The organism is Streptomyces sp. NPDC054757 (genome assembly GCF_053612185.1).
In genome coordinates this window covers 1-57671 of record NZ_JBSHBW010000024.1, presented here as the reverse complement: position 1 = coordinate 57671, position 57671 = coordinate 1, and the positions used below count along the sequence as shown (strand labels likewise).

Below are 57671 nucleotides of genomic sequence, written 5' to 3'. Positions count from 1 at the left end.
TGACCATGCTGCTCACCTCGGACCTCGCCGTGCTCGACCACTGGGCTGGCACCGTCATGCTGATCGCCAACGCGATCAACCACAACGACCTCGACACCGGCGTCGACGAGGCGTACGCGGACGCCATCGCCCGGCTCGACGCCATGGAGGCCGACCTCGCGCGCCCCGCCGGGACCGCCCCCGCCGTACTCCCCGCGTCCGAGCTGCCCGAGTACACCGCGCTCTGGGGCGGCACCGACTACCAGAACGTCGTCGAGGACATCAAGGAGCGCATCCGGGCCGGTGAGGCCTTCCAGGTGGTCCCCTCCCAGCGCTTCGAGACGGCCTGCACGGCGAGCGCCCTGGACGTCTACCGGGTGCTGCGCGCCACCAACCCCTCGCCGTACATGTACCTCTTCCGCTTCGACGGCTTCGACGTCGTCGGCTCCAGTCCCGAGGCCCTGGTCAAGGTCGAGGACGGCCGCGCCCTGGTGCACCCGATCGCCGGGACCCGGCACCGCGGCGCCACCCCGCGCGAGGACCAGGACCTCGCCGACGAGCTGCTCGCCGACCCGAAGGAGCGCGCGGAGCACCTGATGCTGGTCGACCTCGGCCGCAACGACCTCGGGCGGGTCTGCGAGCCGGGCTCCGTCGAGGTCGTCGACTTCATGTCGGTCGAGAAGTACTCGCACGTGATGCACATCGTCTCCACCGTGACCGGCCGGGTCGCCGAGGGACGCACCGCCTTCGACGTCCTCACCTCCTGCTTCCCCGCCGGCACCCTCTCCGGCGCCCCCAAGCCCCGTGCGCTGCAGATCATCGACGAGCTGGAGCCGACCCGCCGCGGGCTCTACGGCGGCTGCGTCGGCTATCTGGACTTCGCGGGCGACTCGGACACCGCCATCGCCATCCGTACGGCGCTGCTGCGCGACGGCACCGCCTATGTGCAGGCCGGGGCGGGCGTGGTCGCCGACTCCGACCCGGTCTCCGAGGACAACGAGTGCCGCAACAAGGCGGCGGCCGTGCTCCGCGCCGTCGGTTCGGCCAACCGCCTCACCGGCCCTTCGGGGCATAGGGGATAGTGGAGGCGTGAGTGCCGTACCCCCGCCCCGATCCGAAGCAGGACCGGCCGCACCCTCCCCGGGCAGCCGCCGCAGTCTTGCCACCGCCCTGATACTCGGCGCAGTCGGCGCTGCCGTCGTCCTCCTCGCCTCCGGGCAGACCTGGGCCCGGGGCAACGCACCGGTCGGCGGCGGCGCACTGCCGCTCACGGCCGACGGCGGCGATGTCACCGGGGTGCCCACGGCCCTCGCGATCGTCGGTCTGGCCGCCCTCGTCGCCGTGTTCGCGGTACGCAGCGCGGGCCGTCTCCTCGTCTCCGCGCTGCTCGCGCTCTGCGGGGCCGGCGCCGCCGTGGCGGCCTTCGCCGGGGCGAGCGACAGCTCAGCACTGGACGAGAAGGCCGCCACCACCGCAGGGAACACCGCCACCACCATCGAGGCGCTCTCCCACACCGCCTGGCCGTACGTGGCCGCCTTCGGCAGCCTGCTGATCCTCTGCGCGGGGCTGCTCGCACTCCGCTACGGCAGACAGTGGCCCGCGATGTCCAGCCGGTACGAGCGCGACGGCACCCCCCGTCCGCGCCGCCCGCGCCGGGCGCCGGACCCGGAGCGGCCCGAGGAGATCTGGAAGGCGCTCGACCGAGGCGAGGACCCCACCCGGGAAGCGTGACGGACAGCTCACCCCCCAGCTCAACCCCCGGAGCCGCGGTGCGCGACAATGGGTCTGAGCTTCCGGCGCCCGGCCCACCACGACTGGGCCGGGCGGCCGCGGAACACACGCCGGGTACAGGGCCTGGACACACAGCAACGAGGAGCAACTCATGGCGGGCAGCAGCCACGGACACACCCCGGCCGCCTGGACCGGCGTCATCATCGCCTTCATCGGGTTCTGCGTATCGGGCGCCTTCATGGTGATGGCCAGCCCGGTCGGGTTCGTCGCCGGACTCGTCGTCGTGGTCATCGGTGGCATCGTCGGGCTCGGTATGAAGGCCGCGGGGCTCGGCATGCCGAAGGAGTCCGAGGCCAGCATCCAGGCCCGCGCCCGCGCCGCCCAGGCGCAGGTGCACTGAGGCTCCGCTCCACGAGCACCGTCCTGTGGGGGCGCGGTCCGGTCGTCCGGGCCGCGCCCTTTCCCGTATGAGCTGCGCCTTCCCGCAGGAACAGGGAGAATCACCGCGTGGACCCCAACGCAGCCCCTGCCGCACTCCGCGCCCCGGCCCCGCCGCAGGCGTGGGGCCCGGCCGCCGGTCACCCCTCGCCCCTCGCCCCGGAGCCGCTGGTGCCACCGGCCCCCGAGCCGCTGCTGCGCCGGCTCCTCGTGCCGCTCGGCACACTGGCCGCGGTCGCCGCCGCCTTCACCTATGTCGGCGCCGTCGACCCCAACCACCCCGGCCACTACCCGGTCTGCCCGCTCTACGCGATCACCGGCGTCTACTGCCCCGGCTGCGGCGGTCTGCGCAGCGCCCACGCCGTCGCGCACGGCGACTTCGCGGCGGCCCTCGGTGACAACGCGCTCGCGGTCGCCGGGTACGGAGTCTTCGCCGTGGTGATGGCCGTATGGCTGGTTCGCGCCGTACAGGGACGGCCCGCGCGGGTCACACTCCGCCCGGCACTCTGGTGGGGAATCGGCGCGGTCGTGCTGGTCTTCAGCGTGCTGCGGAACCTTCCCTTCGGGGCGTTCCTGGCCCCGTGAGCGTCCGCGGAAGCGTCCACGGGGACGTCCACGCACTGGACTCCCGCGGGCCGGATGCGGGGCCCGGGGTCTTCTACGGATAACATCGGCATGGCTGATCCTGAACCATCCACACGTCCCGGAAGGGGGCCGCTCGCGTGAGTGTGCTCGACGAGATCATCGAAGGCGTACGCGCCGACCTCGCGGAGCGGCAGGCGAGCGTCAGCCTCGACGAGCTCAAGGACCGCGCCGCGAAGGCACCCCAGGCCAAGGACGGTGTCGCGGCCCTGCGCGGAGACAGCGTCAAGGTCATCTGCGAGGTCAAGCGCTCCAGCCCGTCGAAGGGCGCGCTGGCCGCCATCGCCGACCCCGCCGCGCTCGCCGCCGACTACGAGGCGGGCGGCGCCTCCGTCATCTCCGTCCTGACCGAGCAGCGCCGTTTCGGCGGCTCGCTGGCCGACCTGGAGGCTGTCCGCGCCAAGGTCGACATCCCGGTCCTGCGCAAGGACTTCATCGTCACCGCGTACCAGCTCTGGGAGGCACGGGCGTACGGAGCCGACCTGGTGCTCCTGATCGTCGCCGCGCTCGAACAGGAGGCGCTGGTCTCGCTGATCGAGCGCGCCGAGTCCATCGGGCTCACCCCGCTGGTCGAGGTGCACGACGAGGACGAGGCCGAGCGGGCGGCCGCCGCCGGCGCCCGGATCATCGGAGTCAACGCCCGTAACCTCAAGGACCTCAAGGTCGACCGCGGTACGTTCGAGCGCGTCGCACCCGAGATCCCCTCGCACATCGTCCGGGTCGCCGAGTCCGGTGTCCGCGGCCCGCACGACCTGATCGCCTACGCCAACGAGGGCGCCGACGCCGTGCTGGTCGGGGAGTCCCTGGTCACCGGCCGCGACCCGAAGGGTGCCGTCGCCGACCTGGTCGCCGCCGGAGCCCACCCGGCCCTGCGGCACGGACGGGACTGAGGCTCCCGTGGTCATAGCCGTTCTCGCGCGCGGGTGCCGCCCCCGCGGCTGCCGTGCGCCCGCACGGCGCGCGCGGGGACGGCGGGTGCGGTACCACATCGGTTCCGAACCCGGTCAGATCAACGGCATGCGATGGCGTCGCTGAGCAGCAGCTCAGCCATACGCTTCACTCCTGCGTACCACTACTCACGTGCTGTACTTACGTACCTGCGGAGATCACGCATGTCTTCAGAGTTCTTCATCCCGGATCCGGACGGCCGGATCCCCAGCGCCGAGGGTTACTTCGGTGACTTCGGCGGCAAGTTCATCCCCGAGGCGCTCGTCGCCGCGGTGGACGAGGTCGCCGTCGAGTACGACAAGGCGAAGGCCGATCCGGCCTTCGCGGCCGAGCTGAACGACCTCATGGTCGACTACACCGGCCGGCCGAGCGCCCTCACCGAGGTGCCGCGGTTCGCCCAGCACGCCGGTGGCGCACGGGTGTTCCTCAAGCGCGAGGACCTCAACCACACCGGATCGCACAAGATCAACAACGTGCTCGGCCAGGCGCTGCTCACCAAGCGCATGGGCAAGACCCGCGTCATCGCGGAGACCGGCGCCGGTCAGCACGGCGTCGCCACGGCGACCGCCTGCGCCCTGTTCGGCCTCGAATGCACCGTCTACATGGGCGAGATCGACACCGAGCGCCAGGCGCTCAACGTCGCCAGGATGCGGATGCTCGGCGCCGAGGTCGTCGCCGTGAAGTCCGGCAGCCGCACCCTCAAGGACGCCATCAATGAGGCGTTCCGCGACTGGGTCGCCAATGTGGACCGCACCCACTACCTCTTCGGCACGGTCGCCGGGCCGCACCCCTTCCCGGCGATGGTCCGCGACTTCCACCGGGTGATCGGCGTCGAGGCGCGGCGGCAGATCCTGGAGCGCGCCGGCCGGCTCCCGGACGCCGTCGCCGCGTGTGTCGGCGGCGGCTCGAACGCCATCGGGCTCTTCCACGCGTTCATCCCGGACACCTCGGTGCGTCTGGTCGGCTTCGAGCCCGCCGGGCACGGCATCGCGACCGGCGAGCACGCGGCCACGCTCTCCGCCGGTGAGCCGGGGATCCTGCACGGCTCCCGCTCGTACGTACTCCAGGACGAGGAGGGCCAGATCACCGAGCCCTACTCGATCTCCGCCGGGCTCGACTACCCCGGCATCGGCCCCGAGCACGCCTATCTGAAGGACGCCGGGCGGGGCGAGTACCGCGCGGTGACCGACGACGAGGCCATGCAGGCGCTGCGGCTGCTGTCGCGCACCGAGGGCATCATCCCGGCCATCGAGTCCGCGCACGCGCTGGCCGGTGCGCTGGATCTCGGCAAGGAGCTGGGCGAGGACGGGCTGATCGTGGTCAACCTGTCCGGCCGCGGCGACAAGGACATGGACACGGCTGCCCGTTACTTCGGGCTGTACAGCGCGGACGCGGAGGTGGCGGCCAAGTGAGCGGAACCAGCGGAACCAGCGCAAACGGCGGGCACGGCGGCAACACGGCCCTGCTGAGTTCGGTCCTGGCCGGGGCGAAGACGGAGGACCGGGCGGCGCTCATCGCCTACCTCCCGGCCGGATTCCCCACGGTGGACGGCGGGATCGCGGCGGTGAAGGCCGTGGTCGAAGGCGGCGCCGACATCGTCGAGGTGGGGCTGCCGCACAGCGACCCGGTCCTCGACGGACCGGTCATCCAGACCGCCGACGACATCGCGCTCAAGGGCGGCGTGAAGATCGCCGACGTACTGCGCACGGTGCGTGAGGGATACGAGGCCACGGGCGCGCCCATCCTCGTCATGACGTACTGGAACCCGATCGACCGGTACGGCGTCGAGCGGTTCACCGCCGAGCTGGCCGAGGCGGGCGGCGCCGGGTGCATCCTGCCCGACCTGCCGGTCCAGGAGTCCGCGCTCTGGCGTGAGCACGCGGAGAAGCACGGTCTGGCGACCGTCTTCGTCGTCGCGCCGAGCAGCAGGGACGAACGTCTTGCGACGATCACCGCCGCCGGATCGGGCTTTGTGTACGCGGCCTCGCTGATGGGGGTCACCGGCACCAGGAACTCCGTGGGCGAGCAGGCCCAGGAGCTGGTACGGCGCACCCGCGCCACCACCGAACTGCCGGTGTGCGTGGGGCTCGGGGTCTCCAACGCCGAACAGGCCGCCGAGGTCGCCGGGTTCGCCGATGGAGTGATCGTCGGATCCGCGTTCGTCAAGCGGATGCTCGACGCGGAGGACGCCGCCGCGGGCCTGGAAGGCGTCCGTGAACTGGCGGGCGATCTGGCCAAGGGCGTACGCCGAAGCTGACGCCGTCGCTCGTACGGGTGGAAGTGGGACCGGGGAGGCACGCTGGTGCCTCCCCGGTTCGTTGCTGCGGGTGTGAGCGAGAAGAACCGAGACGCGAAGAGGGCCGCCCGAGAGCGGCTCGTCGAAGAGCGCGAGAAGCAGAAGGCCCGTGACCGGCGCAAGCGGGGAATGATCGTCGGCGGCTCCGTGGTGGGGGTGCTGGCACTGGCCGCGGTGATCGGAGTCGTCGCGGCCAACGCGGGCAAGGACGGCGGTGGTTCCACGGCGAACAGCCCCCTCACCGTGCCGAGCGGAGCGATGGGGAAGGACAGCCTGGCGATCCCGGTGGGCGCGAGCGACGCACCGTCCACGCTCACTGTCTGGGAGGACTTCCGCTGCCCGGCCTGCGGCCAGTTCGAGAACGGCTTCCGCAGCACGGTCCATGAGCTGGAGAAGTCCGGGCAGCTCAAGGTCGAGTACCACCTCGCGACGCTCATCGACGCCAACATGGGCGGCACGGGCTCGCTGCGCGCGGCCAACGCGGCCGCCTGCGCACAGGACGAGCGGAAGTTCCCCGCCTACCACGACGTGCTCTACGAGAACCAGCCCGAGGAGACCCAGGACCCCTATGCGCAGAACAGCAAGCTGATCGAGCTGGCCGGGAAGGTCAAGGGGCTGAAGACGGCCGCCTTCACCTCCTGTGTGAACGGCGGGAAGCACGACAGCTGGGTGAAGCGGTCGAACGCGGCCTTCCAGAAGGGCGGCTTCAGCGGCACGCCGACCGTCGAGCTGAACGGCTCGTCGGTCTTCCCCAAGAAGGGGAACGAGCAGATCTCGCCCGCCAATCTGAAGAAGTGGGTGACCGAGGCCAACCAGGGCAAGAAGGCGGGCACGGTTTCCCCGGCGCCCGCGTCCTGATCCCGATCCTGATCCCGGTCCCGCCGGGAAGGGTCCTTGTTACGCATACGTTGCCGGGCGGGTGGTCCGAGGGCCCGCCCGGCGATGTAGCGTCGGCGGTGCCATGAACCTTGCCTTCATCCCCAGTCCGTCGACCGGCGTGATCCATCTCGGACCGATCCCGCTGCGCGGCTACGCGTTCTGCATCATCATCGGTGTCTTCGTCGCCGTCTGGTACGGCAACAAGCGCTGGGTCGCCAGGGGCGGCAGCGCGGGCACCGTGGCCGACATCGCGGTGTGGGCCGTGCCCTTCGGCCTGGTCGGCGGGCGGCTCTACCACGTCATCACCGACTACGAGCTGTACTTCAGCAGTGGCCGCGACTGGGTCGACGCCTTCAAGATCTGGCAGGGCGGCCTCGGTATCTGGGGCGCGGTCGCCCTCGGCGCGGTCGGCGCCTGGATCGGCTGCCGCCGCCGGGGGATCCCGCTCCCGGCGTGGGCCGACACGCTGGCGCCGGGCCTCGCCTTCGCCCAGGCCATCGGCCGGTGGGGCAACTGGTTCAACCAGGAGCTGTACGGCAGGCCGACTGATCTGCCCTGGGCGCTGAAGATCAGCGAGGGCCCCGACAGGATCGCCGGTACGTACCACCCGACCTTCCTCTACGAGTCGCTCTGGTGCGTCGGTGTCGGCCTCCTCGTCATCTGGGCCGACCGCCGCTTCAGGCTGGGCCACGGGCGTGCGTTCGCGCTGTACGTCGCCGCGTACTGCGTGGGCCGCGGCTGGATCGAGCACATGCGGGTCGACTACGCCCACCACATCCTGGGGCTGCGGCTCAACGACTGGACCGCGCTCATCATGTTCCTGCTGGCGGTGACGTACTTCGTCGTCTCGTCCAAGCTGCGGCCGGGCCGCGAGGAGCTCGTCGAGCCCGCGGCGGAGACGGCTGCCGCGCAGGAGGGCGAGGCCGCCGGAGACCAGTCCGAGGCGGGCACGGCCGGGGCAGGAGACGACCGGGCCGAGGCGGACAAGGTCCAGGATGCCGACGAAGCCGAGGTCGACAAGGCCGGAACCACCAAGGCCGAAACCACCAAGACCGAGCCCGTCAAGACCGAGCCCGTCAAGACCGAGCTTGCCAAGGCCAAGAGCCCCGGGACCAACAGCACCGGGACCAAGAGCACCGGGATCAAGAGCACCAACGAGCAGGACACCGACGCTTCTGCCGGTCCGGGTGCCGGTGCCGACGACAGCCCGGTCGCGGCCGAAACGACCGCCGGGGCAGGCGCGGAGCGGGACGGGGTCAAGGCGGAAGCGCAGGCCGACAAGGGCTGACCGCCCCGGCCGGTACCGGATCCGCTGACCGGCCTGCCCCCGTACCCGGGTCCGCCGACCGGCCCGGTCCCGGCCTCCGCCGCCGGCCCGCGCGGGGGTCGGCGGCTCCGGTGTCCGTACCCCCGAGCGGGCCCGTACGCTCAGAGCCGGCCGTAGGACCGGCCCGTCGCTCAGACCCGCTGCCGCCCCGCGAGATCCAGCGTGCGCCGGGCTCCCGCCACCACGGCCGCATCCACGAAGCGGCCGTCCGGCAGGGCCAGCGCCCCTTCGTCCGTGGACGCGGCCTGCACGATCTCCCGGGCCGCCAGGATCTCCGCCGCCGTGGGCAGATAGGCCGCCTCGATCACCGGCAGCTGCCTCGGATGGATCGCCGCGCGCCCCAGGAAACCGAGCGCCCTGCCCCGTGCGCAGGAGGCGGCGAGCCCGTCCAGATCGCGAACGTCCGCGTACACCGACTGGGCGGGCGGGGCCAGCCCCGCCGCTCGCGCCGCGACCACCGCACGGCTGCGCGGCCAGGCGAGACCCGCCTCGTCGGACACGCCCAGATCGGCACGGAGATCCGCCTCACCGAGAGCCAGCCCGCGCACCGAGGGGACGGCCGTGGCGATCTCGTAGGCACGTTCCACGCCGAGCGCCGACTCCAGGATCGGATAGAGCGCGATGTCCGCCCCGCCCGGGGTGTCGGCCGCCCAGCCGGCCACTCTGCGTACCTCCGCGGCGCCCCCGGCCTTGGGCAGCCGCAGCCCCGCCAGACCCGGCAGTCCCGCGACGGCCCGTACGTCCGCCTCGGCGAGCGGACCGTCCAGGGCGTTGATCCGGACATGGACCGGCGAGGGGCCGGGCGCCGGATCCGCCAGGAGTTCGGCGGTGGCGTCCCGTGCGTACGCCTTGCGGTCGGGTGCGACCGCGTCCTCCAGGTCGACCAGCACCACATCGGCGCCGGCCGCCAGCGCCCTCGCCACCACGGCGGGCCGGTCGCCCGGTACGTACAGCCAGGTCAGCACGGTCCGCACCGGGCTGCGCGCGGACAGTTCCCCGGACACGCTCACCGGACCGCGCCCGACTCCCGCAGGGCCGCGATATCGGCGGGCTCCAGTCCGATCGCGGACAGCACGTCGTCGGTGTCGGCGCCGTGCGGGCGCCCCGCCCAGCGGATGGCGCCCGGTGTCCCGGAGAGCCGGAAGAGGACGTTCTGCATCCTGATGGTGCCCAGCTCCTCGTCGGGGACCTCCGCGAACGTGCCCAGGGCCCGGTACTGCGGATCCTCCATCACATCGCCGATCTCGTAGACGGGCGCGATGGCCGCCTGCGCCTCCTCGAACGCGGCCACCACATCCGCCCGGTCGTGCCGGGCTATCCAGCCGCCGACCGCCGCGTCCAGCTCGTCCGCGTGGAGCGCGCGCTGCGCACCGGAGGCGAACCACGGCTGGTCGATGAACTCGGGCCGGCCCACCAGCCGCATCACCCGCTCCGCGATGGACTGCGCGGACGTCGAAACGGCCACCCAGTTGCCGTCGCGGGTGCGGTAGGTGTTGCGCGGCGCGTTGTTGCTCGACCGGTTGCCGGTGCGCGGCTGTACGTAGCCGAGCTGGTCGTACCAGATGGCCTGCGGGCCGAGCACCGCCAGCATCGGCTCGATGATCGCCATGTCCACCACCTGGCCGCACCCGGTGCGGTCGCGCCCGGCGAGGGCCGCCATCACGGCGTACGCGGTGGAGAGCGCGGCGACCGAGTCGGCCAGGCCGAAGGGGGGCAGCGTCGGCGGGCCCTCCGGCTCGCCGGTCGTGGCGGCGAAACCGCTCATGGCCTCGGCGAGCGTGCCGAACCCGGGGCGCCGCGCGTACGGACCGAACTGGCCGAACCCGGTCACCCGCGCCAGCACCAGGCGGGGGTTGGCAGCGGACAGCTCGTCCCAGCCCAGGCCCCACCTCTCCAGGGTGCCCGGCCGGAAGTTCTCGATGATCACGTCCGCGCCCGCGGCCAGCCGCAGCAGCACGGCGCGGCCGTCCGGCGACGCGAGGTCGAGCGTGATGTTCCGCTTGTTCCTGCCCAGCAGCTTCCACCACAGCCCCACGCCGTCCTTGCTGGGACCGTGCCCGCGCGACGGGTCGGGCTTACGGGGGTGCTCGACCTTGATGACCTCGGCGCCGAAGTCGCCGAGCAGGGTCGCGGCCAGCGGTCCGGCGAAGAGCGTCGCCAGATCGAGGACCCGCAGCCCTTCGAGGGAGGACGGCCGGTGGCCGTCCGGGGCGGCCCCGGTCCCCGTCGTGTGCGGGCTGTCGCTGCCCCTGCGCGTGTGCGGGGTGTCCCTGTCCATACGTCGTTCCTCCTCCGCCCCGGTCATACCGCCCGGTCCCTTCGCCGCACCTGGCGCAGCGTGCGTTCCGCGAGTGTGTCGAAGCCGATGCCGTCCAGACCGCCGACCGAGGTGGCCAGCCGGTTGTGCAGCGGCGCTGTCCAGCGGGACGGCAGCGCTTGCCGGGAGCCCGCGAGGAGCCCCGCGACGCTGCCGGCCGTCGCCCCGTTCGAGTCGGTGTCCCAGCCCCCGGAGACCGCACGGCAGACGGAACCGGTGAAGTCGCCGTCCGCGTGGGTCAGCGCCGCCGCGAGCAGCGCCGCGTTCGGCAGGACATGGACCCAGTGGTGGTCGCCGTACGCCGTGTGCAGCTCGTCCACGACCGACTCGAACGCGGCGGCGGTGCCCAGGGGTTCGGCGGCGGCCCGCGCGATACCGAAGCGCACGGCCGCCGCGTAACGGGAGCCGGGCGGCACGACCGAGAGGCCGGCCCGCAGACAACCGTGGACGTCATCGCCGCCGCCCGCGGCTGCCGCGATCACGGCGGCGGCGAACATCTCGCCGTACACCCCGTTCGCGGTATGGGTGAGCACCGCGTCCCGCCAGGCCGCTCCGGCCGCCGCGCCCGGGTCGCCCGGGTGGGTCCAGCCGAAGACATCGGCCCTGATCTGCGCACCGATCCACTCACGGAACGGATTGCGGTACACGGCGGTGTCCGGTGGCTCGATCCCGGCGAGGAGATTGCCGTACGCGACCCGCTCGGCGGTGAAGGTCCGGCCGGCCGGCAGCTCGTCCAGCCAGAGCCGCGCCACATCGGCGGTGCTGAAATCCGGCCCGTACCGTTCGAGCAACAGCAGGGCCAGCAGCGGGTAGTTGAGGTCGTCGTCCTCGGGGGCACCGTCGATGTTCTCGGCCAGCGACGTCGGGCGCGAGCGGCGGTTCCACGGGTGGGCGGCGGCCACTCCGGGGTCGAGTCCCACCTCGGTGAACCAGCCGTCCAGCGGCCAGTTGCCGGTCGAGCGGGCGAGGGCCCTGATGCCGTCGAGCGTCAGCTTCTCGACCGGCTTGCCGAGCACACACCCCGCGGCCCGGCCCAGCCAGGACGCCTCAAGCCGGGCGCGCAGCGCGTCCCGGTCGACGGGACCGGCTGGAGGGGCGGGCCAGTCGGGGCACAGCGCCCTGATCCCGGACAGCCCGGTCGGCTCGTCGGGGGCCAACGGCGAAGGGACAGCGGCCAGTTCATCGAGCAGCTCCACGGCGAGCGCACGCAGTTCCGGGGCGGCCGGTGCGGCGGAGGCGCCCGCGCGCGCCGGTGCCGGATGGCCGCCCGCCGCGGTCCACCGCTGCCGGGCCGCCGCCGGATCGCGGCCGTCCTCCTGCGCCTGGCGCAGCTCATGCCCCACCAGGTCCTCGGGCTGCACCCAGGTCAGCCGCAGCGCGGGGCCGGTCGCCGCCGGGGACACGGGGGCTGTCACCGGGCACCCGCGATCGCACCGAACAGCGCCTCGTGCTCACGGCGCCGCTCCAGATCGCGGGCGAACACCTCACGGGTGACGGCCGCGAGCCCGGCGGCCGGGGCGTGCAGATCGAGACGGCTCGCCGTGGCGACCTCCCCGGCCCACTCGGCGGGGACCGCGCCCTCGCCGTACAGTGCGCCGACGATCGCGCCGCTCATGGTGGCGATGGAGTCGCAGTCCCGGCCGTAGTTGACCGAGCCGAGCACCGTCTCGCGGAAGTCGCCGCGCCCCGCGAGCAGCATCCCCAGCGCCACCGGCAGCTCCTCGATGGAGTGCAGCCGCGAGGGGCGGCGGGCGCCGAGGGACGGCTTGCGGTACTCGGGGCCCACGGTGTCGAAGGGGGCGACCGCCTCGCGCAGCGGCTTCAGCGCCGACTCGTATCCGTCGTGCGCCGCTGCCGCCTCGCAGACCGCCTCGATCGCCGCGCGGGTGCCGTCCTTCGCCAGCGCGAGCACATCGCCGACCACCGATTCGGGGGTCGCGCCCGGTTTGCAGGCCGCGGCGACGGCCGCCGCGAAGACCGCGGCGGCCTCCCGGCCGTAACTGGACTGGTGGGCGCCCGCGATGTCGAGGGCCTCGGTGTACGCGTGCGCCGGGCTGCCCGCGTTGACCAGGCCGACCGGCGCCATGTACATCGCGGCGCCGCAGTTGACGATATTGCCGACCCCGGCCTCCCGCGGGTCGACGTGCCCGTAGTGCAGCCGGGCGACGATCCACTTCTCGGCGAGGAAGATCCGCTGCAACGGCAGTGCCTCCGCCTCCAGTTCGGGGATCCAGCGCGGGGTGCCCATCAGGTCGGGCACCAGATGGTCGGCGACCGCGTACGCGTCGAGGTGGTCGCGCACCGTCTCGTAGACGCGGATCAGCGCATGGGTCATCAGGGTGTCGTCGGTGACGTGCCCATCACCCTTGTGGTACGGGGCGATCGGCCGGGCCGTACGCCACTCCTCCTTGTAGAAGGGCTCGACGATGCCCTGGACACGGCCGCCGTGCCGCTCGCTGATGGCCTCCGGGGTCCAGCCCTCGACCGGGCCGCCGAGCGCGTCCCCGACGGCCGCGCCTATCAGGGCTCCGGTGGTGCGGTCCTCCAGGGATGGGGTGGGCACGGTCATGAGCGGGTTCCTTCCGGGAGGGCGTGCAGAGCGGAGGTGAGCCGTGCGGCGACCTCGACGAGATCGGTGCCGGCCAGCTGGGGCAGGGCGCAGCCGACGAGGGTGCGGCAGCTGTCCCGCCAGGTGTCGGGCAGGGCGGCGGCGCCGCCGATGGCGCCGGTGAGAGCACCCGCGAGGGCGGGCGCCGAGTCGGCGACCCGGGAGAGACAGGCGGCTGTGGGCACCGCCTCGGCGAGCGCGCCGCCTGCCGCGAGCGTCATCGCCAGGGCCACGGGTACGGTCTCGGCCGCGGCGATCCCGTAGCTGTAGACGTGGTCGACGATCTCGTGCTCCAGGACCGGGACCAGTGCGAAGGCGCTGCCGGGGCGGCCCGTTCCGGCGGCCGTCGCGGTCCTGGCGAGCGCCACCGCGTGCAGCGCGTTGCGGCGGATCTCGCTGCCTTCGGGGAGCTGCGCGAGCGCCTCGTCCACACAGGCCGCGGCGTCCGCGCCGCCCAGCGCGGCGGCGACAGCGGCGGCGATCGCGCGGGCGCCGTGCACCCCGTCGCCGTCCTGGGTGTAGCGCGCGTCGAACTCCGCGAGGCCGGCCGCGGCTGCCGGATCGCCCGGGTGCACCACGGCGAGCACGGCGGCGCGCACACAGGCGGCGTCGTCGAAGTGGTGCGGATTGTCGTGGCCGGTGGCGGGGGGCCGCAGCCCGGCCGCCAGATTGCCGAGCCCGGCCCGTACGGAGATTCGGGCGCGCAGCGGGATCAGCGCCGACTCGATCTCGTCGGCCTGCGCGGAGGCGGCGGCCACCTCGTCGGCGAGCGCGTTCCAGGCCAGCGCGAGCGCGGAGCGCACCCGCTGCTGCGGGGCGAGGTCGCTCTGCCCGGACGAGGCGGCCGAGAGGATGGCCCGCGCGGTGAACGCCGCCCACTCGGCGTCGTCGGAAGGCCCCAGCTGGAGCGGGGCCGGCGGCTGGTTCAGGGCGATGGGAACCGGGAGCGTGGTGGTGGCGTTCTGCTCGGCGAAGGTGTCCAGTTCGCGGGTGAGCCTGCGGGTCCAGTTGGGCAGCAGCGCGGCACGGTGCCGGCCGGCCGGCCAGCCCGCGGCGTCGCCCGCGGCGAGGCCCAGGAGCAGGCCCTCGACCCGGCGGTGCGGGTCGCGGCCGGAGAGCCCGGTGGTGGGATGGGTCAGCTGTGTGGTCACGAGGCGGCCTGCCTGTTGTGGGTCACTGCCGCGGGGTCGGTCGCGGGCGGCGGGTCGGTCGGGGTGGGCGGACCGGTCGTACGGCCGCTCCTGGTTGCCGTCGGCGGGCGGGTCGGGAGCCCCGCGCTGTCCGCCGTCGCCGGGCCGGCCGCGGTCGCCGCCGCTGTCGGAGACACGGCCGCCGTGTGCGGCGGGAGGAGGCCGTCGGCGACATCGAGGATGTGACGTCCTGCCATGGCGGGCAGACAGCTGCCGCGCACCGGTCCGATGGCGTCCGCCCAGTGGGCCGGGATGCCGCTCTCGCCTCCGAGCGCCCCGGCGAGCGAACCCGCCACGGCCGCCGTGGTGTCGGCGTCGCGGCCCATGTTCACGGCGGTCAGCACCGAGCCCCGGAAGTCACCGCGTGCGGCGATGAACGCCCCGAAGGCCAGACCCACCGCCTCGGGTGCCAGATCCGTCCAGGGATAGCCGCCGATCACCACGGCCGAGCGCACCGCGCGTTCGACCGGCAGCGGCGAGCCGTCCGGGCCCGGTACCGCCCGGCGGGCCGCGCTGACCGCACGGTGCAGCGAGCGCGCGGTCCAGGAGTCCTCGGGGATCACCGAGAGGGCGGCCTGCACCACCGCGTCGGGGCTGTCGCTCACCATCGCGGCGGCCACCCCCGCGGCGACGGCCTGTCCGCCGTAGATCCCCTCGCCGTCATGGCTGACCGTGCCGTCCACCGCGACCAGCCGGGCCGCCTCGGCGGGCCGCCCCGTCGCGTACACCCCGAACGGCGCGGCCCGCATGGCGAGTCCGTCGCTCCAGGCGTGCCGGTGCTGGGCGGAGATCGGGGCGGCGAGACCGCGCCGCAGGTTCTCCAGGGTGCCGCGCTCGCTGAACCCGGCGCCGCGGAACGGGCCTTCGTCGCGGTCGGCGATCCACAGGTGCCACGCCGCCTCGACATGCGCGACGGTCAGCGCCGAACCGTGCTCGGCGAGCAGCAGCCCCGAGAAGATCGCGTACTCGGTGTCGTCCGTACCGGCGGGCTCGTCCCGTACGAAGCCCTCGATACGGCCCCACCGCTCCCTGATCCGGGACGGTTTCATGTTCTCCGCCGGGGCCCCCAGGGCGTCGCCCACGGCGAGGCCGAGGAGGGCGCCCCGGGCGCGGTCGCGCAGCGTACGGGGGAGGGCCGGCCGCTCGGGCCGGAGCCGGGGCGGAGGGGGGCCGGTGGCCGTGCCGGTGGCCGGTTCTGGGCTGCCGCTCATGGGCTGATCGTGCTCATTTCTGGGGTTGTGCGGGCGCGGACGCGGGAGGCGTCAGCGCTGGTAGCGGTCGAGGACCCGCTGGCCGTCGCCGGCCAGTTTGGAGCGCAGCGAACTCAGACCGATCGAGCCGTTGTAGTACTCCTGGAAGGCCGGGGTGGCGATCTTGTCCTTCCACTCGGCGTAACCGCGCACGCCGAGTACGGGGGAGGGGACCAGATCGCCGGCCATCCCACTGCCCGTGCGCCAGCCGTTCTCCTGGGTGCGCAGCGCCGGGTCCTTGAGCGCCGAGCGGCTGTCGGGCAGCAGCCAGTCGCCGAGGGCGAGCCGGGCGGCGTTCCTGCCCTGGGTGAGGAAGGAGATGAAGTCGACGGCCGCCTGCTTGTGGTGCGAGTCCTGCGAGACCGAGAGGGTCTGCGGGACGACTCCCTGCGCGCTGCCGTGCGGTCCGCTTCCCGCGGGCATCGGCAGGACGGTCCAGCCGAAGCCCTTCGGCGCCTGCTGCTGGACCTGCTGCCGGAACGAGAAGTTGAGCGGCACCATGGCGTACTTCCCCGCGAAGAAGCCGGGCAGGGTGTCCGAACCGCCCATGCCCAGACTGCTCTTGGGAGCGGTGTGATCCTCGTTGATCTGCCGGTTGATGACCTGGGAGACCGCCGATTCGGCGGGCCCGAAGACCGCCTTGTTCTTGCCGCCGGACTTCCTGAAGATCTGCCCGCCGGTCGAGGCGGAGCTGTTCACGGACTGGCTGACCGGCTCCTTCATCGACCAGGCGACGCCGTACCGCCGGGTCGTGCCGCCCGGCCCCCGCGCCGTGAGCGCCTTGCTGACCTGCTCGAACTCCTGCCAGCTCCAGGGGTGGGCGACGGTCGGCACCCGTACCCCGGACGCCTTGAGCAGCTTGGTGCTGGCGACCATCACACGCGGCTCCTGGAGGAACGGCACACCGTAGATCCCCTTGCCGAAGGTGGCCGCCGACCACGCCCGCCCGGGGATGTCCTTCTTCAGCGAGGCGGGCAGCATCCCGCGGATGTCGGCGAGATAGCCGCCGTACGCGAAGTCCGTGAGGTCCGACGCGTCGTCATGGATGATGTCCGGCGCCTGGCCGCCCTCGAAGGAGGTCAGCAGCTGGTCGTGGATACCGTCCCAGCTGCCCTGCACATATTTCACCTGGACGTCGGGATGCTGTCTGTTCCACTGCGCGACCAGCGCCTTGTTGGCCGCCACCGACTCCTTCTGCCAGGCCAGGCTGAGGAATTGGAGCGTGACACGGCCGGACGGGTCAGGGGTGTCCCCCTGGCCGCAGCCCGCGAGGATGACGAGCCCGGCAGCGGCGGCCAGCGCCGTCGCCGCGGTACGGATCCTGGAAGGGGCGTGCGAACGGGACGGGGCGGGGAAACGGGTACGGACAGGGATACGCGTACGGATACGGGTGCGGATACGCATCAGCCCTTCACCGCCCCCGCGAGCATCCCGCCGACCAGCCTGCGCTGGAGCAGGGCGAAGAAGAGCAGGCTGGGGATGGTGGCGATGACGGAGGCCGCGGCGAGCGGCCCCAGGTCGGCGACGCCCTCGGCGCCGAGGAATCGGGTCAGGATCACGGACATCGTCTGGTTCTCCGGGGACTTGAGCAGGACGAGGGCGAAGAAGAACTCGTTCCAGGCGGTGACGAAGGTGAACATCGCCGTCGCGACAAGTCCCGGGGTGAGCAGCGGGAAGACCACACTGACCAGGGTCCGCAGCCGCCCGGCGCCGTCGACCGCTGCGGCCTCCTCAAGGGTGACCGGGACGGCCTTGACGTACCCCTGGAGCATCCAGAGCGAGAACGGCAGGTTCCACACCACGTACACCGCGATCAGCCCGGCCAGTGAGTTGATCAGGTGCAGGTTCTTCAGCACCAGGAACAGCGGGATGATGATCAGTACGAACGGGAACATCTGGCTGACCAGCACCCAGCCGTTGGCCACCGTCGACATGCGGCTGCGGAAGCGGACCAGCGCGTAGGCGGCCGGCACCGCGAGCGCCACCGAGAGCACCGTCGCGCTGCCCGCCACGATCAGGCTGTTGAGCGCGGAGTGCAGCAGCGGCTGCGCGTCGAAGGCGGCCCTGAAGTTGTCCAGGGTCGGATGCCTGGGGAGCCAGGTCGGGCTGATGGACCCCAGCTCCCGGGGGGACTTGAAAGCGGTGGACACCAGCCACACCAGCGGGAAGGCCAGGAAGACCAGGTAGCACAGGAGAGCCAGATACTGGCCGGTGCGGCCGGCCGTCCGCCTGGCGCGGAGCCGTGCGGGGACACTCATGCCGCCTCCTCCTTGAGCTTCTTGCGCAGGAACACGGTGAGAAGGACCGCGATGAGGGCGACCATCACCAGGCCCATCGCCGCCGCGTAGCCGAACTGGCCGTACTTGAAGGCCTCTTCGTACGAGAAGAGCATCGGCAGCCGGGTCTTGCCGCCCGGCCCGCCCTGCGTCAGCACATAGACCAGGCCGAACGAGTTGAAGTTCCAGATGAAGTTCAGCGCGGTCACGGCGACCACCACCGGCTTCAGGGCCGGCCAGGTGACGGAGGTGAAGCGCCGCCACAGACCGGCTCCGTCGAGCTGCGCCGCCTCCTTCAGCTCCACCGGCACGTTCTGCAGCCCGGCCAGCAGCACCACGGTGGTCTGCGGCATCCCGGCCCAGACCCCGACCACGATCACGGCCGGGAGCGCCACCGAGAGGCCGGTCAGCCAGTCGACATTGCCGCTGATCAGATGGGACTGCGTCAGGGTCTTGTTGAGGATGCCCGCGTCCGGGTGGTAGACGAGCCGCCACATGATTCCGACGACCACCTCGGGCATCGCCCACGGGACCAGCGCGAGGGTGCGGGCCAGCCAGCGGAAGCGCAGGTTCTCGTTGAGCAGCAGGGCGAGGCCCAGCGCCAGCACGAACTGCAGCACGGTGACGCTGACGGCCCAGACGATGCCGATCCGGAACGACTCCCAGAACAGCGAGTCGTGCAGCAGATCGGCGAAGTTGGCGAACCCGGTGAACCGCGTCGGCGTGGTGCGGCCGGCCTGCGAGTCGGTGAAGGCCAGCGAGAAGCCGTACAGCAGCGGCCCCACACTCAGCACCAGGATCGGGATCAGAGCGGGTGCCAGCAGGAACCAGGCCCCCCGGTCCAGGCCCAGCGCCTGTCGGCGCCGGCCGGGGGAGCGGGGCGGTGGGGTGCCGCGGTGGCCCGTGGCGTCCTTGCCCCGGGCTGCGGTGAGACTCATACGGACCTCGGGTTCTCCAGGTCGGTCGCCGGCGCGGTGGAGGCGCGTACGACGAGGCGGGGTACGGCGGTGCTGTGCTGCGGGGCTTCCGGGACCGTGCCCCGGCCGAGCCGGGCGAGCAGCAGCTCGGCCGCCCGGCTGCCGCGCTCGGCCGATCCCAGGTCGACGCTGGTCAGCGGCGGCCAGGCGGCCTGGGCCAGGCTGCTGTCGTCCATCCCCGCCACGGCGATGTCATCGGGGATGCGCACCCCGCGGGAGTGCAGGGTGCGGAGCGCGCCGACCGCCAGCTGGTCGTTGGCGCAGAACAGCGCGTCGGGTGATGCGGCCAGCAGCCGTTCGGCCGCCGCCGCGCCGGACTCGGTGGCGAAGCCGGTGCTCACCACGAGCGACTCGTCGTAGGGGAGGCCGAGAGCGTCGAGCGCCCTGCGGTAGCCGGTCGCGCGGTTGCGGCCGGGCACCGTGTCGAGCGGGCCGTTGATGAAGGCGATCCTGCGCCGCCCGGTCTCGTACAGATGGCGTACCGCGAGCCCGGCCCCGCGCACCGAGTCGGCGCGCACACTGTCGACCGGGACGTCCTCCGGCGGCGAACCGATGATCACGACCGGGGCCGCCGCGGCGCCGAGCACCTGCGCATAGGCGTCGGTGACCCGGATCGGGCAGAGGATCAGCCCGTCACTGGTGCGGTCGCCCAGACTGCGGACCGCGTCCAGCTCGTCCTCCACGACCGCCCCGGTGGAGTGCAGCAGCAGCCGGTATCCGGCGGCGCGGGTGACGGCCTGGATCCCGCGGACCATCGCCACGTACGCCGGGTTGCCGATGTCCGCCATCGCGAAGGTCAGCTGGCGGGTCCTGCCGCCCTTGAGGGAACGGGCCACCGCGTTCGGTACGTAACCGAGCTCCGCGACCGCGCGCTCGACCCGGGAGACGGTGTCGGGGCGCGCACCCACTCCGTTCAGCACCCGGGAGACGGACGCGATGGACACCCCCGCGCGCTCGGCGATCGACACGATGGTCGGTGTCCCGTTCTGCGGCATGCGTGCCTGCCCCCTGAGTTCAGCGGTCGTGGACGTGGTGGTGCTGTAAACGTTTCCAGCTACTGGAAACGTTTACAGATACTGCGGACCCGCCTCCTGGGCGTCAATGCGCCCGTCATGTGATCCATGTCTCCCCGGCGGTTCGGGGGGAATCGCATACGGGCTGGTCCCGGCCCTCCGCACCCCTGGTAAGTACGGCCTTCCTTGCTGGCGGGGGCCATTTTTCGTGCGTACTTTCGACGCTGTTCCCGGGTTCGCTGCGCGGAGCGGGGGCGCTGACGAGAAGAGAGGGCGGGGACCGATGTCCATCATGGAGAACGAGGCGACGCTGCATGAGGCGCACCGCGACAACCACACCCACCGGGACGTCAACGGCGGCTGGCTGCGCCCCGCCGTCTTCGGTGCGATGGACGGACTGGTCTCCAACCTCGCGCTGATGACCGGGGTCGCCGGCGGTGACGTCTCGCACCGCACTCTGGTGATCACCGGTCTTGCGGGCCTGGCGGCCGGAGCCTTCTCGATGGCCGCGGGCGAGTACACGTCGGTCGCCTCGCAGCGCGAGCTGGTCCAGGCCGAACTCGAAGTGGAGCGGCGGGAGTTGCGCAAGCACCCGCTGGACGAGATGAAGGAGCTCGCGGCGCTCTACGTATCACGCGGGGTGGAGCCCCGGCTGGCGGCCGCCGTCGCGGAGCAGCTCTCCAGGGACCCGGAGCAGGCGCTGGAGATCCATGCCAGGGAGGAGCTGGGCATCGACCCGGACGACCTCCCCTCGCCGCTGGTCGCCGCCGCGTCGTCCTTCGGGGCCTTCGCGCTGGGCGCGCTGCTCCCGCTGCTGCCGTATCTGCTCGGCGCCACCGTGCTCTGGCCGGCCCTGCTCCTCGCGCTGGTGGGGCTCTTCGGCTGCGGCGCCGTGGTGGCGCGGGTCACGGCCCGCTCCTGGTGGTACAGCGGGCTCCGGCAGCTGACACTGGGAGGGGCGGCGGCCGGAATCACCTACGCGCTGGGCGCGCTGTTCGGTACGGCGGTGGGCTGAGGCGTACGCGGGTGGCCCCCGGCGGGACCGGGCGAGGTGTTATGCGGCAGTCATCATAAGTATCGGTTACCCGGCGGTTTCGTGCCCCGGACCACCGGGCATAAGCCGGAAACACCGCAGACAGCCGCAGGCAACGTCGCCTGCTCCGTCAGTGGCTCACGGACGCCGACCCGGCCGTGTCGCTTCCCGCCTCCACCGCCTGCCGGTGTCCGCATGCTGGGATGAAACATCCGCTTTTCGAGAAGCATTCCATCATGTAACCTGCTCGAAATTTCGCAGAGGGCCAACGTCGTCCCTATGCACTTGCATATGCCACGACGACGACGGGAGAGCCGATGCGCATCCACGCCTGGTCGCCCATGGAGGGTCGCCCCGCCCCGCAGGGGATGTACGACCCCAGCAACGAACACGACGCCTGCGGTGTCGGGTTCGTGGCCACTCTTACCGGCGTGGCCAGCCACGAGCTGGTCGAGCAGGCGCTGACCGTACTGCGCAATCTCGAACACCGCGGCGCCACCGGATCAGAGCCGGACTCCGGCGACGGCGCCGGCATCCTGCTCCAGGTGCCGGACGCCTTCCTCCGTGAGGTCACCGGTTTCGAGCTCCCCGAAGCGGGCGCGTACGCCGTCGGGATCGGCTTCCTGCCGCTCGACGACAGCCCCGCCGCCGTCTCGCGGATCGAGACACTGGCCGCCGAGGAAGGGCTCACCGTCCTCGGCTGGCGCGAGGTCCCGGTCACCCCCGACCTCCTCGGCAGCGGCGCCCGCGCCACCATGCCCGAGTTCCGCCAGCTCTTCGTCGCCGACGCACCCGACGGGCAGGAAGCCCCCGCGACCGGTATCGCGCTCGACCGCAAGGCCTTCGTGCTGCGCAAGCGCGCCGAGCGCGAGGCCGGTGTCTACTTCCCGTCGCTCTCCGCCCGCACGGTCGTCTACAAGGGCATGCTCACGACAGGCCAGCTGGAGCCGTTCTTCCCGGACCTCTCCGACCGCCGCTTCGCCACCGCCGTCGCCCTGGTGCACTCGCGCTTCTCGACCAACACCTTCCCGAGCTGGCCGCTCGCCCACCCGTACCGCTTCGTCGCGCACAACGGCGAGATCAATACGGTCAAGGGCAACCGCAACTGGATGAAGGCCCGCGAGTCCCAGCTCGCGTCCGACCTCTTCGGACCGCAGAAGCTGGACCGGATCTTCCCCCTCTGCACCCCGGACGCCTCGGACTCCGCCTCCTTCGACGAGGTCCTGGAGCTGCTGCACCTCGGCGGCCGCTCGCTCCCGCACTCCGTGCTGATGATGGTCCCCGAGGCGTGGGAGAACCACGACTCGATGGACCCGGCCCGCCGGGCCTTCTACCAGTACCACTCGACGATGATGGAGCCCTGGGACGGCCCCGCCTGCGTCACCTTCACCGACGGCACCCAGGTCGGCGCGGTCCTCGACCGCAACGGCCTGCGCCCCGGCCGCTACTGGGTGACCGACGACGGCCTGGTCGTCCTCTCGTCCGAGGTCGGCGTCCTGGACATCGACCCCGCGAAGGTCGTCCGCAAGGGCCGGCTGCAGCCCGGCCGGATGTTCCTCGTGGACACCGCCGAGCACCGCATCATCGAGGACGACGAGATCAAGGCGGGCCTCGCCGCCGAGCAGCCGTACGAGGAGTGGCTGGAGAGCGGCGAGATCGAGCTGGAGGACCTCCCCGAGCGCGAGCACATCGTGCACACCCACGCCTCGGTCACCCGCCGCCAGCAGACCTTCGGCTACACCGAGGAGGAGCTGCGCATCATCCTCGCGCCGATGGCCCGCACCTCGGGCGAGCCGCTCGGCTCCATGGGCACCGACTCGCCGATCGCCGCGCTCTCCGCGCGCCCCCGGCTGCTCTTCGACTACTTCACCCAGCTCTTCGCACAGGTCACCAACCCGCCGCTGGACGCCATCCGTGAGGAGCTCGTCACCTCGCTGCGCTCCACGCTCGGCCCCGCGGGCAACATCCTGGAGCCCACCGCGGCCTCCTGCCGCAGCGTCACGCTGCCCTTCCCGGTGATCGACAACGACGAGCTGGCCAAGCTCATACACATCAACGCCGACGGCGACATGCCGGGGATGAAGGCCGCGACGCTCGCCGGTCTCTACCGGGTCGGCGGCGGCGGCGACGCGCTGGCCGCCCGGCTGAAGGACATCTGCGACGAGACCGACGCCGCCATCGAGGCCGGCGCCCGGCTGATCGTCCTCTCCGACCGGCACTCCGACGCCGAGCACGCCCCGATCCCCTCGCTGCTGCTCACATCGGCCGTCCACCACCACCTGATCCGCACCAAGCAGCGCACCCAGGTGGGGCTGCTCGTCGAGGCCGGCGACGTGCGCGAGGTGCACCATGTCGCGCTGCTCATCGGATACGGCGCCGCCGCCGTCAACCCGTACCTCGCCATGGAGTCCGTCGAGGACCTGGTCAGGGCCGGCACCTTCATCGAGGGCCTGGAGCCCGAGCAGGCCATCCGCAACCTGATCTACGCCCTCGGCAAGGGCGTCCTGAAGGTCATGTCCAAGATGGGCATCTCGACCGTGGCCTCCTACCGGGGCGCTCAGGTCTTCGAGGCCGTCGGACTCGACCAGTCCTTCGTCGACACCTACTTCAACGGCACCGCCACCAAGATCGGCGGCGCCGGACTCGACGTCGTCGCCACCGAGGTCGCCGCCCGGCACGCCAAGGCGTACCCCCCGTCCGGCATCTCCGCCACGCACCGCAAGCTGGAGATCGGCGGCGAGTACCAGTGGCGCCGCGAGGGCGAGCCGCACCTCTTCGACCCGGACACGGTCTTCCGTCTCCAGCACGCGGCACGCTCCGGCCGGTACGACATCTTCAAGAAGTACACGGACCGGGTGAACGAGCAGTCCGAGCGGCTGATGACGCTCCGCGGCCTCTTCGGCTTCGCGTCCGGCCGCACCCCGGTCCCGCTGGACGAGGTGGAGCCCGCGTCCGAGATCGTCAAGCGCTTCTCGACCGGCGCCATGTCGTACGGCTCCATCTCCCAGGAGGCGCACGAGACCCTCGCCATCGCCATGAACCAGCTGGGCGGCAAGTCCAACACCGGTGAGGGCGGCGAGGACGCCGAGCGTCTCTACGACCCGGCGCGCCGCTCGTCCATCAAGCAGGTCGCGTCCGGCCGCTTCGGTGTGACCAGCGAGTACCTGGTCAACGCGGACGACATCCAGATCAAGATGGCGCAGGGCGCCAAGCCCGGCGAGGGCGGCCAGCTGCCCGGCCACAAGGTCTACCCGTGGGTCGCGAAGACCCGGCACTCGACGCCGGGCGTCGGCCTCATCTCGCCGCCGCCGCACCACGACATCTACTCCATCGAGGACCTCGCCCAGCTGATCCACGACCTCAAGAACGCCAACCCGGCGGCCCGCATCCATGTGAAGCTGGTCTCCGAGGTCGGTGTCGGCACGGTCGCCGCGGGCGTCTCCAAGGCGCACGCGGACGTCGTCCTCATCTCCGGACACGACGGCGGCACCGGTGCCTCCCCGCTCACCTCGCTGAAGCACGCGGGCGGCCCCTGGGAGCTGGGCCTCGCCGAGACCCAGCAGACGCTGCTGCTCAACGGCTTGCGCGACCGCATCGTCGTCCAGACCGACGGCCAGCTGAAGACCGGCCGTGATGTCATCATCGCCGCGCTGCTCGGCGCCGAGGAGTTCGGTTTCGCGACCGCGCCGCTCGTCGTCTCCGGCTGCGTCATGATGCGCGTCTGCCACCTGGACACCTGCCCGGTCGGCATCGCCACCCAGAACCCGGTGCTGCGCGAGCGCTTCTCCGGCAAGGCCGAGTACATCGTGAACTTCTTCCGCTTCATCGCCGAAGAGGTCCGCGAACTCCTCGCCGAGCTGGGCTTCCGTACCCTCGAAGAGGCCGTCGGCCACGCCGAGCTGCTCGACACCGAGCGGGCGGTGAACCACTGGAAGGCCCAGGGGCTCGAACTCGCCCCGCTCTTCCACGTCCCCGACCTGCCCGACGGTGCGGTACGCCACCGGACGGCGGCGCAGGACCACGGGCTGGAGAAGGCGCTCGACAACCAGCTGATCAAGCTGGCGGCCGACGCGCTGGACGCCGACTCCGCCGAGTCCGCCCAGCCGGTGCGCGCGCAGGTCGCCATCCGGAACATCAACCGGACCGTCGGCACCATGCTCGGCCACGAGGTGACGAAGAAGTTCGGCGGCGCCGGCCTGCCCGACGACACCGTCGACATCACCTTCACCGGCTCCGCGGGCCAGTCCTTCGGCGCCTTCGTCCCGCGCGGTGTCACGCTCCGTCTTGAGGGCGACGCCAACGACTACGTCGGCAAGGGCCTCTCCGGCGGCCGGGTCGTCGTCCGCCCGGACCGCGGCGCCGAGCACCTCGCCGAGTACTCCACCATCGCGGGCAACACCATCGCCTACGGCGCGACCGGCGGCGAACTGTTCCTGCGCGGCCGCACCGGCGAGCGGTTCTGCGTCCGCAACTCCGGCGCGACGGTCGTATCGGAGGGTGTGGGCGACCACGGCTGCGAGTACATGACCGGCGGCCACGCGGTGGTCATCGGCGAGACCGGGCGGAACTTCGCCGCCGGTATGTCGGGCGGCATCGCGTACGTCATCGACCTGGACCCGGACAACGTCAACGCCGGCAACACCGGTGCGGTCGAGCCCGTCGACGCGACCGACAAGCAGTGGCTGCACGACGTCGTGCGCCGCCACCAGGAGGAGACCGGCTCCACCGTGGCCGAGAAGCTGCTGGCCGACTGGGACGCCGCGGCTGCCCGCTTCAGCAAGATCATCCCGACCACCTACAAGGCAGTGCTCGCCGCCAAGGACGCCGCTGAGCTGGCAGGTCTCTCCGAGAACGAGACCACCGAGAAGATGATGGAGGCGGCGACCAATGGCTGACCCCAAGGGCTTTCTGACCACGGACCGCGAGGTCGCGCAGACCCGCCCCGTCGATGAGCGGGTGAAGGACTGGAACGAGGTCTACGTCCCCGGATCCCTGCTGCCGATCATCAGCAAGCAGGCCGGGCGCTGCATGGACTGCGGCATCCCCTTCTGCCACAACGGCTGTCCGCTGGGGAACCTCATCCCCGAGTGGAACGACTACGCGTACCGCGAGGACTGGTCGGCGGCGTCCGAGCGGCTGCACGCCACCAACAACTTCCCGGAGTTCACCGGACGCCTCTGCCCGGCGCCCTGCGAGTCGGCGTGCGTCCTCGGCATCAACCAGCCGGCCGTCACCATCAAGAACGTCGAAGTCTCGATCATCGACAAGGCGTGGGACAGCGGCGACGTCACCCCGCAGCCGCCCGAGCGGCTCTCCGGCAAGACGGTCGCGGTCATCGGCTCGGGCCCGGCCGGCCTCGCCGCCGCCCAGCAGCTGACCCGGGCCGGGCACACGGTCGCCGTCTACGAGCGCGCGGACCGCATCGGGGGGCTGCTCCGGTACGGCATCCCCGCGTTCAAGATGGAGAAGTCCCACATCAACCGGCGTATCGAGCAGATGCGCGCGGAGGGCACCAAGTTCCGTACCGAGACGGAGATCGGCCGCGACATCGACGCGGCGAAGCTCCGCCGCCGCTACGACGCGGTGGTCATCGCTGCCGGTGCGACGGTCTCCCGCGACCTGCCCGTACCGGGCCGCGAGCTGAACGGCATCCACTTCGCGATGGAGTACCTGCCGCTCGCCAACAAGGTGCAGGAGGGTGACCTCACGGTGGCCCCGATCACCGCCGAGGGCAAGCATGTCGTGGTCATCGGCGGCGGCGACACCGGCGCCGACTGCGTGGGCACCGCCCACCGCCAGGGCGCCAAGTCGGTCACCCAGCTGGAGATCATGCCCAGGCCCGGCGACGAGCGGAACCCGGGCCAGCCCTGGCCGACCTTCCCGATGCTCTACAAGGTCACCTCGGCGCACGAGGAGGGCGGCGAGCGCATCTACGCCGTCTCGACCACCCACTTCGAGGGCTCGGCGCCCGAGGAGGGGGAGACGGTCGGGAACGTCAAGTACCTCCACCTCGTCGAGGTGGAGTTCAAGGACGGCAAGCTGGAGCAGCAGCCCGGCACCGAGCGCCGGATCCCCGCCGAGCTGGTCACCCTGGCCATGGGCTTCACCGGCACCGACCAGGCCAACGGCCTCGTCCAGCAGTTCGGCCTCGAACTCGACGCCCGCGGCAACATCGCCCGCGACGCCGACTTCGCGACCAATGTGCCCGGCGTGTACGTTGCTGGTGACGCGGGCCGCGGCCAGTCGCTGATCGTCTGGGCGATCGCCGAGGGCCGTTCGGCGGCGCGCGGCGTGGACCGCTTCCTCACGGGCGCCAGCGAGCTGCACGCCCCGATCAGGCCGACGGACCGGGCACTGACCGTCTGACGGCCCTACAGAACGTCCCGCACAATGGGGTGCGGAACTGAACGCGGCGCCTGCCTTGTCCCCGACCGGACACTGGGTGGGCGCCGTGGCGCGTCCGGCGGCCCCTGACGGCGGGCCCGGCCTGGGCGGACGAGAGAGCGGAGCAGCGGAGGATGCGGGCGTGACGGTACGGATACTGCGGGCAGCCGGCCGGGCAGCCACGCCCTGGAAGAACGGCGGCGGGGTCACCCGCGAGATCGCCGCGTGGCCCGAGGGCGCCGGGATGGACGGTTTCGCCTGGCGGGTGAGCCTGGCCGATGTCGGCGCCGACGGGCCCTTCTCCGTCTTCCCCGGAGTCACCAGGGTGCTGACGGTCGCCGACGGCGCGGGGATGGAGCTGACGGCCGGCGGGGTGGCGCTCCGGGCTGACGAGCGGTTCGTGCCGCACCGCTTCGCCGGTGATGTGCCGACCCACGGACGCCTGCTCGGCGGCCCTGTCGTGAACTTCAACGTGATGTACCGCGAGGCGCTCACCGACGCGCTCACCTCGGTCGTACGCGGCAGTCTCGCCGTCGCGGTCCCGCCGGAAGCCACCGTGCTGGTCGTCGCCCTGGACGGGGCCGCCGTCCTGGAGGACACGGGCGACGCCCTGGGCCCCTACGACGCCGCGGTCGTCACCGGGGAGTCACCAGGGGTGCTGCGGGCGGAGGGCCACACCGCGCTCGTCACCCTGCGCAGCCGCTGAATTCCCTTGCGCCACAGGGCGGTTGAGGCATGATGCGATCATGGCTTCCTTTGTACGTCATGTGACAGTCGACTGTGCCGACGCTTATGAGCTCGGCAGTTTCTGGGCCAGGGCCCTCGATATCCCGCTCGCCGACGACGACAGGCCGGGCGACCCCGAGGCGCTGATCCAGGCGACCGGATTCGGGCTGCTCTTCATCCAGGTGCCCGAGCCCAAACAGATCAAGAACCGTCTGCATCTGGACCTCCAGCCGACGGACCGTACCCGGGAGGAGGAGGTCGAGCGGCTGCTGGCGCTGGGCGCCACGCTCGTGGAGGACCACCGCAGGCCCGACGGGCGGGGGTGGGTCACGCTGGCGGACATCGAGGGCAACGAGTTCTGTGTCGAGCGGAGCACCGCCGAGCGCTCCGGGGACTGACCGGCCGCGGGAGAGTGCCGACGGGCGCGGTTCCCGGACCGTCCGGTCGTCAGGCCGCCCCGTCCGGACCGCCCCGCCCCGTGCGTACTGCCCCGTCCGCCCCGTCCGGGCGTGGGGTCAGTGGCGTACCAGGCAGAAGGGGTGCCCCGCGGGGTCCGCGTAGATACGCCAGCCAGGGGCGCTGTCGTCGAGCAGATGGGCGCCCGCGTCGAGCACCTCGACCTCCGCCCGGTCCAGGTCGGGCACACCGAAGTCCAGATGGAACTGCTGGGGCCTGGTCGGGTCCGGCCAGGCTGGTGCACGGTGGTTCTCGGCGCGCTGGAACGCCAGGACCAGACCGGAAGCGGTGTGCAGCGTGGACCAGTCGGAGTCGAGCGACCAGCGGGGGTCGGGCCGGTCGACGCTGCCGCCGAGGACCGCCCGGTAGAACGCGGCCAGGTCTGCGGGTTCGGGGCAGTCCAGCACTATGCACTGCAATTCGGCGATCATGCCCGGAATCCTAGGCCGGTGGCCGCCGCGCCCCGCAGGGGGAGGGGGCGTCCCGGACCTCACGGGCGGAGGTGAACGGCAATCGAACAGTGGCGGGATCTTTCATCCGCCGGGCTTGTTCTGCCGGCCGTCGGCGGCCGTCACGGGACGGCATGCCGGCGGCCCGGCGCACGGGGCAACTGTGCTTCCTTGTCAGGCGAGTTGATCCACCCCGCCTGTTCCGTACGGGCCGGAGGCGCCGGTCGGAGGGGTGCGGCGAGATCATCCGGGTCCCGTCGCCTCCGGACATCCCGGCGGCAGGCGTGCTAGGCTGACGACGTTGCAGTTTTGGTACCCATGAACTTTATGTGCGCCTGACGGGAATGCTCCGACAGGCGCATTATTGTTTTCCGGCTTTCTCCGGGTGGGGTTCAATGCGGCGACGCGGAATTCGTAAAGTGCGAATTTCCGGCACTGCACCTGTTGAGGAGAATGTTATGGCCACCGGTACCGTGAAGTGGTTCAACTCGGAAAAGGGCTTCGGCTTCATCGAGCAGGACGGCGGCGGCGCCGACGTCTTCGCCCACTACTCGAACATCGCCACCCAGGGCTTCCGTGAGCTCCAGGAGGGCCAGAAGGTCTCCTTCGACGTCACGCAGGGCCAGAAGGGCCCGCAGGCGGAGAACATCGTTCCGGCCTGATTGTCGGACGCGTACCTCGCTGACCGGGGCCCGCACCTCCAGGGTGCGGGTCCCGGTTTGTGCTGTCCTACATCCGGCAGGAAGGCTTGAACCGCATGACCCGCTCCGCTGAACGCCCGGCACGCCCCGCACGCACCAGTCCGCCGAGGGGCCGCGGCAAGGCCCCCGCAAAGTCTCCGGCCCGCAAGGCCGCTCCCAGGCCTGCCGAATTCACCCTGCCGGAGACCCTCACCCCCGCGCTGCCCGCCGTCGACGCCTTCGCCGAGCTGGACATGCCGGCCGCGCTCCTGAAGACCCTCGCCGCCCAGGGGGTCACCGACCCCTTCCCGATCCAGGCCGCGACCCTGCCGAACTCCCTCGCGGGCCGCGATCTGCTCGGCCGCGGGCGTACCGGCTCCGGAAAGACCCTCGCCTTCGGACTGGCGATGCTGGCCCGTGTCGCCGGCCGCCGCGCCGAGCCGAAGGCGCCGCTGGCTCTCGTGCTGGTGCCCACCCGTGAGCTGGCGCAGCAGGTCACCGACGCGCTGACGCCGTACGCCACCTCGGTCCAGCTGCGGCTGACCACGGTCGTCGGCGGGATGTCGATCTCCCGGCAGTCCGGCGCGCTGCGGCGCGGCGCCGAGATCCTGGTCGCCACTCCGGGGCGGCTCAAGGACCTCATCGAGCGCGGCGACTGCCGCCTCGACCAGGTTGGGATCACCGTGCTCGACGAGGCCGACCAGATGGCCGACATGGGCTTCATGCCGCAGGTCACCGCGCTGCTCAAGCAGGTCGAGCCCGGCGGCCAGCGGATGCTGTTCTCGGCGACCCTGGACAAGAACATCGACCGGCTGGTCAAGATGTTCCTGACCGACCCGGTCGTGCACTCCGTGGACCCGTCGGCCGGCGCGGTGACCACGATGGACCACCATGTGCTCTACGTCGCCGACGAGACCGACAAGAAGGCCGTCACCACCCGCATCGCGGCCCGCGACGGCCGGGTGATCCTCTTCCTGGACACCAAGCGTTCCGTGGACCGCCTGGTGAAGCGGCTGCTCGCCAGCGGGGTACGGGCGGGCGGCCTGCACGGCGGACGCTCCCAGCCGCAGCGCAACCGCACTCTCGACCAGTTCAAGAACGGCCAGGTCACCGCGCTCGTCGCGACCAATGTCGCGGCGCGCGGCATCCACATCGACGACCTCGACCTGGTCGTGAACGTGGACCCGCCCACCGACCACAAGGACTATGTCCACCGTGGCGGCCGCACCGCGCGGGCGGGCGAGTCGGGCAGCGTCGTCACGCTCGTGCTCCCGGAGCAGAAGCGTGACATGACCCGGCTGATGTCGGACGCCGGCATCTCGCCCAGGACCGCCAGGGTCAGGTCCAGCGACGAGGAGCTCACCCGGATCACCGGGGCGCAGGAGCCATCGGGCGTCGCGGTCGTCGTCGACGTACCGCAGCAGGCCACCGCACCGCAGCGGCGCTCCAGGCCCAGCAGGCCCGCGAACGGGGCCGCGGCTCCCTCCGGGCAGGGCCGCGGTGGCCGTGGCCGCCGCGGTGGTCAGGGCCAGGGCGGCGGCCAGAGCGGTCAGGGCCGTGGCGGCGCGGGCCGCGGTGCCGGCGGCGCTGGTCAGGGCCGTGGTGGCCAGGGGCGCGGCGGTCAGAGCCGTGGTGGCCAGGGCGGGCGCAGGGCCGCTGCCTGATCCGACCGTGCGGCCGGGCCCCTCCGCGGAGCGGGCCCGGCGTCAGCTCGGCGGATGCAGGTCGATACGGACCGTCAGCAGCTCTGTCCCCATCGCCCGCACGACCGCCGCGTTCAGCGCGCGCAGCGGATGCCGGCGGACGAGGGCGCGCTGCCGGGCGTACGGGTCGTCGCCGGGGAGCAGCTCGGCCGTCCCGGGCACCCAGACGAAGCGCCGCCCCGCACGCAGCCGGACCCGCACATCGGGGCAGGCCCGGATGTTGCGTACGTAGTCGGCGTGCGTGCCGTGCTCCGCGACGATCCAGAACACCCGGCCCTCCCTGCCCTCGCCGACCGGGGTGGTGCGGATCTGCCCGGTGACCCGCCCGCGTGTCTCCAGCAGCGCGTAGCCGGGGGCGGCGCCCAGCCGCAGCAGCAGCCGGACCGGAGGGTTGACCAGATACCGCTGGAGCGGCCGCACCAGTGCGTGCTTGGTCTCTACGCGCATGAGAATCACTCTCCAGGTCTCCAGGTCTCCAGGTCTCCGGTGGCCGTTACAGCCGTCAGGCGGCGCAGCCGGGCGGGCCGGTCGGGCGTCGCTCTCCGTTGTTGCTGACCGGTGTCGCTGGCCGGTGCCACTGTCCTGTGTCACCGTCAGGTGTCGCACTCCAGGACCGTGCGGCAGAGCCCGCAGCGCGCCCGGACCCGGCCCCGGACCGGCACCCTGATCCGCTGCTGGCAGGTGGGGCAGGCGAAACTGACGCGCAGTCCGTCCGCCGCCCGCTCGAAGGCGTACGGCAGTCCGGGGCCGGTGCGGCCCCCGTGCTCCAGCGCGTACCTCCGGTGCTTCGCATAGGCCCGGCGCCCCGCCCACCCCGCCGCGGTCAGCGGCGGCCGGCAGGCGTCCTGACCGGCCCTGGTCCGACCCTTCGTGTACGCCGTGTAGGCCTGCGGGCTGGTGAACCAGACCGACGGGTCCTCGTCGAAGAGCGCCGCCCGCTTGGCCAGGACGTACCCGAACTCCTCCGGGGTGAGATAGCCGAGCTTCTGGCTGGACACCGCGTCCTCGCGGAACGCGTCCAGCAGCAGCCAGCCCGCCCCGAGATAGGTCGCCGCGGTGTCCGTGAGGATCTCGTTGTCCCGGGTCCCCGCGAAGCCGAGACCGAGCCGGTGCAGCAGCACATGGGTGATCTCATGGGCCAGAGCCGCCCCGATATCGGCCCTGTGGGTGCGGAAACGGTCGTTGAGCTCGATGAAGTACTCCGGTCCCGCCGTCAGTTCGACCGCCGCCGCGTGCTCCATCCCGCGGAAGCCGACGACCATGCGCGCATCCGGCAGCCGCAGCTGGTGGACCAGCGCACGGGCCACCCGCTGGGCGCCCAGATGCAGATCGTCCAGGTCGGAGAAGGCCACATCGGCGGGGGCGACGCTCGGCGCGTAGCCGAGCACACCCTCGTACGAGAGACGTCTGTGGAGCGCCGTGATCGCCGCCCGCACGGTCTCCAGATGCGGAAATCCGTGTACGACCTCGCTGTCGTCCGTCACACACCCACTCTACGACCGGGCGGAAACCCCGGACAGCGGCCATTGTCGTGGGAACAGCCCATTCCGGGCGAGGGGTCCGCCCCCGGTCCGGAACGGGTTTGAGGATCCCTCAGCCCCCACGAGAGGAAGCCCGTTGAACCAGCCAGAGCGCACCATCGGACGATGCGCGGCCCTGGGCGCCGCCGTACTCGCAGCCCTCAGCCTCCAGCCCGCCCCGGCCTCGGCCGCCGCACCCGAGCCCGTCGTCGGAGGCACCCGGGTGGCGGAGGGCCAGTACCCCTTTATGGTGCATCTCTCCCAGGGATGCGGCGGCGCCCTCTACGCCAAGGACATCGTCCTCACCGCGGCCCACTGCGTCACCGGCTCAGGGGCCAACACCTCGATCACCGCGACGGCGGGCTCCGTCGACCTGCAGGGCCCGCACGCCGTCCACATCAAGTCCACCCAGGTCGTCCGGGCCCCCGGCTACGAGGGCAAGGGCAAGGACTGGGCGCTGATCAAACTGGCCGCGCCCTTCGACCTGCCGACCCTGCCCCTCGTCACCGGTACGGCCTACGACAACGGGAACTTCACCATCGCGGGCTGGGGCTCGACGAGCGAGGACGGCGGCCAGCAGCGCTATCTCCGGCAGGCGACGGTCCCGTACGTCTCGGACGAGAAGTGCGCGGAGGCGTACAAGACGCAGTTCCACGCGAGTGACGAGATCTGCGCCGGAGACGTCGACAAGGGCGGCGTCGACACCTGCCAGGGCGACTCCGGCGGACCGATGTTCCGCAAGGACGACAAGGGCGAGTGGGTCCAGGTCGGGATCGTGAGCTATGGCCAGGGCTGCGCCGAGCCGGGCTACCCGGGTGTGTACGCCCAGGTGTCCGCGCTCTCGGCGGACATCAGGTCGGCCGCGGACAAGCTGCACTGAGGACGGCGCCGGAGACCAGGACAGAGGGCCGGACATCGCGATAGTCCAAGACCTCTCCCTCCTTTGTCCATAGGCGCACACTCCCCGCCCCTCCATCGTGACGTGCACGGATGACCGTCGCGATGGAGGAGCAGGCGTGCACGAAGAAGACCGAGGGCCCAGCCGCAGGACCGTAGTGGCCGCCACCGCGCTGGCCGGTGTCGGAGCGGCGTTCGCCACCCCGTCCGCCTTCGCCGCGGACACGGCGGCCACGGGCTCCGGAACCGCCGGCGCGGCCGAGACCGTACTGCGCTCCGACGCGCTCGACGTACGCGTCGACCGCGGCTTCCCGCGCATCGTGTCGTACACCGACCGCCGGACGGGTGCGCTGCTGCACGGGCAGGAGGAGCCCGTCGCCTCGGTACTCGTCGACGGGACCGCGCACACCCCGAAGGTGACGTCCAGGCCGGGCCGGGACCGGATCGCGTACACCCTCGCCTTCGACGGCGGGACCGAGATCGGCGTCGAGATCAGGGTCTCCGGGTGGCGGACCGACTGGCGGGTCACCCGGATCGCGGACACCGCGGCGCTGCGCGTGGGGACCCTTGAGATCCCCGCGCTCGCCTTCCTCTCCGTACGCAGCGACCAGCCGGGCGCCACCCTGCTGGCCGCCAAGCTCGACCTCGACAAGGCCAAGAGCGGCGACACCCTGGTGAAGGTCGCGCCCGGCAGCGCGGCGGACCCGGCGCCGGTCGGCTGCGCGTACGCCGTGGTGGCGCACGACCGGCTCGGCGGCGCCGTCGAGACCAACACGGTCTACGACAAGCCGGCCGACACGCCCGGCGCCACCTGGGAGAACGGCCGGATGTGGCGGCAGACCGTCAAGAAGGACGGCTATGTCAAGGCGCAGCTGGCCTGCGGCCAGTGGACCCACCGCGCGGACACCTCGCCTGTGGACGCCACCGAGCCGCTGCCGTACGCGACCGTCGTCGTCACCCGGGACCGCAACGGCGACGGTGTCGTCGACTGGCAGGACGCGGCCATCGCCTTCCGCGACATCATGGTGACCCCGCTCGGCGCCGACGACACCCATCTGCGGGTCGTCCCGCACATCCCCTTCAACTTCGCCTCGCAGGCCACCAATCCGTTCCTCGCGACCCTCGACAACGTCAAGCGGATCTCGCTCGCCACGGACGGGCTGCGCCAGTACACGCTGCTCAAGGGGTACCAGTCGGAGGGCCACGACTCGGCGCACCCCGACTACGCGGGCAACTACAACGAGCGGGCCGGCGGGCTCGCCGACATGAACACCCTCGTCAAGGAGGGCAGCAAGTGGAACAGCGACTTCAGCGTGCACGTCAACGCCACCGAGTCGTACCCCGTCGCCCACGCCTTCTCCGAAAAGCTCGTCGACAAGACCGACAAGCAGTGGGACTGGCTCGACCAGTCCTACCGCATCGACTCCCGGCGTGACCTGGTATCGGGCGACATCATCAAGCGGCTGCGGGACCTGCGCAGGGACGCGCACCCGGCGCTCAACGCCATCTACTTCGACGTCTTCCGCGAGTCGGGCTGGAACGGCGACCGGCTCCAGCGGGCCCTGCGCGAGCAGGGCTGGACGGTCAGCAGCGAGTGGGGCCACGGCCTGGAGCGCTCGTCGGTCTGGTCGCACTGGGCGAACGAGACCGACTACGGCGGCGACACCTCACGCGGTATCAACTCCCAGCTGATCCGCTTCATCCGCAACCACCAGAAGGACGTCTTCTCCAACAAGTGGCCCACGCTGCTGGGCGCCGGACGGATGGGGAACTTCGAGGGCTGGGTCGGCAAGACCGACTGGAACGCCTTCTACGACATCATCTGGACCGAGGCGCTGCCCGCGAAGTACCTCCAGGCCTACCCGGTCAAGCGGTGGACCGAGCACGAGATCACCTTCTTCGGCCCCACCGGGACCGTCGTCGGCGACACCGACGGCAACCGCCGGATCACCACCGACGGACGGGTCGTCTACACCGGCGGCAGCTATCTGCTGCCCTGGGAGCCCCGCAGGGCCACCGACCCGGAGAAGCTCTACCACTACAACCCGAAGGGCGGCTCCACCACCTGGCAGCTGCCGCGCGGCTGGGCGCACTCCTCGCGCGTCGCGCTCTACCGGCTCACCGACCAGGGCCGGGTGCACACGGGTGACCTGGCGGTCCGCTCGGGCAAGGTCACCGTGGAGGCCACCGCGGGACAGCCGTATGTGCTGTACCGCTCCCGGGTGGCGGCGCCCGCCGAGCCCCGGTGGGGACAGGGCACCCCGGTGTACGACCCCGGCTTCAACTCCGGCTCCCTGAAGGGCTGGAAGACCACGGCCGGGGGGACGGCCTCCGTCGTGCGCAGCACCATCGGCGACTACGAGCTGGTGATCGGCGCCGGAGCGGCCACCGCGGTCAGCCAGCGCCTGGGACGGCTGCCCGCCGGGACCTACGCCGCGTCGGTGCAGGTCGAGGTCGGCAAGAAGGCGGGGGAGCGGCGCCGGGCCGCCCTGGAAATCCGTACTGCCGACGGGGTCACCGCCGCCAACTGGACCGACACCTCGTGCGCGGGCAACTACGTGGCGGCGGACCGCAAGTCCGGCACCCGCTTCCAGCGGATGTTCACCTACTTCAGCGTGCCGGAGAGCGGCGGCCGGGTCGACCTGACGCTGCGGGCGGCCGCGGGCGACGCTCAGGTGCGCTTCGACAATCTGCGGATCGCCGCCGCGAAGCCCACCCGCAGGGCGGGAACGCTGGCCTTCGAGGACTTCGAGAACGTCCCGCAGGGCTGGGGCGTCTTCGTCAAGGGCGACGCGGGCGACACGACCGACCCGCGGACCCATGTCGGGCAGCGGCACGCGCCGTTCACCCAGCGGGGCTGGAACGGCAAGGTCATCGACGACGTCATCGACGGCAGCCAGTCGCTCAAGTCCCGTGGTGAGAACGGCGGGCTCGTCTACCGGACCGTGCAGCACACCGTCCGCTTCGAGCCGTCCAAGCGGTACCGGGTCTCCTTCCGGTACGAGAACGACACGGCGGGCCAGTACGCCTGGATCACCGGCGTCGACGAGCCCGCCCCGCGCGAGCTGGACCGCAAGGCGCTGCCCGTGGCGACCGGACCGACGGTGCTGAGCTACGAGTTCACCGCCCCGGCGGACGGCGACGCCTGGGTGGGGCTGCGCAAGGTCGGCGACGACGGGGTCGCCGAGTTCGCGCTCGATGCCTTCGAGGTCCGGGAGGTGTAGCCGGGGGATGGCCGGCCCCCTGTGCCGGGGGCCGGCCCTGCGGCGTCCGGTGCGCGCCGGACGGACCGGCCCTGCCGTGCCCGTCCGGCGGCGGGCGGCGGGCGGCGGGCGGCCCTGCGTACCCGCCCGACGGCGGGCCGGCTCACCCGCAGCGTTGGCCCCGGCTCGGCCGCCTCAGGGCAGCATCGGCCCCGGCTTGCCCGCCTGAGCGCAGGACCGGCCCCGGCTTGCCCGCCTCAGCGCAGCGTCAGCCCAGGCTCGGCCCCCTCCGCCCCCGCGAGCTCCAGCACCCACACCTCGTTCTCGCCCTCGCGCAGCACCGGGCCCGGTATGAACAGCGAGTCCTGGGGCCCGGCCGACCAGTAGCGCCCCAGGCAGAAGCCGTTCACCCAGACGAAACCCCTTACCCAGCCGGTCAGTTCCAGCGTCGCGTCCCCGGCGCCGCGTACCTCGAACGTTCCCCGGTGCAGCCCCCGGCCCCCGCGGTCCGGCCCGGTCGGCGACGCCGCGCGGAACGGCAGCTTCGCGACCGCGGCCGGGTCGTCGAACGCGTCGAGCCGCAGCCCCTGGGCCCGTACCCCGTGCAGATACTGCCGCTCGTGCAGCACCCCGCCCGTCAGGCCCTTCGGCTCACCCAGCCGGGGCCCGTAGTTGACCCGGCCGAGCGACTCCACCCACAGCTCCACCGAAGCCGGCCCCGCCACCGGCGCGCCCAGCTCCGTGTGCACTCCGTCGACGTACAGCCGCACCACATCGCGCGCTCCGGGAGCGGTCAGCGGATACGGCTCACGCGGACCCGGCACCCGCACGCTGTAACGGACCAGACCCCGGTCGACATCCAGCTCCTCGAAGGTCGGCGGAAACCCGGTGAGCTGCTCCGGGCCGCCCAGCGCGTCCATCACCCCGCCCAGCGGCACCCACTCGGGCAGCGTGGCGCCCACGGGCTCAGCCAGCACGGCGGGCGGCGGCGGCAGCTCCGGCAGCGGCTCCCGCGCGTACGGCGCCAGCACCTCGCGGAAGAGCCAGAACTTCTCGGTCGGCCGCCCGTACTCGTCGACCGGCGCCCCGTAGTCGTACGAGGTCACGGTCGGCTGCAGGGCGCCGTCGTGCAGCTCACCCGAGCGGTTGGCGCCCGCCCAGCCGGCGAAATTCGTACCGCCGTGCGCCATGTACAGATTCACCGAAGCGCCGCACTCCAGGATCTCCCGCAGCGCCCGCGCCGCGTCCGCCGGATCCCGTACGACGGGCTCCGCGCCCCAGTGGCCGAACCAGCCGCACCAGAACTCCATGCACATCAGCGGGGACTTCGGCCGGTGCCGGCGCAGCACATCGAAGCCCTCGCGCGCGTTCGAGCCGAAGTTGGCCGTGGCCAGTACCCCGGGGACCGAACCGCCGGTCAGCATGTGGTCCTCGGGCCCGTCCGACGTGAAGAGCGGCACGCTCACGCCGAGCCTGCGCAACAGCCCCGCCATATGGCGCAGATAGGTCTGGTCGGATCCGTAACTGCCGTACTCGTTCTCGACCTGCACCATGATCACCGGGCCGCCCCGGTCGATCTGCCGGGGCACGATCTCGTGCATGAGGTGGTGGAACCAGCGGTCCACCTCCCGCAGATACGCAGCGTCACGCGTCCGCACCCGCGGGCCGAGCGGTCCGGTCAGCCAGTGCGGCAGCCCGCCGTTCTCCCACTCGGCGCAGATGTACGGTCCCGGGCGGACGACCGCCCAGAGCCCGGCCTCGTGCGCGGCGTCCAGGAACCGGCCGAGCGCCTGCACATCGTGGAACCGTCCCTGCTGGGGCTCGTGCAGATTCCATGGCACGTAGGTCTCCACGGAGTTGAGCCCCATGGCCCGGAGCATCGCCAGCCGGTGCCCCCACTGGTCCTCGTGCACCCGGAAGTAGTGCAGTGCCCCCGACAGCAGCCGGACCGGCCGCCCGTCGATCAGGAAATCCTCGTCACCCACAGTGAAATCAGCCACGCCGTCACTCTCACCCCTGGCGGCAGCCCGGTCCATGGACAAAGATCAACGTTCATTGGACACAAGAGCCGGACACCCGAGCCGGACAAAAGAGCCGGACACCGGAGCCGGACGCCGGAGCCGGACACCAGGACCGCAGTGAACAGCCGGCCCGTGAGGGAACACGACGCACCGCACCGGGAGGACGGAAAAGGGATGTACCACACCTGGATGCGCTATTTCACCCCGAGCCCCGTCCACCACAAGCTCGGTCTCGTCTGCCTCGGAGTCGGGCTCCAGCACGGCACCCTGCCCGCGGTCGGCCCGCGCACGCTCGACCACCATGTCGCCGTCGTCGTCGGCGCGGGCAGCGGCTGGTACCGCGGCGCCGACGGACGCCGTACGGCCGTCACCGCCCCCGCGCTGATCTGGATCACGCCCGGCGCCACCCATCACTACGGAGCCGATCCGGTCACCGGCTGGGACGAGTCCTTCGTCGACTTCACCGGGCCCGCCACCGCCACCTACACCGAACTCGGCTACATCGAACCCGACCGGCCCGTCGTCCCGCTCGCCGACGTCGCGGGCGCACGGGCGGCCGTGGGGCGCATCGTCCGCGCCGCGCGCCGCGGGAACCCGCTGCTCGAAGTGGAGAGCGGGGCCGCCGTGCACGAACTGCTCGTCGCGCTGCGCCGCGCCCGCGCCGACACCGACGCCGAGGGCGCCCCCGTGCTCCAGGCGCTCGCCCGCGACGCCTTCCAGCCGCTGACCGTCGCCGAACACGCGGCCCGGCACGGCATGACCCCTGCCGAACTGCGCACCGCCGTACGGCAGGGGGCGGGGTGCAGCCCCAAGGACTACCTCCTGGGCATCCGCCTCGGCCGCGCCAAGGAACTGCTCGCCGCCACCGATCTGCCGGTCGCGGCCGTCGCCCGCAGAGTGGGCTACGACGACCCGGCGTACTTCTCCCGGCTGTTCACCCGCCGGGTCGGGAAGGCCCCCGTCGTCTTCCGCCAGCAGCAGGGGAACACCGTCCCCGGCGGCTGGAGTGACCAGATACCGGACCCCGACAACCCGCCGACGATCACGACGTAAGCTCGACGACCATGACCGAGACAGCCCCGTCCGTACAGGCCGAACTGGACCGTCTGCGCGGCTCCATCGACAACATCGACGCCGCCGTCGTCCATATGCTCGCCGAGCGCTTCAAGGCCACCCAGCAGGTCGGCCTCCTCAAGGCACGCAACCACCTCCCGCCCGCCGACCCGGCCCGCGAGGCCCGCCAGATCGCCCGGCTGCGCAGCCTCGCCGAGAACGCCAGACTGGACCCGGCCTTCGCCGAGAAGCTGCTCAACTTCATCGTCGCGGAGGTGATCCGGCACCACGAACGGATCGCTGAGGGATCTGCGGAGGGATCGGCGGACGGCACCGTGGACGGTCCGGCTGAGGGCCCGGTGGACGGTCCGGCCGAAGGCAGCTGAACGGTGTCCGGCGACGGCCGGTGACCGGACCGCCACACCCCCGTACCACCCGGCCACCGCAACCGATTTCCCCGTGCGCGCTGTCGGTGGCGTACGGCACGATGGGGGCCATGTCCGTACTGACGCGCGATGAAGCGCAGCTCCGAGCCCAGCTCCTCGATGTCCAGCGGTACACGATCGACCTCGATCTGACCCAGGGCGACGACACCTTCGACTCCCGCACCGTCATCCGCTTCTCCGCGCGTGCGGCCGGAGACACCTTCGTCGAGGTCAAGCCCGCCGAGCTGCGCTCCGTGACCCTCGACGGACGGCCCATCGACCCCGAGACGCTCTCCGGGAACCGGCTCCCGCTCCCCGGTCTCACGGCGGGGGAGCACGAGCTGCGGGTCGACGCCTCGATGCGCTACTCGCGCACCGGTGAGGGCCTGCACCGGTTCACCGACCCCACCGACGGCGAGACCTACGCCTACACCCAGCTGTTCATGGAGGACGTCCAGCGGGTGTTCGCCGCGTTCGACCAGCCCGACCTGAAAGCCGTCTTCGAGCTCGGGGTCACCGCGCCCGACGGCTGGACCGTCCTCGCCAACGCCGTCACCCGCCGCACCGACGGCGGCCACTGGCAGGCCGCGCCCACCCCGCTGGTCTCCACCTATCTGATCGCCGTCGCCGCGGGCCCCTGGCACTCCGTGACCACCGAGCACGCCGGGCTCCCCTTCGGCCTGCACTGCCGCCGCTCCCTCGCGCCCTACCTCGACGCCGACGCCGAGGAGATCTTCGAGATCACCCGCGCCTGCTACGACCGCTACCACGAGAAGTTCGACGAGCCGTACCCGTTCGACTCCTACGACCAGGCATTCGTACCGGAGTTCAACGCCGGCGCCATGGAGAACCCGGGCCTGGTCACCTTCCGCGACGAGTTCATCTTCCGCTCGGCCGTCACCGACACCGAGCGGCAGACCCGCGGCATGGTCATCGCCCATGAGATGGCCCATATGTGGTTCGGCGACCTCGTCACCCTCCGGTGGTGGGACGACATCTGGCTGAACGAGTCCTTCGCCGAGTACATGGGCTACCAGACCCTCGCCGAAGCCACCCGCTTCACCGGCACCTGGGTGAACTTCGCGATCGCCCGCAAGACCTGGGGTTACGACGCGGACCAGCGCCCCTCCACCCACCCGGTCGCCCCCGACCCGGCCCTCGTCCCCGACACCGCGTCCGCGATGCTCAACTTCGACGGGATCTCCTACGCCAAGGGCGCGTCCGCGCTGCGCCAGCTCGTCGCCTGGCTGGGCGAGAAGGACTTCCTCGCCGGGATCAACGTTCACTTCGCCCGCCACCGCTTCGGGAACGCCACCCTCGCCGACTTCATCGACAACCTGGCGTCCGCCACCGACCGGGACGTCCACGGCTGGGCCGCGCACTGGCTGGGCACCACCGGGGTCGACACCCTCACCCCCACCGTCACCGAGACCGACACCAGCTGGTCGTTCGGCGTCGCCCACACCGGCAGCCGCCCGCACCGCATCGCCGTCGGCGCCTACGACCATGACCCCGTCGACCCCGCCCATCTCGTCCTGCGCGAACGCTTCGAGATCGATGTCCCCGCCCCCACCGCCACGGACGATGCCCCGAAGATCCGCCAGGGCCGCCGCCCCGACCTGCTCCTCCTCAACGACGGCGACCTCACCTACGCCAAGGTCCGCCTCGACGCCGGGTCCTGGGAGACCGCCGTACGCGCACTCTCCGGCCTCCCCGACCCGCTGACCCGCGCCGTCGTCTGGAACGCCGCACGCGACATGGTCCGCGACGGCGAACTCCCGCCCGCCGCCTATCTGGACGCCGCACTCGCCCACCTCCCGCACGAGTCGGACCTCGCCGTCGTCGAGGGCGTCCTCACCTTCGCCGCCACCCAGATCGCCGACCGCTATCTCCCCGCCGCCGACCGGCCCGCCGCGCTCGCCACGATCAGCACGGTCTGCCGTGCGCTGATCCGCCGCACCGAGGACGGCAACGACCCTGGGCTCCGCCTCGTCGCCGTCCGGCACTTCATCGACGCGGCCACCCAGCCCGACGGCATCCAGGCCTGGTTCACCGACGGCGGTGTACCCGGCGGACCCGAACTCGACCCGGAGCTGCGCTGGCGCATCCTCCAGCGCCTCGCCGCACTCGGCGCCGTCGAGGAGAGCACCATCGACGCCGAACTCGACCGGGACATCAGCGCCACCGGCCAGGAGGGCGCCGCCCGCTGCCGGGCGGCACTGCCCGCACCGGAGGCCAAGGCCACCGCCTGGCAGCAGATGTTCACCTCCGACGATCTCTCCAACTACCTGTTCATCGCCAACGCCCGCGGCTTCTGGCAGCCCGAACAGACCGCCCTCGTCGCCGGGTACACGGAGCGCTTCTACGAGGACGCCGTCGCCCTGGCCGGCCGCAGGGGACCGGCCATCGCGGAGGCAGCGGGGCGGTACGCCTTCCCCGCGTACGAGATCACCGCCGAGGCACTCGCCCGCGGCGAAGCCTGTCTGCGCGACACCGAGATGATTCCCGCCCTGCGCCGCAAGCTCGCCGACCAGCTCGACGACCTGCGGCGCGCCCTGGAGGTCCGCGGAGCCTGACAGCGGGGGAGCCGGGCGTCCGGCGGAAGCCCGACTCCGGGAGGAGCCCTGTACCGGGGGAGTCTGATACCGGGGCGAGCCCGGCGCCCGGGGGTGCGCCCGGGGGGCCTGCCGCCGGCCGGCCGCCCCCTTGTACCACCCCGGGGGCTCCAACTTCCCCCCGCACGCGGGCAATACCACTTTCGGGTTGACCTCGTTGTGCTCTTCGGGCGCGCCGCCTGTCCCCCGTACAGGCTGGGGCGACAGCCCCGAGCGCACCGAAGGACACCCGTATGAGCACGCCGCCACTCGCCGGAGGGGCCGCAGGGCCGAGCGCCCTGCGGCCCCTCGTCGGTACCGTCCTCGACGCGCTGCACGACGGGGCCGCCGAGCGGATCGGCCCCCTGCCGTCCGGCGGCCCGGAGACCGTCGCCGCCCGGGTGCGGGCCACCGCCCACCCGGTACTGCCCGAATCCGGGACAGGCGCCGAAGAAGCCCTGCGCACCCTGGTCCACGCCCTCACCGAAGGCGCGGCCGACCCCGCCGACCCCCGCTGCGCGGCCCATCTGCACTGCCCGCCGCTGGCCGTCGCCGCAGCCGCCGACCTCGCCGCATCCGCCCTCAACCCCTCGATGGACTCCTGGGACCAGGCCCCCGCCGCCTCCGAACTGGAAGCCCTCGTCACCCGCGCCATCGCCGCCGAGGTCTACCCGGAGAACAGCTGTCCCGAGGCCGGTGCGCTCATCACCACCGGGGGCAGCGAGTCCAACCAGCTCGCCCTGCTGCTCGCCCGTGAACGCCACGGCGCCGTACGGATCGTCTGCGGCGCCAACGCCCACCACTCCCTGCACCGCGCGGCCTGGCTCCTCGGCCTCCCCGAGCCGCTGACCGTCCCCTCGCCCTCCGGGGTCATTGACCTCGCGGCGCTGGACGAAGCGCTCACCGCGACACACGGGCCGGTCCTCGTCGCCGCCACCGCCGGCACCACCGACGCCGGACTCATCGACCCGCTCCCCGAGATCGCCGACCTCTGCGACCGCCACGGCGCCGAACTCCACATCGACGCGGCCTACGGCGGACCGCTGCTCTTCAGCGCACTCCACCGCCCCCTGCTCACCGGCATCGAACGCGCCCACTCGGTAACGCTCGACCTGCACAAACTCGGCTGGCAACCGGTCGCGGCCGGCATCCTCGCCGTCCCCGGGCCCGCCACCCTGGACGCACTCACCCACCAGGCCGACTACCTCAACGCCGACGACGACACCGAAGCGGGCCTCCCCGACCTCCTGGGCCGCTCCCTGCGCACCACCCGGCGCCCCGACGTCTTCAAGATCGCTGTCACCCTCCGCGCCCTCGGCAGGAGCGGCGTCGCCGCACTCGTCGACCGCACCTGCGCCATCGCCGCGGAACTCGCCGGGCTCGTCGAGGCCCACCCCGGCCTGGAGCTCTACGACCGGCCCACCATCTCCACCGTGCTCTTCCGCCCCACCGGAGCGGACGACGAGACCGTGGCCGCCATCCGCCGCACCCTCCTCACCGAGGGCCACGCCGTACTCGGCAGGGCCCGCGCCGACAACCGCCTCTGGCTGAAGGCCACCCTGCTCAACCCCCACGCCACCACCGGTGACCTGGAAGCTCTCCTCAAACTCCTGGAAGGCAGTACGCCCCGATGACCGACCAGCAGCCTCCCGTAGACCAGCCCCACGACCTGGTGGGGGTCGGCATCGGACCGTTCAACCTCTCCCTCTCCGCCCTCGCCCACCCCCTCACCGAGCTCTCCACCGCCTTCTACGAACAGCGCCCCGCCTTCCACTGGCACCCCGGCCTGCTCATCGAGGACGCCACCCTCCAAGTCCCCTTCCTCGCCGATCTGGTGACCCTCGCCGAACCGGCCAGCCCCTGGTCCTTCCTCAGCTACCTCAAGGAACGCGAGCGGCTCTACCCCTTCTACTTCGCCGAGCACTTCCACATCAGGCGCACCGAGTACGACGCCTACTGCCGCTGGGTCAGCGAGAACCTGCCGGGGCTCCACTTCGGCCACCAGGTCGACGCCATCCGCTGGAACGCCGAACACAACCTCTTCGAGGTCGACTTCACCCAGCTCGACGCCGACGGGGAGGCCGAGGCGCTCGGCCGCGCCCACGCCCGCAACCTGGCACTCGGCGTCGGCACCGAGCCGTACATCCCGGAGACCCTCAGGCCGCTCGCCGAAGCGCCATCCGTACCCGTCATCCACTCGTCCGACTACCTCGCCGGCCGTGAACGGCTCCTCGACGCCGGGCACATCACCGTCATCGGCGCGGGCCAGTCCGGCGCCGAGATCTTCCTCGACCTGCTCAGGGCCCGCCCCGCGGGCCAGGAGAAGATCACCTGGCTCGCCAGGACCGAGGCGTTCGCCCCCATGGAGTACTCCAAGCTCGGCCTGGAACACTTCACCCCCGACTACACCCGCTACTTCCACCAACTGCCCGAGTCCGCCCGCGACTCCCTGGCCCCGCAGCAGTGGCAGCTCCACAAGGGCATCGACGCCGAGACCATCGCGGCGATCCACAGCGAGCTCTACCGGCGCACCCAGCACGGCGGCTGGCCCGACGCCGTCCTCACCCCGGGCGTCACCGTCCGCACCGCGGGACGTGTCGCCACCAGCAGGGTCGAACTGCACCTCGAACACGCCCGGCAGGGCAGCCGCTCCCGCCTCGTCACCGACGCCGTGGTCCTCGCCACCGGCTACCGGGAGCGCCCGCTCGACGGCATGCTCGCCGGACTCGACCCCTATATGCGGCGGGACGCATCCGAGCGCCCCCGCATCGACGACCAGTACCGGCTGCTCCTCGACCCCGCCGTCACCGGCTCCGTGTACGTACAGAACGCCGAACGCCACACCCACGGCGTCGGCGCCCCCGACCTCGGCCTCGCCGCCTGGCGCAGCGCGACCATCCTCAACTCCCTGACCGGCAAGGACCCCTACCCGCTGCCCCGGCGCACCGCGTTCACCAGCTTCGGCCTCGACCGCGAGCACGCCCTGCCCCCGCAGCGCCGCTCCCGTCTCGTCCCGCTGGCCGAACACGGCTGAGCGCGGCGGCGGAAGGCCGGACCCGCGGACTGCGGCTCCGGCCGGAGCCGGAGCCCGCGGAGTACGGGATCAGAAGACCGGTGTACCGTCCCGCGTCAGCTTCCAGTCCACCGAGGCGAACTGCGACGCGTCCACCGTGCCCTTCGCCTGCACCCAGGCGATGATCGTGTTCCGGATCTCGTCCGAATTGGCCCACAGCTGCTTGGCGGTCGGCACATGCGGGAAGTTGCCGCCGCCGCTCGCCCGGTAGTTGTTCACCGCCAGCACGAACTGCGCCGCCGGGTCGATCGCCTTGCCGCCGAAGGACAGCTTCGCGATCCGTGAACCGGGCGCCTTGGCGATGTCGATCTCGTACGTCAGACCCGACACCGCGTCGTAGTTGTAGTCCGGGGTGTCGTCCGCGTTCGTCAGCTTCGCGGTGTCCACCGGGCCGCCCGCGGGCGTCTGCACGTAATAGCGCGCCGAGAACTCCAGATAGTCCTTGAGCTGCGCGCCCGTCATCAGCCGCGCCTCCAGCGTGTTCTCGAACGGGTAGAGCCCCGCCGCGTCCTTGATCGTCACGTTCCCGGCGGGGATCTGCGCCGTACGCGAGAAACACGACGCCTGCGAGAGCACCGGCAGCGCCGCGTACGCACCACCGGCCAGCGCCGCCTTCACCGTGTCGGTCTGGACGGCGTTGATCAGATCGATGATCGGCTCGTCCTTCCAGGGAGCGTCCGCCGTGGTCATCGCCGTGGACGAGGTTCCGATCACCTTGTTGACGTACGCCACGACCTTCTTGTGCTCGTCCGTCAGCAGCTTGACGAGCTTCGGGTCCTCCGCCGCCGTATTGGAGTTCAGCACCCGCGCACCGGCCTTCTCGACCGTCCAGCGCCCCTTCTCCCAGACCAGGTCGAAGTCGAAGACCGTGAGCCGCTCGCCCCACATCAGCGGTTCGGAGAGGACGACCTGCTTCCCCGTCTTCTTGTTCTCCACGAACTTCTCGGGGATCTCGACATGCGCGTGGCCCACCAGGATCGCGTCGATCCCCGGCACCTGCTCGGCCACCAGAGCGGCCGCGTTCTCCACATACGGGAGCTGGTCGCCGTACGAGGACGTGCCGCTGGCGCCCGAGTGCGCCGCCACGATCACCACGTCGGCGCCCATGGAGCGCAGCCGCGGCACATACTTCGCCGCCTGCTCCTCAAGCCCCGGAAACACCATCCTGCCCTGGACGTTCGCCTTGTCCCACAGCGCGATGCCCGGGTTCGTCAGCCCGAGTACCGCGACCTTCACATCCCGGCCGTGCGGGGTGCGGAGCGTCCTGAAGACGTACGGAGCGAACGCCGGCTTCATCGTCTTCGCATCCAGGGCGTTGGCCCCGAGCAGCGGGAAGCGGCACTGCTCCTCGAACTTCCGCAGCACCGGAATGCCGTAGTTGAACTCGTGGTTGCCCAGCGCCGCCGCGTCGTAGCCGATGTGGTTCATCGCCTGCGCCATCGGGTGCACCGGACCGTGCTTGGCCGTGATCGGGTCGATCTTCGCGTAGTAGTACGACAGCTGGGTGCCCTGGATGGTGTCGCCCGCGTCGATCATCAGCGTGTTGTGGCGGCCCTTCTCCTTGCGGATCCCGTTGACCAGCGTGGAGATCTTCGCCAGGCCCACATCGTTGTGCGCGGCGTCGTCGAACTCCTTGTCCGTGAAGTAGTCCCAGTTGAAGACATGGCCGTGCAGATCGGTCGTCCCCATCACGGTGAACGAGTACCGCCGCTGCGGGCGGTGGCCGTGGCCGTGCCCGTGGGCTTCGGCGGGCACCGCCGTGCCTCCGGCGATGGCCACACCGGCGCCGGCGGCGGCCGAAGTACCCAGGAAAGTCCTACGGTTGAGCGGCATTCAGTCTCCTCGTCACAAACCACAACGCGCGTAGATGCGGACAACAACCATGCACAACGCGCGTAGATTCTGACCCAGGAGCCACACACCGCAACACCCCCCGGAGGTTTCGATCTGATGACCGCCCACTGTCGTACCGGGGTGCGACAGTGGGAACCATGACCGATGCCACAACGGACGACGCTCCGGCCCCCGCAGCCCTCTACGGCACGCCCGACGCGCCCCGCGTCGCCGTCCGCGGCGAGGCGACCCTCGAAGTCGAGCCCGAGACCGCCACCCTCACCGTCACCGCGAGCGCACGCGGCAAGGGCCGGCGGACGGCCCTCCAGGACCTCACCCGGCGCAACAGCGCCCTGCTCGAACTCGCCAGGGGATACGGCGCAGCCGTCGAGAGACTGGAGAGCGGAGCGCTCTCCGTCAGCCCCGAACTGGTGCAGCACGGCAGGGGTGAGAAGATCCGCGCCTACTCGGGCCAGGTGCGGATCACCCTCGTCCTGAACGACTTCACCGCACTCGGCGAACTCACCTCCCGCCTCGCCGACCAGGAACTGACCCGCGTCGACGGACCCTGGTGGGCGCTGCGCCCGGGATCGCCCGCACACCGCGACGCCCGCAGGCAGGCCGTGGAGGACGCCGTCATCCGCGCCCGGGAGTACGCGGAAGCGCTCGGCGCCCGGCTGACCGCCCTCGTCGAGCTCTCCGACCCCGGCGCCGAGGGCGCGCGGCCGCCGGCCCCCGGCTTCGGGGGCAGCCGCATGTTCGGTTCACCGGGGGCGCCGGGCTCCGACGACGTACCCGCCATCGACCTCGAACCGCAGCGCCAGACCGTTCACGCACAGGTGAACGCCCGTTTCACCATGTCACCACCAGTGCTCTGAAGTCCCACGCGGGGGTCTTCGCATTCCGTTTTCGGGCCATCGGAATTGCTCATCAGAGCACCCCCGCGCACAATTCAACAGTTGTCAATAGCCTTCCGGGTAAAGGGTGTTGAGTTGTCCTGTGGGACTCCTCACTTACCCATCGGTAAGGCATACGCTCGAACCATGCGCCGAGCAAAGATCGTTTGTACCCTGGGCCCCGCGACCGACTCCTACGACCAGATCAAGGCACTGGTCGAGGCCGGAATGGACATGGCCCGATTCAATCTCAGCCACGGCAGCTACGCCGAGCACGAGGAGCGTTTCCACCGCGTCCGCAAAGCCGCGGAGGAGACCGGCCGCAGCGTCGGCATCCTCGCGGATCTTCAAGGTCCGAAGATTCGCCTCGGCCGCTTCGCCGAAGGCCCCGTACTCCTTGAACGCGGCGATGAGTTCACCATCACCGTCGCCCCCGGCGCCCGGGGCGACCGGAGCAGCTGCGGCACCACCTACGGCGGACTCGCCGGTGACGTCACCACCGGCGAGCGCATCCTGGTCGACGACGGCAAGGTCGCCCTGGAAGTGACCTCGGTCGAGGGCCCCCGGGTCCACACCACGGTCGTGGAGGGAGGCATGGTCTCCGACCACAAGGGGCTGAACCTGCCCGGTGTCGCGGTGTCGGTCCCCGCGATGTCGGAGAAGGACACCGAGGACCTCCGCTGGGCCCTGCGGGCCGGGGCCGACATCATCGCGCTCTCCTTCGTTCGCAGGGGCCGGGACGTCGAGGAGGTCCACCGGATCATGGCGGAGGAGGGCCGCACGCTCCCCGTCATCGCCAAGATCGAGAAGCCGCAGGCCGTGGAGAACATCGACGGCATCGTCGCGGCCTTCGACGGCATCATGGTCGCCCGCGGTGACCTCGGCGTCGAGATGCCCCTCGAACAGGTGCCGATCGTCCAGAAGCGCGCCGTCAAGCTGGCCAAGCGCAACGCCAAGCCCGTCATCGTCGCCACCCAGATGCTCGACTCGATGATCGACAACTCCCGGCCCACCCGCGCCGAGGCGTCCGACGTGGCCAACGCCGTCATCGACGGCACCGACGCCGTGATGCTCTCCGGTGAGACCAGCGTCGGCAAGTACCCGGTGGAGACGGTCCGCACCATGGGCCGCATCGTCGAGGCCGCCGAGGAGGACATCCTCGCCCGCGGACTGCCCCCGCTGAGCGACCGCAGCAAGCCCCGCACCCAGGGCGGGGCGGTCGCCCGCGCGGCCGCCGAGATGGGCGACTTCCTCGGCGCGAAGCTGCTCGTGGCCTTCACCCAGTCCGGCGACACCGCGAAGCGGCTCTCCCGCTACCGCTCACCGATCCCGCTGCTGGCCTTCACCCCCGACCCGGCGACCCGCGCCCAGCTCACCCTCACCTGGGGCGTCGAGACCTATCTCGGCCCGCACGTGGAATCCACGGACGAAATGGTCGCGCAGGTCGACGAACAACTGCTGAGGGCGGGCCGCTGCCGCAAGGGCGACATCGTGGTGATCACAGCGGGCTCCCCGCCCGGTGTCCCTGGCTCCACGAATCTGGTGCGCGTGCACCATGTGGGGGAGGACGACAGCCCGAAGTGACGGCGTGCCACTCTGGGTGACGGTGCCTGTCTGCGAGTAGCAAAGAAAAGAGCGGACATTCACGAGAATGTGAACATCCGCTTCTGGAATGGTGCCGGGTATGGGATTCGAACCCACATGTCCTTTCGGACAGAGGTGTTTGAGACCTCCGCGTCAGCCAATTGCGCCAACCCGGCCAGGTTGCCGGTGAGAAGTGTACCTGGTAACGGAAGCGCACAGCAGCTAGGTAGGCTGCATGGGCAGCTGCATCTGCCCCTGAACGAGGAGCCCCCGTGACCGCCCCCGAGTCGCCCCAGCCCGTCGCCGACGACGACAAGTCGCACGTCCCGCCGCTGACGACCCGTGTCGTCATCGCCGAGGACGAGGCCCTCATCCGCCTCGACCTCAAAGAGATGCTCGAAGAAGAGGGCTACGCGGTCGTCGGCGAAGCCGGTGACGGTCAGCGGGCCATCGAGCTGGCCCGGGAGCACCGGCCCGACCTGGTGATCCTCGATGTGAAGATGCCCGTGCTCGACGGGATCTCCGCAGCCGAGAAGATCACCGAGGAGTCCATCGCGCCGGTCCTCATGCTGACCGCGTTCTCGCAGCGCGACCTTGTGGAGCGGGCCAGGGACGCCGGAGCGATGGCGTATCTCGTGAAGCCGTTCTCCAAGAGCGACGTCGTGCCGGCCATCGAGATGGCCGTCTCCCGCTTCACCGAGCTGAAGGCCCTGGAGCAGGAGGTCGCGGACCTCTCGCAGCGGCTGGAGACGCGGAAGCTGGTGGACCGGGCGAAGTCGGTGCTGCAGACGCAGTACGGGCTCACCGAGCCCGCCGCCTTCCGGTGGATCCAGAAGACGTCGATGGACCGCCGCCTCTCGATGCAGCAGGTCGCCGAGGCGGTCATCGAGGACGGCGAGGAGAAGAAGGCGGCCAAGGAGCAGTAGGCCCCGCGTCGACGTTGGTCGGCCGAAACGGCCCGCGCCCGGAACTCCCGGGAGCGGGCCGTTTCGCCTGTGCGCCGCGGGGCGGGATCAGTCCTCGCCGAGGTACGCCTTGCGGACCGACTCGTCGTGCAGCAGGTCATGGCCGGTACCGGCGAGCGAGATCCGGCCGATCTCCATGACGTACCCGTGGTCGGCCAGGGAGAGTGCCGCCTGCGCGTTCTGCTCGACGAGCAGGATCGTCATGCCCTGGGACTTCAGCTCGACGATGGTCTCCATGATCTTCTGCATCATGATCGGCGAGAGGCCCATGGAGGGCTCGTCGAGCATCAGCAGCTTGGGCTGTGACATCAGTGCCCGGCCCATGGCGAGCATCTGCTGCTCACCGCCCGACAGGGTGCCCGCCGCCTGCTTCCGGCGTTCGCCCAGGATCGGGAAGAGGTCGTAGGCGCGCTGGATGTCCTTCTCGATGCCCTCCTTGTCGTCCCTGAGGAACGCTCCGAGCTGGAGGTTCTCGAAGATCGACAGACGCGGGAAGATGTGCCGGCCCTCGGGGGAGTGGGCGAGGCCGAGGGCGACGACCTTGTGGGCCGGGATACCGGCGAGCGGCTTCCCGTCGAAGGTGACCGTGCCGCCGACCGGTTTGATCAACCCGGAGAGGGTGCGCAGGGTGGTGGTCTTGCCGGCGCCGTTGGTGCCGATCAGGGTGACGACCTGGCCCGCCTCGACGGTGAAGGAGATGCCCTTGACGGCCTCGATCTTGCCGTAGGCGACCCTGAGGTCCTGGACCTCCAGGAGAGCGGTCACTGGGTGTCTCCTTCGGTACCGGTGGTGCCGGCCGTACTGGTGGCACCGGTGGCGCCGGCCGTACTCGTGCTGCTGGCGGGTCCTGTCGCGCTCTGGGCCTCGGCCGCCTCGACCTCGGCCACCTCCTCGTCCCCCGGCGCGCCCTCGAAGGGCGTCCCGAGGTAGGCGGCGATGACGCGTTCGTCGCCCTGCACCACATCCGATGTGCCCTCGACGAGCTTCTCGCCCTGGACGAGCACGGCGACGCGGTCGCAGAGATTGAAGATGAACCGCATGTCGTGCTCGATGACGAGGACGGCGATGCCCTGGTCGCGGATGGCGAAGACCAGCTCCTCGGTGGCGCGGGTCTCCTGCGGGTTCATCCCCGCGGTGGGCTCGTCGAGCAGCAGCAGGCCCGGTTCGCTGGCCAGGGCGCGGGCGATTTCGAGCTTGCGCTGCTCGCCGTACGGGAGGTTGCGCGCGAGGTGGTCGGCCTTGTGCGCCAGGCCGATGAACTCCAGGAGTTCCATGGCCCGTTCGCGGGACCTGGCCTCGGCCCGGTGGAAGCCGGGGCCGCGCACGATGGCGGACCAGAGGCCCTCCTTGGTCCTGGTGTGGCGGCCGACGAGGACGTTCTCCAGGACCGTCATATTGGCGAAGAGCCGGATGTTCTGGAAGGTACGGGCGATGCCCGCCTTGGTGACCAGGTGCGGCTTGGGCGGCAGAACGGTGCCCCGGTAGCTGACCTTGCCCTCGGTGGGGACGTAGAGGCCGGTGAGGCAGTTGAAGAAGGTGGTCTTGCCCGCGCCGTTGGGCCCGATGAGGCCGACGATCTCCCCGGCGTTCACGGTGAGGTCGACGTCGCGTACGGCGGTGAGGCCGCCGAAGCGCATGATGACGCCTTCGGCCTGGAGCACGGGGGCACCGGTGGCTTCCGGGGCCGGCGTGGTTGTCTGCGTGGTCATGTCGTTCCTCACGCCCCTGCCTTGCCTGCGGTGACGGGTTCGTCGCCGGTCGTGCGCTGTTCCGGCAGGACGGGTGCGCTGTCCTCGTGGAATTCGAGCTGGCGCCGCCGGTTGGCGATGACGCCCTCGGGGCGGAAGCGCATCAGCAGGACGAGTGCGATGCCGAAGGCGAGCAGTTCGTACTGCTTGAGGAAGCCGAGCTTCTCCGGGATGAGGTAGAGGAAGGTGGCGCCGAGGATCGGCCCGCCGACCGTGCCCATCCCGCCCAGGACCACGGCGGCCAGCAGGAAGGCCGAGTTGGGCGGTGCGGCCCCGGCGAACTGGTACGGGGCGGGTGTGACGCTGTAGGTCACGTGTGCGCTGACCGTACCGGCGAGGCCCGCGAGGGTGGCGCCGAGGGCGAAGGCGATGAGCTTGACCCGGAAGCCGTTGATGCCCATGGCGGTGGCCGCCGTCTCGTCCTCGCGGATGGCGATCCAGGAGCGGCCGATACGGGAGTCGGCCGCGCGCTTGAAGACCAGTACGACGAGTCCGGTGATCACCAGCATCAGCAGGAAGTAGTTGGCGAACCTGCCGAGGGTGAAGCCCGCGATGTCGTGGGAGGCGCCGAGGTTGAACCCGAAGAGGTCCAGGTCGGGGATGGAGGGGATGCCGTTGGGACCGTTGGTGATGTCGGGCCCGGATGAGCCGTCGAGGCTGTTCACCGCGATACGGAAGATCTCTCCGAAGCCCAGGGTCACGATCGCGAGGTAGTCGCCGCGCAGTCGCAGGGTGGGCGCGCCGATGAGGACGCCGAAGATCAGCGAAGCGGCCATTCCGGTCAGCGCCGCCGCCCAGAACGGGAACTGGACGCCGGAGAAGGTGGAGAACTCGGAGCCGGAGACCAGGGCTGCGGCGTAGGCGCCGACGCCGAGGAAGGCGACGTATCCGAGGTCGAGGAGCCCGGTGAGGCCGACGACGATGTTGAGGCCGAGGGCGACGGTGCCGAAGATGAGGATGTTCACGCCGAGGTTGGCGTTGTGGTCCTCGCTCTGGGTGAACGGGAAGATCGCGGCGGCCAGGAACGCCATGGAGGTGGCGAAGCCCTTGTGCCGGGCGTTGAGCTGGGAGAAGCGGTCGGTGAGTCCGGCGCTGAAGAGGGCCCAGGCGCCGAAGACGACCAGCAGGACAAACGAGACGAAGACTTCCGGCTGTTCGTCGGGGACGCCGATGCCGTAGGTGAAGACGATCAGACCGAGCGCGGTGGCCGCGGTGATGACCACACGCTGTCCCCAGGCAGGGAGGGCGCGGGGTGCGGGGATCGGGTCGGCCTTGGCGAAGTAGGACTTTGCCGTGGTACCGGGCCGGGGCAGTGCGAGGGTGCCGGCGAGGGCGATCACGGCGCCGGCCGCGGCGACCCAGCCGCCCGGGTCGAGGTTGACGAGCCCGCCGAGTTCGACAGCGATGGCGAGGACGACGTACCAGACGACGGCGAACGTGGCGAGTGCCGCGAGGAAGACCGGAGAGGTCCCGGCGCCCGGGTTGAGCCAGCGCAGTCCGCGGACGCGGGCATGGCTGAGGACGGAGAGGAGGGTGACGACCGCGCCGATGACCACGAGGTACTGGAGCCCTGAGGGGTCCCCCGAGTAGGTCAGGTCGTCGGCGAAGTCGGACTTCCAGGTCCAGGAGAGGAAGGCGCTCACGAGGGTGAGGACGGCGCCCACGAGGGTCAGCGCACGGGCGGCGACCAGTGGGAGAGGGATCAGCGGGCGTACGCCGACGGGCTCGGCCGGGCCGGTGGGTCGGGCCGCTCCGGCCGGCTCGGTGGGCTCTGCCGGTCCGGTGGGCTCGGTGGATCCGGCGGGCTCAGCCGGGCCGGTGGGCTTCGCGGCCGGGTCGGCCGCACCGGTCCGGCCGGTTTCGGCGGTCCGGTCGGTCTCGTCGGCCGGGTTGCTGTCGTCGGCGGGGTTGGTCTTGTCGGTGTCCATGTCCGTCACGCCCTGTCCGCGACTCGTTCGCCCAGGAGACCTTGTGGTCGCAGGAGCAGTACGAGGATCAGCAGGACGAAGGCCCAGACCGCGGACCACGCCTGGCCGCCGAGCTGCTGCATGCCGGGCACCTGGTCGATGTAGGCGGTGGCCATGACCTCGGCGACGCCGAGTACGAGACCGCCGAGCATGGCACCGTAGATGTTGCCGATGCCGCCGAGCACGGCCGCGGTGAAGGCCTTGAGGCCCGCCTGGAAGCCCATGCTGTAGTCGACGTTGCCGATCTTGAAGCCGTAGGCGACACCGGCGACGGCGGCGAAGAGGCCGCCGATGGCGAAGGCGATCACGATGATGCGGTTGGTGTCGATGCCCATGAGCTGGGCGGTGTCCGGGTCCTGGGCGGTGGCCTGCATGGCGCGGCCGGTGCGGGAGGTCCGGGTGAAGACGGCGAGTGCGGCCATGCAGAGGGGGGCCGCGATGATCAGGAAGAGGTCGCCGCTCTGGATGTCGATGGATCCGAGGTGGTACGGGCCACCGGGCAGCGGCGGGAAGACGCGGGCGTTCTCGGCGCCCGGGTACCAGTTGAAGATCGCCTGCTGCAGTGCGAGGGAGAGGCCGATCGCGGTGATGAGCGGGGCGAGCCGTGGTGCGCCGCGCAAGGGCCGGTAGGCGAAGCGTTCGGCTCCGATGGCGACGAGTACGGCGACGATGGCGCCACCCACCAGCATCGCCGGGAGGGCGATCCACATCGAGGTGCCGTCGGGCAGCACGTACATATAGACCGTCAGGGCGCCGAAGCCGCCGGTCATGAAGATCTCGCCGTGGGCGAAGTTGATGAGCTGGACGATGCCGTACACCATCGTGTATCCGATGGCTATCAGCCCGTACATCGAGCCGAGGAACAGCCCGTTGGCCAGCTGTTGCGGCAGGGAGTTCACCGCATGGCCTCCATGTGGGTGGGAAGTGAGCAAGGGGAGACTGCGGGCCGCGCGGCGACGGGTCGTCGTGGCCGCGCGGCCTGTGCACTGCGGTGTTGCCGGTCAGCCGGCCGGCGTGTAGACGCCGCTCTTGACGGCCTTCCAGGCGCCGTTCTTGACCTGGTACACGGTGAGCTGCTTGTTGGTGGTGTCGCCGTACTGGTCGAAGGAGACGTGTCCGGCGATACCGTCGAAGTCCGTCTTCTGCACGGCCTCGACGATCTGCTGGCGGGCGTCGGACGGGACCTTGCCGTCCTTCACCACGGAGCCGACCGCCTTGATGATGGCGGTGGCGGCGTCGTAGGAGTATCCGCCGTAAGTCCCGTAGTCACCTGTGTACTTGGCGGCCTTGTACTTCGCGATGAAGTCCTTGGCAGCGGGCAGGGACTCGACGGGGACGCCGACGGATGTGGCGAGGTCGCCCTCGGCCGCCTTGCCCGCGGTCTTGATGTAGGTGGGCGAGAACATGCCGTCGCCGCCCATGAGCGGGATGTGGGCGCCGGCGTCCTTGAGCTGCTTGGTGATGATCTGGGACTCGTCGTACTGGCCGCCGTAGTAGAGGATGTCGGCGCCGGAGTTCTTGATCTTGGTGACAAGGGTGGAGAAGTCCTTGTCCCCGGTGTTGACGTGGTCCTGGCCGGCCAGCTTGCCGCCCGCCTTCAGGAAGTTGGACTTGAAGAGCTTGGCGAGACCGGCGCCGTAGGTCTGCTTGTCGTCGACGACGAAGACCTTCTTCTTCTTGAGCGTCTGCCCGGCGTACTGCGCGGCGAAGCCGCCCTGGAGGGCGTCCGTGGTCGCGGTGCGGAAGTACGTCTTGTACGGACGGGTCTTCGAGGTCTGCCAGTTCTTGCCCTGGGTGAGCTCGGGGGCGGTGTTCGCCGGTGAGATCTCGACCATGTTGGCGGTGGCGAAGACCTGCTGCATGGTCTGTGCGACACCGGAGTTGAGCGGGCCGACGACGCCCAGGACCTTGCTGTCCGCGACCAGCGCGGAGGCGTTCTGCTGGCCGGTCGGCGGCAGGGCCTTGTCGTCCAGTGCCTTGATGCTGAACTTCACGCCGGGCACCGTGTTGTTCTTGTTCGCGTCATCGATGGCGACCCTGACGCCGCCCTGGATGCCGAGGCCGGTGGCGGAGTTCGCTCCGGTGAGCGGCGCGTCGACGCCGATGACGACCTCGGTCTTGCTGTCGCTGCTGCCCTTGCTGTCCTTGTTGTCGCGCGATCCACAAGCGGTGAGTGTCAGTGCGCCTGTGGTCAGCACGGTGGTGAGTATGAGCAACGAACGCTGTCGCACGATGAATCCTCTCCCTGGCGCCGTCGCCTCTGCTGAGGCGCCGTAGATCTCGCCGGGCCGTACTGGATTTGGTACAGGGCCGTGCTGCAGACGCGCCCGGCGGCGCGGTGACTGGGCGTGACTCTAAGCGCAGGTGACGGAAGTGCGGACCATTGAAGGTCAGGATGTGACTGTCTTGTTATGCCCGAAGAGGTGAACGGCGGGCGCACTGCGGACAGTTGGGAGAAATGCGGTCACCATGTATCTGCCCGGGATGTGAGAACGCGCAGTTCCGCTAAGGGGCTTGAGGCGATCATGGTGCTGTCGGCGGTGTGCGGTCCGGGTGTCGCGAAGCCGCCGCCGGACTGTCCGGCGGCGGC

The 57671-nt window shown here is 71.3% G+C and carries 46 protein-coding genes, 1 tRNA gene and 1 pseudogene (1 of these 48 running past the window's edge); 27 read left to right on the top strand and 21 right to left on the bottom strand.

What is annotated here, in order from left to right; translation table 11 throughout:
* The 10 genes and pseudogenes from ACWGKJ_RS25585 to lgt all read left to right on the top strand — a co-directional run.
* A protein-coding gene (locus tag ACWGKJ_RS25585; RefSeq protein ID WP_385023251.1) for an anthranilate synthase component I crosses the window boundary here: on the top strand, positions 1-1061 show its 3' portion. It extends 442 nt beyond the left edge of the window; 1061 of the gene's 1503 nt are visible here — the last part of the coding sequence; the start codon falls outside the window, past its left edge; the stop codon is at positions 1059-1061.
* Between the two features lie 7 nt (positions 1062-1068).
* Positions 1069-1710: a TIGR02234 family membrane protein gene (locus ACWGKJ_RS25580; RefSeq protein WP_385023249.1), complete on the top strand. Its 642-nt coding sequence runs from the start codon at positions 1069-1071 to the stop codon at positions 1708-1710.
* A 151-nt stretch (positions 1711-1861) separates the two neighbouring features.
* A complete protein-coding gene (locus ACWGKJ_RS25575; protein ID WP_385023247.1) occupies positions 1862-2110 on the top strand; it encodes an HGxxPAAW family protein in 249 nt (82 codons plus the stop codon).
* 107 nt (positions 2111-2217) lie between these two features.
* A complete protein-coding gene (locus ACWGKJ_RS25570; protein ID WP_385023246.1) occupies positions 2218-2733 on the top strand; it encodes a DUF2752 domain-containing protein in 516 nt (171 codons plus the stop codon).
* A 137-nt stretch (positions 2734-2870) separates the two neighbouring features.
* Positions 2871-3680: an indole-3-glycerol phosphate synthase TrpC gene (trpC, locus tag ACWGKJ_RS25565; protein WP_385023244.1), complete on the top strand. Its 810-nt coding sequence runs from the start codon at positions 2871-2873 to the stop codon at positions 3678-3680.
* A gap of 13 nt (positions 3681-3693) precedes the next feature.
* Positions 3694-3825 carry a tryptophan biosynthesis modulator TrpM gene (gene trpM / locus ACWGKJ_RS25560; protein ID WP_385023279.1) on the top strand — a complete coding sequence of 44 codons (132 nt, stop codon included), beginning with the start codon at positions 3694-3696 and terminating at the stop codon, positions 3823-3825.
* A 77-nt stretch (positions 3826-3902) separates the two neighbouring features.
* A complete protein-coding gene (gene trpB / locus ACWGKJ_RS25555; protein ID WP_385023242.1) occupies positions 3903-5150 on the top strand; it encodes a tryptophan synthase subunit beta in 1248 nt (415 codons plus the stop codon).
* Positions 5147-5995 carry a tryptophan synthase subunit alpha gene (trpA, locus tag ACWGKJ_RS25550; protein WP_385023240.1) on the top strand — a complete coding sequence of 283 codons (849 nt, stop codon included), beginning with the start codon at positions 5147-5149 and terminating at the stop codon, positions 5993-5995. Before trpB ends, trpA begins: the two co-directional genes overlap by 4 nt.
* A gap of 72 nt (positions 5996-6067) precedes the next feature.
* Positions 6068-6892, top strand: coding sequence for a DsbA family protein (locus tag ACWGKJ_RS25545; RefSeq protein ID WP_385023238.1), 825 nt, complete (start codon positions 6068-6070; stop codon positions 6890-6892).
* A 103-nt stretch (positions 6893-6995) separates the two neighbouring features.
* Positions 6996-7952, top strand: a pseudogene (gene lgt / locus ACWGKJ_RS25540) (prolipoprotein diacylglyceryl transferase); the annotation flags it as partial.
* 419 nt (positions 7953-8371) lie between these two features.
* Here lgt and ACWGKJ_RS25535 read toward each other — a convergent pair.
* From ACWGKJ_RS25535 to ACWGKJ_RS25490, 10 genes are read right to left on the bottom strand one after another with little or no spacing between them, the layout of a single operon-like run.
* A complete protein-coding gene (locus tag ACWGKJ_RS25535) occupies positions 8372-9250 on the bottom strand; it encodes an HpcH/HpaI aldolase/citrate lyase family protein (protein WP_385023236.1) in 879 nt (292 codons plus the stop codon).
* Complete coding sequence (locus ACWGKJ_RS25530; protein ID WP_385023234.1) at positions 9247-10518, bottom strand: CaiB/BaiF CoA transferase family protein; 1272 nt, start codon at positions 10516-10518, stop codon at positions 9247-9249. The genes ACWGKJ_RS25535 and ACWGKJ_RS25530 overlap by 4 nt, the downstream gene beginning before the upstream one ends.
* A gap of 23 nt (positions 10519-10541) precedes the next feature.
* Entirely contained in the window at positions 10542-11972 is a 1431-nt protein-coding gene (locus ACWGKJ_RS25525) for an ADP-ribosylglycohydrolase family protein (RefSeq protein WP_385023232.1), read from the bottom strand.
* On the bottom strand, positions 11969-13126 hold the full coding sequence (locus tag ACWGKJ_RS25520) for an ADP-ribosylglycohydrolase family protein (protein WP_385023230.1): 1158 nt from the start codon (positions 13124-13126) through the stop codon (positions 11969-11971). Before ACWGKJ_RS25520 ends, ACWGKJ_RS25525 begins: the two co-directional genes overlap by 4 nt.
* Positions 13123-14316, bottom strand: coding sequence for an ADP-ribosylglycohydrolase family protein (locus ACWGKJ_RS25515; RefSeq protein ID WP_385023228.1), 1194 nt, complete (start codon positions 14314-14316; stop codon positions 13123-13125). The genes ACWGKJ_RS25520 and ACWGKJ_RS25515 overlap by 4 nt, the downstream gene beginning before the upstream one ends.
* Complete coding sequence (locus ACWGKJ_RS25510) at positions 14313-15566, bottom strand: ADP-ribosylglycohydrolase family protein (RefSeq protein ID WP_385023226.1); 1254 nt, start codon at positions 15564-15566, stop codon at positions 14313-14315. The genes ACWGKJ_RS25515 and ACWGKJ_RS25510 overlap by 4 nt, the downstream gene beginning before the upstream one ends.
* Positions 15567-15617: 51 nt before the next feature.
* Positions 15618-17009: an ABC transporter substrate-binding protein gene (locus ACWGKJ_RS25505; protein WP_385023224.1), complete on the bottom strand. Its 1392-nt coding sequence runs from the start codon at positions 17007-17009 to the stop codon at positions 15618-15620.
* Complete coding sequence (locus ACWGKJ_RS25500; RefSeq protein WP_385023222.1) at positions 17009-17863, bottom strand: carbohydrate ABC transporter permease; 855 nt, start codon at positions 17861-17863, stop codon at positions 17009-17011. The genes ACWGKJ_RS25505 and ACWGKJ_RS25500 overlap by 1 nt, the downstream gene beginning before the upstream one ends.
* Entirely contained in the window at positions 17860-18819 is a 960-nt protein-coding gene (locus ACWGKJ_RS25495) for a carbohydrate ABC transporter permease (RefSeq protein ID WP_385023220.1), read from the bottom strand. Before ACWGKJ_RS25495 ends, ACWGKJ_RS25500 begins: the two co-directional genes overlap by 4 nt.
* Complete coding sequence (locus tag ACWGKJ_RS25490; protein WP_385023218.1) at positions 18816-19853, bottom strand: LacI family DNA-binding transcriptional regulator; 1038 nt, start codon at positions 19851-19853, stop codon at positions 18816-18818. The genes ACWGKJ_RS25495 and ACWGKJ_RS25490 overlap by 4 nt, the downstream gene beginning before the upstream one ends.
* Positions 19854-20154: 301 nt before the next feature.
* Between ACWGKJ_RS25490 and ACWGKJ_RS25485 the strand changes: the two genes are divergently transcribed.
* From ACWGKJ_RS25485 to ACWGKJ_RS25465, 5 genes are all read left to right on the top strand, one after another.
* Entirely contained in the window at positions 20155-20886 is a 732-nt protein-coding gene (locus tag ACWGKJ_RS25485) for a VIT1/CCC1 transporter family protein (protein WP_385023216.1), read from the top strand.
* A 335-nt stretch (positions 20887-21221) separates the two neighbouring features.
* Positions 21222-25799 (top strand): glutamate synthase large subunit, encoded by a 4578-nt coding sequence (gene gltB, locus ACWGKJ_RS25480; RefSeq protein ID WP_385023214.1) that lies wholly within the window; start codon positions 21222-21224, stop codon positions 25797-25799.
* Complete coding sequence (locus ACWGKJ_RS25475) at positions 25792-27270, top strand: glutamate synthase subunit beta (protein WP_385023212.1); 1479 nt, start codon at positions 25792-25794, stop codon at positions 27268-27270. The genes gltB and ACWGKJ_RS25475 overlap by 8 nt, the downstream gene beginning before the upstream one ends.
* Positions 27271-27430: 160 nt before the next feature.
* Positions 27431-27994 carry a HutD/Ves family protein gene (locus ACWGKJ_RS25470; protein WP_385023210.1) on the top strand — a complete coding sequence of 188 codons (564 nt, stop codon included), beginning with the start codon at positions 27431-27433 and terminating at the stop codon, positions 27992-27994.
* Between the two features lie 40 nt (positions 27995-28034).
* On the top strand, positions 28035-28412 hold the full coding sequence (locus ACWGKJ_RS25465) for a VOC family protein (RefSeq protein WP_385023208.1): 378 nt from the start codon (positions 28035-28037) through the stop codon (positions 28410-28412).
* 117 nt (positions 28413-28529) lie between these two features.
* On the opposite strand, the gene ACWGKJ_RS25460 is transcribed toward ACWGKJ_RS25465, so the two are convergent.
* The gene (locus ACWGKJ_RS25460) at positions 28530-28901 is read right to left on the bottom strand and encodes a VOC family protein (protein WP_385023206.1); all 372 of its coding nucleotides are present in this window, start codon (positions 28899-28901) and stop codon (positions 28530-28532) included.
* A gap of 476 nt (positions 28902-29377) precedes the next feature.
* On the opposite strand from ACWGKJ_RS25460, the gene ACWGKJ_RS25455 reads away from it, so the two are divergent.
* Both ACWGKJ_RS25455 and ACWGKJ_RS25450 read left to right on the top strand, forming a co-directional pair.
* Positions 29378-29581, top strand: a complete 204-nt coding sequence (locus ACWGKJ_RS25455; protein WP_015607926.1) for a cold-shock protein — start codon at positions 29378-29380, stop codon at positions 29579-29581.
* Positions 29582-29676: 95 nt separating this feature from the next.
* Complete coding sequence (locus ACWGKJ_RS25450; protein WP_385023204.1) at positions 29677-31263, top strand: DEAD/DEAH box helicase; 1587 nt, start codon at positions 29677-29679, stop codon at positions 31261-31263.
* A 42-nt stretch (positions 31264-31305) separates the two neighbouring features.
* On the opposite strand, the gene ACWGKJ_RS25445 is transcribed toward ACWGKJ_RS25450, so the two are convergent.
* Together ACWGKJ_RS25445 and ACWGKJ_RS25440 are read right to left on the bottom strand one after the other, a co-directional pair.
* Positions 31306-31749: a nitroreductase/quinone reductase family protein gene (locus ACWGKJ_RS25445; protein ID WP_385023202.1), complete on the bottom strand. Its 444-nt coding sequence runs from the start codon at positions 31747-31749 to the stop codon at positions 31306-31308.
* A 146-nt stretch (positions 31750-31895) separates the two neighbouring features.
* Positions 31896-32786, bottom strand: a complete 891-nt coding sequence (locus ACWGKJ_RS25440; protein WP_385023200.1) for a hypothetical protein — start codon at positions 32784-32786, stop codon at positions 31896-31898.
* 133 nt (positions 32787-32919) lie between these two features.
* On the opposite strand from ACWGKJ_RS25440, the gene ACWGKJ_RS25435 reads away from it, so the two are divergent.
* Complete coding sequence (locus ACWGKJ_RS25435) at positions 32920-33702, top strand: S1 family peptidase (RefSeq protein WP_385023198.1); 783 nt, start codon at positions 32920-32922, stop codon at positions 33700-33702.
* A gap of 136 nt (positions 33703-33838) precedes the next feature.
* Positions 33839-36943 (top strand): endo-alpha-N-acetylgalactosaminidase family protein, encoded by a 3105-nt coding sequence (locus tag ACWGKJ_RS25430; protein ID WP_385023196.1) that lies wholly within the window; start codon positions 33839-33841, stop codon positions 36941-36943.
* Positions 36944-37179: 236 nt separating this feature from the next.
* Here the strand turns inward: ACWGKJ_RS25430 and ACWGKJ_RS25425 are convergent, their stop codons facing one another.
* Positions 37180-38922 carry a glycoside hydrolase family 35 protein gene (locus ACWGKJ_RS25425; RefSeq protein ID WP_385023194.1) on the bottom strand — a complete coding sequence of 581 codons (1743 nt, stop codon included), beginning with the start codon at positions 38920-38922 and terminating at the stop codon, positions 37180-37182.
* Positions 38923-39117: 195 nt separating this feature from the next.
* Between ACWGKJ_RS25425 and ACWGKJ_RS25420 the strand changes: the two genes are divergently transcribed.
* The 5 genes from ACWGKJ_RS25420 (at position 39118) to ACWGKJ_RS25400 (ending at position 46049) form a co-directional block, all read left to right on the top strand.
* Positions 39118-39996 (top strand): helix-turn-helix domain-containing protein, encoded by an 879-nt coding sequence (locus tag ACWGKJ_RS25420; RefSeq protein ID WP_385023192.1) that lies wholly within the window; start codon positions 39118-39120, stop codon positions 39994-39996.
* 11 nt (positions 39997-40007) lie between these two features.
* On the top strand, positions 40008-40382 hold the full coding sequence (locus tag ACWGKJ_RS25415; protein ID WP_385023190.1) for a chorismate mutase: 375 nt from the start codon (positions 40008-40010) through the stop codon (positions 40380-40382).
* Positions 40383-40492: 110 nt separating this feature from the next.
* Entirely contained in the window at positions 40493-42997 is a 2505-nt protein-coding gene (gene pepN, locus ACWGKJ_RS25410) for an aminopeptidase N (protein ID WP_385023188.1), read from the top strand.
* Between the two features lie 272 nt (positions 42998-43269).
* A complete protein-coding gene (locus tag ACWGKJ_RS25405) occupies positions 43270-44649 on the top strand; it encodes a pyridoxal phosphate-dependent decarboxylase family protein (protein ID WP_385023186.1) in 1380 nt (459 codons plus the stop codon).
* Positions 44646-46049 carry a lysine N(6)-hydroxylase/L-ornithine N(5)-oxygenase family protein gene (locus ACWGKJ_RS25400; RefSeq protein ID WP_385023184.1) on the top strand — a complete coding sequence of 468 codons (1404 nt, stop codon included), beginning with the start codon at positions 44646-44648 and terminating at the stop codon, positions 46047-46049. Before ACWGKJ_RS25405 ends, ACWGKJ_RS25400 begins: the two co-directional genes overlap by 4 nt.
* A 69-nt stretch (positions 46050-46118) precedes the next feature.
* On the opposite strand, the gene ACWGKJ_RS25395 is transcribed toward ACWGKJ_RS25400, so the two are convergent.
* The gene (locus tag ACWGKJ_RS25395) at positions 46119-47921 is read right to left on the bottom strand and encodes a bifunctional metallophosphatase/5'-nucleotidase (RefSeq protein WP_385023182.1); all 1803 of its coding nucleotides are present in this window, start codon (positions 47919-47921) and stop codon (positions 46119-46121) included.
* 158 nt (positions 47922-48079) lie between these two features.
* Between ACWGKJ_RS25395 and ACWGKJ_RS25390 the strand changes: the two genes are divergently transcribed.
* On the top strand, positions 48080-48799 hold the full coding sequence (locus ACWGKJ_RS25390) for an SIMPL domain-containing protein (protein WP_385023180.1): 720 nt from the start codon (positions 48080-48082) through the stop codon (positions 48797-48799).
* 165 nt (positions 48800-48964) lie between these two features.
* Positions 48965-50401, top strand: coding sequence for a pyruvate kinase (pyk, locus tag ACWGKJ_RS25385; RefSeq protein WP_385023178.1), 1437 nt, complete (start codon positions 48965-48967; stop codon positions 50399-50401).
* Between the two features lie 89 nt (positions 50402-50490).
* On the opposite strand, the gene ACWGKJ_RS25380 is transcribed toward pyk, so the two are convergent.
* A tRNA-Leu gene (locus tag ACWGKJ_RS25380) sits at positions 50491-50577 on the bottom strand.
* Between the two features lie 96 nt (positions 50578-50673).
* Between ACWGKJ_RS25380 and ACWGKJ_RS25375 the strand changes: the two genes are divergently transcribed.
* Entirely contained in the window at positions 50674-51327 is a 654-nt protein-coding gene (locus ACWGKJ_RS25375) for an ANTAR domain-containing response regulator (protein WP_385023176.1), read from the top strand.
* Positions 51328-51414: 87 nt separating this feature from the next.
* On the opposite strand, the gene ACWGKJ_RS25370 is transcribed toward ACWGKJ_RS25375, so the two are convergent.
* The 5 genes from ACWGKJ_RS25370 to ACWGKJ_RS25350 all read right to left on the bottom strand — a co-directional run bounded on the left by ACWGKJ_RS25370 (position 51415) and on the right by ACWGKJ_RS25350 (position 57312).
* Entirely contained in the window at positions 51415-52131 is a 717-nt protein-coding gene (locus ACWGKJ_RS25370) for an ABC transporter ATP-binding protein (RefSeq protein ID WP_385023174.1), read from the bottom strand.
* A complete protein-coding gene (locus ACWGKJ_RS25365; RefSeq protein WP_385023173.1) occupies positions 52128-53075 on the bottom strand; it encodes an ABC transporter ATP-binding protein in 948 nt (315 codons plus the stop codon). Before ACWGKJ_RS25365 ends, ACWGKJ_RS25370 begins: the two co-directional genes overlap by 4 nt.
* An 8-nt stretch (positions 53076-53083) precedes the next feature.
* The gene (locus ACWGKJ_RS25360) at positions 53084-55042 is read right to left on the bottom strand and encodes an ABC transporter permease subunit (protein WP_385023171.1); all 1959 of its coding nucleotides are present in this window, start codon (positions 55040-55042) and stop codon (positions 53084-53086) included.
* Between the two features lie 5 nt (positions 55043-55047).
* Positions 55048-55980: a branched-chain amino acid ABC transporter permease gene (locus ACWGKJ_RS25355; RefSeq protein WP_385023169.1), complete on the bottom strand. Its 933-nt coding sequence runs from the start codon at positions 55978-55980 to the stop codon at positions 55048-55050.
* A gap of 102 nt (positions 55981-56082) precedes the next feature.
* Positions 56083-57312, bottom strand: coding sequence for a branched-chain amino acid ABC transporter substrate-binding protein (locus ACWGKJ_RS25350; RefSeq protein WP_385023167.1), 1230 nt, complete (start codon positions 57310-57312; stop codon positions 56083-56085).
* Positions 57313-57671: the final 359 nt, after the last annotated feature.

What these genes read in the sequence shown, in the direction of transcription:
- ACWGKJ_RS25575 (WP_385023247.1), top strand. Translation starts at nt 1,862, where the DNA reads ATGGCGGGCAGCAGCCACGGACACACCCCGGCCGCCTGGACCGGCGTC.
- trpB (WP_385023242.1), top strand. Translation starts at nt 3,903, where the DNA reads ATGTCTTCAGAGTTCTTCATCCCGGATCCGGACGGCCGGATCCCCAGC.
- ACWGKJ_RS25530 (WP_385023234.1), bottom strand. Translation starts at nt 10,518, where the DNA reads ATGGACAGGGACACCCCGCACACGCGCAGGGGCAGCGACAGCCCGCAC.
- ACWGKJ_RS25520 (WP_385023230.1), bottom strand. Translation starts at nt 13,126, where the DNA reads ATGACCGTGCCCACCCCATCCCTGGAGGACCGCACCACCGGAGCCCTG.
- ACWGKJ_RS25510 (WP_385023226.1), bottom strand. Translation starts at nt 15,566, where the DNA reads ATGAGCGGCAGCCCAGAACCGGCCACCGGCACGGCCACCGGCCCCCCT.
- ACWGKJ_RS25505 (WP_385023224.1), bottom strand. Translation starts at nt 17,009, where the DNA reads ATGCGTATCCGCACCCGTATCCGTACGCGTATCCCTGTCCGTACCCGT.
- ACWGKJ_RS25500 (WP_385023222.1), bottom strand. Translation starts at nt 17,863, where the DNA reads ATGAGTGTCCCCGCACGGCTCCGCGCCAGGCGGACGGCCGGCCGCACC.
- ACWGKJ_RS25495 (WP_385023220.1), bottom strand. Translation starts at nt 18,819, where the DNA reads ATGAGTCTCACCGCAGCCCGGGGCAAGGACGCCACGGGCCACCGCGGC.
- ACWGKJ_RS25490 (WP_385023218.1), bottom strand. Translation starts at nt 19,853, where the DNA reads ATGCCGCAGAACGGGACACCGACCATCGTGTCGATCGCCGAGCGCGCG.
- ACWGKJ_RS25485 (WP_385023216.1), top strand. Translation starts at nt 20,155, where the DNA reads ATGTCCATCATGGAGAACGAGGCGACGCTGCATGAGGCGCACCGCGAC.
- gltB (WP_385023214.1), top strand. Translation starts at nt 21,222, where the DNA reads ATGCGCATCCACGCCTGGTCGCCCATGGAGGGTCGCCCCGCCCCGCAG.
- ACWGKJ_RS25475 (WP_385023212.1), top strand. Translation starts at nt 25,792, where the DNA reads ATGGCTGACCCCAAGGGCTTTCTGACCACGGACCGCGAGGTCGCGCAG.
- ACWGKJ_RS25465 (WP_385023208.1), top strand. Translation starts at nt 28,035, where the DNA reads ATGGCTTCCTTTGTACGTCATGTGACAGTCGACTGTGCCGACGCTTAT.
- ACWGKJ_RS25460 (WP_385023206.1), bottom strand. Translation starts at nt 28,901, where the DNA reads ATGATCGCCGAATTGCAGTGCATAGTGCTGGACTGCCCCGAACCCGCA.
- ACWGKJ_RS25455 (WP_015607926.1), top strand. Translation starts at nt 29,378, where the DNA reads ATGGCCACCGGTACCGTGAAGTGGTTCAACTCGGAAAAGGGCTTCGGC.
- ACWGKJ_RS25450 (WP_385023204.1), top strand. Translation starts at nt 29,677, where the DNA reads ATGACCCGCTCCGCTGAACGCCCGGCACGCCCCGCACGCACCAGTCCG.
- ACWGKJ_RS25445 (WP_385023202.1), bottom strand. Translation starts at nt 31,749, where the DNA reads ATGCGCGTAGAGACCAAGCACGCACTGGTGCGGCCGCTCCAGCGGTAT.
- ACWGKJ_RS25420 (WP_385023192.1), top strand. Translation starts at nt 39,118, where the DNA reads ATGTACCACACCTGGATGCGCTATTTCACCCCGAGCCCCGTCCACCAC.
- ACWGKJ_RS25415 (WP_385023190.1), top strand. Translation starts at nt 40,008, where the DNA reads ATGACCGAGACAGCCCCGTCCGTACAGGCCGAACTGGACCGTCTGCGC.
- pepN (WP_385023188.1), top strand. Translation starts at nt 40,493, where the DNA reads ATGTCCGTACTGACGCGCGATGAAGCGCAGCTCCGAGCCCAGCTCCTC.
- ACWGKJ_RS25405 (WP_385023186.1), top strand. Translation starts at nt 43,270, where the DNA reads ATGAGCACGCCGCCACTCGCCGGAGGGGCCGCAGGGCCGAGCGCCCTG.
- ACWGKJ_RS25400 (WP_385023184.1), top strand. Translation starts at nt 44,646, where the DNA reads ATGACCGACCAGCAGCCTCCCGTAGACCAGCCCCACGACCTGGTGGGG.
- ACWGKJ_RS25395 (WP_385023182.1), bottom strand. Translation starts at nt 47,921, where the DNA reads ATGCCGCTCAACCGTAGGACTTTCCTGGGTACTTCGGCCGCCGCCGGC.
- ACWGKJ_RS25390 (WP_385023180.1), top strand. Translation starts at nt 48,080, where the DNA reads ATGACCGATGCCACAACGGACGACGCTCCGGCCCCCGCAGCCCTCTAC.
- pyk (WP_385023178.1), top strand. Translation starts at nt 48,965, where the DNA reads ATGCGCCGAGCAAAGATCGTTTGTACCCTGGGCCCCGCGACCGACTCC.
- ACWGKJ_RS25365 (WP_385023173.1), bottom strand. Translation starts at nt 53,075, where the DNA reads ATGACCACGCAGACAACCACGCCGGCCCCGGAAGCCACCGGTGCCCCC.
- ACWGKJ_RS25360 (WP_385023171.1), bottom strand. Translation starts at nt 55,042, where the DNA reads ATGGACACCGACAAGACCAACCCCGCCGACGACAGCAACCCGGCCGAC.